Below are 57671 nucleotides of genomic sequence, written 5' to 3'. Positions count from 1 at the left end.
AAGCTGATTCAACAAACGTTTTAGCTTCCAAGAATTCGAGGCCTCCTCCCTAATTAGGGTGACAAGGCTGTCTAACTCTTGATAGAGAAGTTTGCGATCGCAATTTCGAGATTTTCCTGAGTCCCCAACAGGATCGGAGTCGTCGGATGAGTGGTCTTCCCCCTCGGAGGGGTGGGATTGATCGTTCATAGTGAAGTGCGGCCGCAACTTTGTTCCTACACTTATTTATCAGGGTGAGTTGAGTAGTTTTATGCGAAATTGTGAAAGTTTTTTGGCGGATGGTTGAAAGTCTTGCGGTGCGGTAGGTTTTGCTGTGAAATTAAATGTGAATTTTTGTTGAAACTTATGAACTCTCACCAAATAAACCCGGTTTTTGGGGTTAGCGCGTCAGAATTGAGAAACCGGGTTTCTGCGTAAAATCCGGTGGGGAGGCGAAAAATATCAGAGAAACCCGGTTTCTGGGCCTGGGCGCGAGAGGATTTACGCACTTTAACCAAAGAAACCGGGTTTTTAGGGAATTTTTCGACTACGGCGAAGTTTCCGCAAAAAAACCCGGTTTCTGGGCCCATGCGTGAGTCCTCAATCGATCGCCCCTAAAACCCCGCAAACACCCATCCTTCCGTACTTTTACCCAGTGTTTGCCAAAGTTTACAAAAAAAACTTGAGATTTTTGCATAAAACCACCGAGCTCACCCTGATAAGTAAACAGGAACAACAAAAAGGCAACGAGGTCAAACCTCAAACCCCCAAAACACCCGTTGTTCCGTACTTTCACCCAGTTTTCGCAAAACTTTCAAAAAAAACTTGAGAGTTTTGCATAAAACCACTGAGTTCACCCTGATAAATAAACAGAAGGGAAATTACGAACTGCGTAGGCGTAAGCCGGGGCGTAGCCATCGCACTTGTTGAGATTTATTCAAAAGTGCGATCGCCCGTAACTTCCCGATCGCAATCCGAACCAAATTCCCAAGCGATATGGGAAATGGGTTCATCCAATGTTGGCTTAGTCTATTTCCACGTTTGCATTTATTGTGATACGTATGTACGGCGTGTCGGCGGAGTTTATTTGTCAATTTTTAGCACACTTTGGATCTATTAGAAGACAACAATCATGGCTATTTCTCACATTGAATTAGATCCTATATTCCTAATAAAGCGAAAATTCAATTCCTCGAACAAAATGTCAACGCCAGTAAATATTTTATGGCGAGTGACTATTCTAATGACTCTGCAATTAGCTATTTTGTTTTTAGGTGAGCAAGCACAAGCTGGAGGTGGAGATCCAGTTGATTTAGACTCAGAGACTAGACCAAAAACAATCAATGCTACTGCCAACATTAAATGGGATAAATGGAGTCAGCCTTATTGGTTGAATACCCAAGTTTGTCGGGAAAAAAGTGGCGATCTTGCCTGTTTTAGCTCTGATACTGCTAGAAAAATGGGCTGGAATATTCCCGCCCGCAATTGATTAAATCACTCATCATTAAAGGAGTCAGATCATGAATTTCCAAAAAGTTCAAAAAATTACTGCGATCGCCATTGCTAGTGTTTCTATAGCTTTTACGGCACAAGCAGCTCAAGCAGCGGAAACTTTTCAGGTAAATGGCGGATATGCACTGAATACAAATAAGTCTTTTCGCTTGATTGACGGTAATCCTCGGATGTCTCTTTATCAACATAACATCAACGACCCTGACCAACAATTTGATCGTTTGTCGGGTAGCAGTAGCAATAGTATACTGTTGCGTCACGGTTCAACAGGCAAGTGCTTAAATGCTCATTATCTTTCCAATAATGCGGAAATTAATGTGTGGAATTGCAACGCTTCCGACCCCGATCAAAACTGGAATTTAGTGAATATTCCTAGTGGAGAGTTTTTAATCCGCCGCAATGGAACTAATCTATGTGTTGACTCTCCAACTCGTACTAATACTGGCAGGGTTCATCTAATTACGTGCGATTCTAATAATGCGAACCAGCGCTGGAAAAGTAGTGGTAGTAGTGTAAGTGGTAACATTGATTTACCTTTTGGTCGAGGTCAAAGTTGGTATGTTTGTCAAGGGTATCAAGGTAATCCTACACACACCAATTCCTATGCGTTAGATTTAACAGTCAGCAATCAAGATTTTGGTGCTACAGCTTGCTACCCTAGTGATGGAAGAAGTTTCAGTAAATCGGCTAACTATGATGTTCTTGCTCCAGCATCTGGCACTATTTCTTATGTAAATAGTGATTTAGTTTGTCTTTCAATTGACAATAGTCATAGTCTCTTAATTGGTCATTTCAATCGCACAGTTGCTAATGGTCAAAGAGTAAATGCAGGTCAAGTTTTAGGAAAAACTTCCATTGCTAATTCTAATAATGGTGGTTTTTCGCATATTCATTTAGAGGCTAGAAACACTGCTGGATGCCGGGTTGGAACATCAGTTCCTTTAACTTCTCAATATGGATTCCAATTACGAGGGGTAGGAGATTTACCTAATCTTCCTGGTGGTAACGATTATTTTAAACGTGGTTTAACCAGACCATAGTTTATTGGGAAAAAAGTGCGATCGCCCTTTATTTAAAATTAATTCGTAATCCCTCAATCCTAGGGACACTCCAAGAGCCCATTGGTGTCAACTTAATCAGTTGACACCCAAAATTGATTGAGAGCGATCGCGCCACCAATTTCTTAAGTTGACACCAATGAGCAGTGCTGTGTCCTTACAAGAGTGAAAAATCTTACGATCGCGAATAAAATCTCCTCTTTCATAAAATAAATATTCCAATGCTTGGTTCAGGATTTTGCTGACATCGTAGTCTTCGCTATCGCGAGCATTGCTGAGCAAGTTTTCTAAACGGTTCCAGCGGAATTCGCGGCGAAACAGGAAAAGACTTACTCTACGGTGGCGCTGGCGATGATTTTATCTACGGTGGCGCAGACAAACATATCATCTACGGCGAAGGCGAAAACGATACTCTCTACGGCTTCGGTGGCGATGACATCCTCGAAGGCAACTCAGGAACAGACCGACTTTTTGGCGAACTCGGCAACGATACTCTGAATGGCGGTACTGAAAATGACACCCTCGAAGGTGGCGACGGTAACGACATTCTGGATGGTGGTGATAATAATGACAGTCTGTTCGGACAAGTCGGTAATGATACGGTTATCGGCAATCGCGGCGATGACATAGTTGACGGCGGTTTGGGCAACGATTTGCTTCAGGGGAACGAAGGGCGCGATCGCATTTACGGTCAATCCGGCCTCGACACCCTGTTCGGCGGCGATGATAGCGACACCTTGTGGGGAGGCGATGACGCTGACATCTTGCAGGGAGAATCGGGCACTGATACCCTGTTCGGCGGTAACGGCGACGACACCCTGGACGGCGGCGAAGATAACGACAGCCTGTTAGGAGAAGCCGGCCGCGATATTCTAGCTGGCAACAGCGGCGACGATTTCGTTGACGGCGGTACTGAAAACGATACTCTCTCCGGCAACGACGGCAGTGACAAATTATACGGCCGCCAAGGCAATGATTTGTTAGAAGGCAATGCCGATAATGACCAACTGTGGGGTGGCGATAACGACGATACGCTGCTAGGACAAACCGGAGATGACCAACTGTGGGGTGAATCGGGCAATGACAGCCTCGATGGTGGCGATGGGTCCGATCGACTTTTCGGTCAAATCGGCAAAGATACCCTCTCCGGTAACAATGGAGACGACTACTTAGAAGGTGGTGCAGACGACGATAGCATGACTGGAGGTGAAGGGCGCGATCGCATTTACGGAAATGACGGCAACGACTTCGCCGACGGCAACAGCGGCGACGACTACATCGACGGTGGCGCTAACAATGATACTTTGGCTGGTGGTGAAGGGGACGATCGCATTTTCGGTCAAGCCGGCAACGACAGCCTAGAAGGTAACGACGACAACGACTTCCTCGATGCAGGTACCGGAAATGACACCCTGTGGGGCAACGACGGCGACGACGAACTCTACGGCCGCGAAGACCGAGATTTGATCGACGGCGGCCGTGGCAACGACCAAATCTACGGCGGAGACGCAGCCGACACCCTCCTCGGACAAGTTGGAGACGACAACATCGACGGCGGTTCCGGCGCAGACTCAATTCTCGGCGGTGACGGCAGCGATAACATCTGGGCCCAAGCAGGCAATGACTCGGTTTACGGCGGCGCTGGCAACGACAACATTTGGGGCAACGAAGACGATGACCTGATTTTTGGAGAAGCAGGCCAAGACAAAATCGACGGCGGTTCCGGCTACGACACCATCGATGGCGGCGCTGGCAACGACGAACTGTTCGGCGGTACGGGCAACGACCAATTATTAGGAGGTGCCGGCAACGACAAAATTGACGGCAGCATCGACGACGACAAACTGTTCGGAGGTGCCGGCAACGACTTGATATTTGGCAGTCAAGGGCAAGACACGATATTAGGCGAAGTCGGAGAAGACACTCTCTACGGTGGCGACGAAACCGACATGATGGACGGCGGCGCCAGTAACGACATGGTTTTCGGCGACTCCGGCGACGACACGCTGACAGGCGACTCCGGCGACGACACCCTCACAGGTGGTGGTGGCAACGACATGATGGGCGGAGGCAACGGCGACGACTTGATGTTCGGTGAATGCGACAACGACACCATGCTGGGAGGTGCCGGAAAAGATACCCTCGACGGCGGTTGCGGCAACGACTTGCTAACCGGGGAAGCCGGCAGCGACAACCTCTTGGGTAACGAAGGCGACGACAGTCTCGATGGTGGCAGCAGCAATGACACCCTCGATGGCGGTAATGGCAACGACTTCTTAAACGGCAACAGCGGTAACGACAGCCTCAACGGTAACGATGGCGATGACAGTCTCTACGGCGGCGAAGGAAACAACGTGCTCAAGGGCGCAAATGGTCAAGATACGTTGATTGGAGGCAGTAGTTCCGACATATTTGTGCTAGCACCAAGTTCGGGACTAGATCATATATTCTACTTCCAGGGCGATCGCGATTACCTCGGACTCACACAAGACCTCACCTTTGAGCAATTGCAAATCGTTCAAGGCGGCGAGAATTACACTAACGATGCCTTGATCAGCATCGCAGGCACCGGCGAACATTTAGCTTGGTTGAAAGATACTCAAGCCAAAACAGTTGACAGTTCTCGCTTTGTCTCCATCACTCCCGGCGGCGCGCTTCCCGCAGCTTTCAATACTCCCTCACCTGTGGATATTTTGACAGGCGAAACACTGGATAGCGACAATGTTATGAGTGCGGTCAATACGAGTTCTAGCACTGGCTTATTAAGCACGACTGCTGCACCAATTAGTCAGCCAAAAAGCACGACTACTGCACCAATTACTCTGCCAACCGGTACAACTACCGCACCAATTACTCTGTCAACTGCCACGACTACTGCACCAGCAAGTCTGCAACCATTGACAACAGGTACTAATTCAGCTACTGCAACAGCAACGTCTGCGAAAACTACCACGAATGACATCTTGTTAAATGGCGGTTCAATCCCAACCATGAAGACCTTTAGCGAAACCGACGATGACATCCTCGTCTACGACACAAAGAGCTTGTTGACTTCTCTCACCAGCGCTCAAACTCAGCCAATTCTGCCTTTGACTGGCACGATTGCTAGTAGTTCGATTATTCCAACTGCGAATACTGCTGGTAAGGACAACAGCCTATTAATTACTCCGGCTGCAAGTCCAATCAATCTACTAGGGAATAGCAGTTTGACTGGCACTTCTACCGTGAAGTAATTGTAGGTTTAGTTGAGGGCGATCGAATAGAGAAAAACCCGGTTTCTTGAAGAAACCGGGTTTTTTGCATGCAGTCCGCTCCAAGCGATTTGTTAGGTAGCTGGCAACGTATCATCAGAGCTTTCTTCATTGCCTTGAATTGCTACCCAAGGAAGTTTTGAATACCGATCTTTGATCATTTCTAACTCATCTAGTGCGTGCAGGAAAAATCTTTTGATAGCTACCACATGGTCTTCTTCAGAAAGAAAGTCCTGTAAACTTTTGTCTCGAACTATTCCTGCCCAGTCTTTTGAGCTATCTAAGTTATAACCCTTCCAACCGTACTGTTCGCAAATATCTTTCATCGCTTCAATAATTTCTGCTCGACGCGGTGAATTAGGATTTACTTCAAGTACGAGACGTACTATTGGGTAATCAGTTAAATGTGATGTCTTTAGAATAAAGCCTAGACCACACCACCATCTTCCACTTGACATTTCGGCAGTCATTAAATATCGCCCATGCCTTTGCATCTGGGTAAGAGCTGTAGACCTTTGCCCAATTGCTCCCAGAACTTTCTTAAAGCGCTGACTGACTTCTTCCCACATTGTCTCTTCCATAAGTTTTAGTGATTTTGTGAAATTTGCTAACGCAATCACGTCAATAGAAGAGAACTGATTGTTATGTGCCATGCGATACTCACCCATAAATGTCATAATTTCTTGAACAAGCATCGTATCTGCCTGAGATTTCAAAAATCGATAGAACTGATGCCATCTCAATTGCCTGAACTGAACGGTAGATTGAGAAATATTCTTGAAAATATATTTTTGATCTTTTGGATCGAAATCACGAGTAATGTACAAAAGAAATTTGTGCTGGAACCCGGAAATTCCATGCAAAATCTCGGCATACCTTGAAAGCTGCTCGTAGCCTTCCTGAGAGCCAATCTTACTTTCGACAAAGATGATGCTACGACTTTTAGTATCTACTAGCTCAATTAAGATATCTGGGCGGCTAGCTAAACGATGACCATCAAGAGGCTCAAACTCCCTCTGTGTTGAAACATAGGCATCCAAATAAATGTTTGTATCTAATAAGTTTAAATTATTGAGCCAAGAATAGAGAATTTCCTTGTCTGTACTGAAGAGGTAAGCGACCAACTCAGTGAAGAAATCTTCTAGCGGAATACTACCTGTATTGAGACTTAGGAGCCGACTGAAAAGCGCCACTAACATTCACCTATTATGTTTTACTCTCAACAAGTGAGTTTACCGTACTGCTCTAGCCAGATGATCAAGCTACCTAACTTATAATTGTGTCGCAGATGCGGTACAAGACTATTCCTAGTTGGTTTATCTCGCATATCTGCGGTTTAAACTCCGAACATTCTCAACAGCTTGTTGTCTGCTTTGATTTTAACTCCAAGAATCAACCACCCCGATCGCCCTGTCGGCAAAAAAAAGTGACACGATCTTGTAAACTTACGCAATTTTAATAGCTTCGATCGCGCGTACTTGCAACCTTGAGAACAACTACAATTCATCGATCGTCACCAACCCACCTTCTGTAAACTGAATAACAAGTTCTTGCTCATCCAGCAAGGAAGTTCCAAGTAAAGGTCGCCTTCCTGTCGCAATGACAAGGACTTCTCGCTCTTCACCATCCCAAAGGACGATCGCTTCGTGAATTGGTAGCAAGACTTCACTGTTATCTGCCAAATTTGCAGGAGTGTCGTGTCTAAAGGTTAAGCCCATCAATAAAACAGCTTCTAGAGGAAGACATAATTCCCCAGTGAAGCCTGTATCTATCACAAACTCAATAGGGAGGCTTGAGCCATTCGGTAGCAAGAAAGTCAGCGTTACAGTTGCGTGTCTATTTGTCACAATCCCAGAAATCACTTGTATACACGCTCCATGACACCACCAAATGAGACAGCAACGTTATATCCAATACGAATACCAAATAGTCTAGCGTTTGGGTGCTTCTTGCTAAGGTTACGGGAGGCTTGCAATCCAGTTTTATCGACTTCATAATCACCTGTCTCAATGTCGATGATTACCATCTTGCCGATGTTCTTTTCCACTTCTACCTTTTCGCGGATGGTGCTTTCATACAATTGCTTGGCACGTTTCGCAACTTCTTCACGGCTTAAAAGGATTGCTTGCATAGGTTGACTCCCCATCGAGGCTTTTCTGTGAATCCTTCCATGATAGCGCACGCACAAGCAGGGCGATTGTTGCGCGGTTAATTCAATAAATTTGTTTATTTTCTGAAAAAAATAGTTCGGACAGTTTTTTAACGGCCCTGTAAGCCGATGGCGAGGAAGCCCTGCCATTTTTAACGCATTTTAAGCAACGAGTGCGATCGACTTAAACCTTAAAAAAATAGTCCACTACATAGCCAGTAATGGTTTCGGACACTATATCAAAGCTAAAACTGTCCGAACTCTTGTATATAAGATAAGAGCGCTTAAGCGCAACTACGTACCTTTTTTATCTGATTGTTGCGCCTGGACTTTCATAGATAGAACAGATCTTAAGCGCAACTACGTACCTTTTTTTATCTGATTGTTGCGCCTGGACTTTCATAGATAGAACAGCGCTTAAGCGCAACTACGTACCTTTTTTTATCTGATTGTTGCGCCTGGACTTTCTTTTTTTTACGATCGCACTATGAGCTGATATCGTTTCCGGTTGCATCGGTATTGTTTAAACCGTCAACAGTTAACAGTCTACAGTCTACAGTCAACATCACCTGACGGTGCAGCCGGAATTGATATCATTTCATCTGCGTTCATCCGTATTCATCCGCTAACATCTGCGGTTCCCAACTCCCGATCTAACTACTTCGCCGCCGGCAAAGACAATTGAGGCGAAGTATGAGGATAGCTGCCATTTTCAGGAATAGCTGCCGGTTTTTCGGAAAGTAAAAACTCGCGAATTAATCTAGCAACTGCTCTTTGAGCTAAACCGCCGACGACTTGCTGGCCCATATTCTGCACTTCTGGTTTCACTAATAATTGCGGCAGTAGTTGCAATACTTTCATGCCGTCAAAACCCGGAGTTGATTGCAAAATATCCCAAATCCGCTTGATGTGTTCGAGGTTTTTTTGTTCGGTTTGTGAAACTACAGGTTGATTTGCTTTGACTCCAAACCATTCGCCGACGACTGCTTTGGCGTTAGCAACAGCATTGCTCGAAAGTGTGTCGAGACTTTTCACCAATTCAGCAACAATCCGATCGCGAATATAATCTCCTCTTTGAGAAAATAAATACTCTAACGCTTGGTTGAGGATTTTGCTCACATCGTAATCGTCGCTTTCGCGGGCATTGTTCAGCAAGTTTTCTAAGCGATTCCAGCGGAATTCGCCTTGTTTGAACAATAAATCTTGCAGGGATGCTCTCAATTCCGGTGCAGGGTCGCTCAACAGCCGTTTTGCTACGTAAGGATAAGCTTTACTCAGCACTTTGAATTCTGGATCGACATTAATGGCAATCCCTTCTAGCGTAACGAGCGATCGAATAATCAAAGCATAGTAAGCGGGAACTCGGAAAGGATACTCGTACATCACCGCCGAAAGTTCGTCAGTAATGCTTTTGAAATTGAGTTCGGCAACGCTAGCACCCAAAGCATTGTTAAACACCCCAGCCAAAGCCGGAATAATTGGCGTCAAATCCGTGTCTGGCGTTAAAAACTCCAACTTCACGTAATCTCTGGCCAAACCTTCAAAGTCGCGGTTTACCAAATGCACCACAGCTTCCAACAAGCCGTACCGCTGATAAGGTTTGACTTCGCTCATCATCCCGAAATCGAGATAAGCCAACTGACCGTCAGGAGTTGCCAAAAGATTGCCGGGATGCGGGTCAGCGTGAAAGAAACCGTGTTCGAGAAGCTGTCTGAGAGAACACTGCACCCCCACTTCAATTAAGTAAGGAGCGTCAATTCCTTGAGCCTTGACGGCTTCTAAATTAGTGAGTTTGATGCCGGTAATCCACTCCATGGTCAAGACGCGGCGGCGGGTATATTCCCAGTAGATTTTGGGAACGTAAATATCCTTCAGATTCCCGTAGAGTTCGGCGAAGCGTTCGGCATTGTGTCCTTCGTGGGTGTAGTCCATTTCTTCGTAAATGCGCTCGCCCAACTCGTCCATAATTCCGGCGAGGTCGCTGCGAATTATTTTGAAGTTGTTTTGCGCCCAAACTGCGACGCGCCGCAGGATGTAAATATCTAAGCCGATGTTTTCGGCTAAACCAGGTCGCTGCACTTTGATGGCGACGGTTTCGCCGGTTTTGAGTTTGCCTTTATAGACTTGTCCGAGGGATGCTGCTGCGATCGGATCTGCGGTGATTTCGGCGTAAATATCCTTGGGGTGTGCGCCCAATTCTTCTTGTATAAATTGATATGCTACTTCGTTGGGAAACGCTGGTAATTGGTCTTGCAGCGTGGTTAGTTCTTCTAAATATACCGGCGGTACTAAGTCGGGGCGAGTTGAAAGTGCTTGTCCGATTTTGATGAAAGCTGGGCCGAGTTGGGCGAGAATGTCTCTGAGTCGGGCGGCGCGACGTTTTTGGTTCTTGGCGACGCGGCCTGTTTTGCCGTCAAACCACAAACTGAAGGCGAAGCTAAAAAATGTCCAAACAACGCTCAACAGCCTTTTCCAGACTTGCAGGGGGCGATTTTTGTATTGGGCTGCGATCGCAACTGGATCGTAGCGCACAGCTTCTCCGGCCAACTCATAGGCGATATCTTTGGCTGATTTGAGCGGTTCGGGAGTCGCTGCGGGACTTTCTATTTCTACTTGTACTGCTTGCAGGGGAACTGTTTCTACCTCTTTGAGATTGCCGATTGCAGTGTGAGTCCCTGAATTTGAGTAAGTTGGCGGGGAGGCTGGCGATACCGTCTTGACATCCATAAACTCAGACCTAGTGTGAAGCATTGTAAAGACATTGTAACAATTTGTGGCCTTCTCGCCACTATTGTGAGATAGAGAAAACCGAATTGGTTAGTCAGTTGACAGTTGACAGTTGACAGTTGACAGTTGGCAGTTGACAGTTGTCAGTTGGCAAAGGACTAAAGAAACCGGGTTTTTTAGTGGAGTATCCAAGGTTGTAACGCTTGTTTTGGCGAAAAACCCCATTTCTGGCCACCCCCTCTCCGATTCCCCTCCTATCGCGATTTTCACTCCCTGCCGGTTCTGAGAAGTCGATCGCGAATGCTTGAAAGTTGCGATTTGGTGCTGACGGGCGATCGGGGTCGGGGCATTTCGGTATCGGGCCAGTTGGCTAAGTCGTTACAGGGACACAACTCCGGCGGCATTCCAGCATCGCGCAACGGTACGGGCATGGCGCAGCGCGCACAGGGACTGATTTCCCATGCTGGTGTCAGCAGTTCGGCGATTGTTTCGTTGGTGCCTTGCAGGTAGGAGTCTCCGCTGTCGGAGGAGATGATTTTTTGCCAGCATTCTTCAAATTCCCTGCTGTAGCGATCGCCCGCAATTACCGATTTTGGTAGCAGCGCTTCGGAACCGTTGCGAATAAATACTTTTTTGCCTAACTGAAACCAGTAAGCAATATATTTTCTGACTTCACTTTCTGATGCCATAGCTTTTACTCAATCCTGCAATTCATTGGTAATTTTAGACTTTAAACTTTAAATTTGATCTCTATCTCAAGAGACATTTGATATTTGACATTCTTTCAAAAGCCGACTATTTTAGGTGTCAAATTGTTGTGCTGGTTGCCCGATGGAGTATTTTTTTGGAGTGATTGATGTGATTTTTGAGTTTTCGAGCTTAATTATAATTATAGCTGATTTTTAGTTAAAATTGTCTGCGGGCAAACCGAGCTTTTTGCTCTAAAAGTCGATCGCGCTTCCGTCTGTTAATTCTTGGCGGGCGGTAGTGGCGTACCCAAAGCGGACAGGTTCAAGGCGTAACCTCCGGTGGCGAGATAAACAGTATCGGCGATCGCCCCGATTTGACGGACGAGTGTGCCGAGGCGATCGCGAAACAGCCGCCCCGCCGGATAAGCAGGCACAACACCCCATCCTGTTTCCTCTCCTACAAAAATTGCATCGGCCGCAGTTGACTTCAAACTCGCTAGCAAATCTTGCTGTGCAGCAGTCCACAGTGTGGCTTCTTGTTCTAAAAGATTCGCCGTCCAAGTTCCGAGGGAATCAATTAACAAGCAATCCGATGGTTTACCAGTGCGGACAAATGTCGGTAAGTCGATCGGCACTTCTAGAGTTTTCCAATGAACCGGGCGGCGATTTCGGTGTTGTTCGAGGCGGCGCAGCCACTCCAAATCTGTTTCATCAACCATGCCAGTAGCCACATAGATTACTTGTTTTCCCGAAGCAGCAGCCAGAGTTTCGGCCCATTCACTTTTACCACTTCGAGCCGGCCCAGTTACTAAGATTATTTTAGTCATTGGTTATTGGTTATTTGTTATTGGTTATTTGTTATTTGCGGTTCCCTGAGCGTAGTCGAAGGGTCGAAGGGTTATTGGTTATTTGCGGTTCCCTGAGCGTAGTCGAAGGGTCGAAGGGTTATTGGTTACTGGTTATTGGTTACTGGTTACTGGTTATTGGTTATTGGTTACTGGTTACTGGTTATTGGTTGCTGGTTATTGGTTGCTGGTTATTAGTTATTTGTTTGATTACCAATGATTTTTAGGCGATAATAGCATTGATAGGACAATATCAGAATAACTACATCAAATTTCCCAACATAGCCGTTTTCCAGCAAGTGAGTTACGCCCTTACCAATTTGCAGAGAGAAGAAAAGAAGCAAAAAATAGAGACTATCCCCAATGCCCAATGCCCTGCGCGGGCCTTCTTCCCAATGCCCCATGCCCAATGCCCCATGCCCAAACCTCAGATATCAGCCATAATTTGCACTCACAATCGCGCCAGCTATTTAGCTGGGGCGATCGACAGCTTGCTGGTACAAGATTTTCCCGATAACTTTGAAGTAGTAGTAGTGGATAACGGTTCTAACGATTATGCCAGCCCCAAAAGTACCACGACAAGCACTCGCGAGGTGGTAGAAGCAAGACTCTCCGACTGCCGCCTCAAGTATGTCTGGGAACCCAAAATCGGTCTGTCAGTAGCGCGGAACACCGGCGCCAAGGAAGCTCGCAGCGAAATATTAGCTTATCTCGACGACGACGCTATTGCTGAGCCGAATTGGCTCAGGGTGCTGCACGCCGCCTATCAAAGCAATCAAAAACTAGCCGTAGCCGGCGGCAAAGTTAACTTGCTGTGGCCTTGTGGAGTCTGTGCACCCAAATGGCTATCGCCCGGATTGGCCCAAAACTTGGGAGTTTACGATTTAGGGGATACTTGCCAGTACGTAACTGCTGCCGGTTTGACTCCCAGGGGTGTAAACTACTCGATCCGGCGTGCTTTTCTCGAACAAATTGGTGGCTTCGATGTCAAACTCGGTAGAGTCGGCACAAAGTTGCTGTCAAATGAAGAATTGCGCGCGACAGAATTAGCATTAGAGTTAGGCTGGCAAGTGGTTTATCTGCCCGAGGCCCTGGTTCTGCACAATGTGGCTGTAGAAAGGCTCAAGCAAGCTTGGTTTCTCGATCGCGGTTGGTGGCAAGGCATCAGCGAGTGTTATCGGGAACAATTGTCCGATCGAGCAGGTATTGCTCAGCTTGGACGGGGCGGTGAAAGAATACTGAGGGGTGTATACAAGTCTTTTAAATACATTAGAGATCCAGGGCTGCGCTTTGAAAATTTCGTTTTTGCTTGGGGTCAAATCGGTTATTTAAGTGCAGCCCTTCAGGGCCTGATCTTTCCACCGAAATCGACCAGCAGGCATTAGGCTATAGGCAATATCCCTCGCTGTTAAAGTCGTCGGCGCTACCATGCCGATCGCACTTCATCCACAATAACTCGACCGCATTCAGGTTCAAGCACTCGATTATGACATCTAGTTCATCAAAGATTCCGGTTTCAGTTCTCATTCCGGCAAAAGACGAAGAACTTAATCTACCTGCGTGTCTGGCCAGCATTGCCAGGGCAGATGAAGTTTTCATGGTTGATTCCCAAAGCAGCGATCGCACGGTAGAAATTGCCATCAGTAGCGGTGCCAAAGTAGTACAATTCTACTTCGACAACCGCTGGCCGAAAAAGAAAAATTGGTCTTTGGACAACCTGCCCTTTCGCAACGAATGGGTTTTAATTGTCGATTGCGACGAGCGCATACCCCCGGAACTTTGGGACGAAATCGCGCGGGCGATCGCCGATCCGAATTTTGACGGCTACTACCTCAACCGCAAAGTCTTCTTTTTAGGTCAATGGCTGCGTTACGGCGGCCGATATCCCGACTGGAATTTGCGTTTGTTCAAGCATCAAAAAGGCCGTTACGAAAATCTCGGCACTGAATCCGTCCCCAACACAGGTGACAACGAAGTTCACGAACACGTCATTTTAGCAGGTCAAGTCGGCTACTTAAAACATGATATGATCCACGAGGATTATCGCGATTTATTTCATTGGATAGAACGGCACAACAGATATTCAAATTGGGAAGCCCGCGTTTATTACAATATTATTGAAGGCCGCGACGACAGCGGCACTATTGGCGCTCACCTATTTGGAGATGCCGTGCAGCGGAAGCGATTTCTCAAAAAAGTTTGGGTGAGGCTGCCTTTGAAACCAATGCTCAGATTTATTTTATTTTACTTTATTCAGCTAGGCTTTTTGGATGGAAAAGCTGGCTATATTTATGCAAGGTTATTGAGTCAGTATGAGTATCAAATTAATGCAAAACTGTACGAATTGCGCTCTTGTGGCGGTCAGTTGAATGTGGCAGAATCTGAGCCTAGTTTGTCGCCCGTGGTTAGAAGTCAGGAGACTGAAGTTAAATCGCCGTAAGCAACGGAGGACACGGCAATGCCGTTTCCCTACCGCGATTAATTGTAGGGAAACGGCACTGCCGTATCCTGACTTTGAATTTTATTGTTGTTCGGGAGGATGCGATCGCACTTCTTCCGCTTCCCGCAACATACGATCGACTGGTGGATTTTGGGGATTGGCTAATTGCGGGCGATCGAACTTACCCTTGAATAATTTAAACTTACCATTAATTTTCCATTTACCATTTTTCCATCCTACCAATCCGCCCACAATTATTACAGCTAAAAGACTGAACAACAAGCTTGTTACGCCTGGATGCAGCCGATCGCCCTTTTGAGGTATCTTGATAACGAGGGGTTTGTCAATATCATTGGTAATCGCAGAGGAGACAATTCCTCCCGCCCCCAAGCCAGCACCTAATATTTGAATGGTTTTTTCTAAAGAGCGATCGCGTTCTGCTTGTTCAATCTCCACCCGTCCTCGGATAGCATTTAAAGCTTTTTCTAGTAAATCCGATCCATTGGCAAAATAGTCCAAGTCTGCTTGAATTTGCTCTGCAAAAATATGAGCTTTTTCATCTGCAAAAATTTCAAGAAAACTTAAATCTTCTTGTGGGTATTTTTTTTGGAGCAGCTTTAGCTCTCTTTCATAATTTTGAAGATTGATTTTAAGAGGGAGGCGGTAGTTATCCAAGTCTCTGATTAACTCAACGTAACTAAGATTAAGGCGAGGAATGCGCTTAAGTGCCTTTTTCAATTCTTCTAAATTACTCGAATCTAAGGTTTTACGATCTGGCAAACTTTCAACAATAGCTATTTCGGCTTTTACTTCTTTATAGCTATTGGATAGGACTTTATAAACAGAGCGACTTAATTTATATGCCTGAGTAATTTTATGGCGATAGCAAAAAATATCAACTAAATTAGGGTATTCTTCTTGTAATTTTTTGTCGGTTTCAGGAGTGACAAATATCCAAACTAAAACGTGACAATAATTTTCTAACTCATCGGCAATACCATACTCAAAAATGGGACTACCAAATAATTCACCCGATCGGTAAAATGGAGGAGTGTCTAACTTGTCTGGAATAAAAGCTCGCAAGCATTTATCTGCCAAAGATTTCAGCTTTTTTTGGTCTTCTCTTGAGTTCCAAAATTGCCAAGTTTTCTCTGGAGTGTACCAAAGAGTTAACAATAAAGTTTGACCAAGAGAAGCGTTAATTTGGCTTGGCATCCAGCAGTCGCTAGGATGCAATCGTTTAAAAAAGTCTATATCTACGTCAGAAGTTTTGATTCCCTGTTCGTTTTTTTCGGGACGGCGGACATTTAATGCTAAGGCAAATGTGTCGTGAATTCGGACGGGATACGCAATGCCTGCGATCGGGGAATCTGTCCATTTTTCAAAATCAATGGAGGCATTATCTTCGGTTTGTTGAACCGAAAGTTCAACTCGATATCCGGCTTTGTCTTGGATATCAATTGTTTGATTAATCCCAAATTGTTGTAAGATATTTTCGCCTTTCTCAAATAGTTCTTTGAGATTATCTTTCTGATGTTCGGATTCTTTTCGCAAATGATATGCAAACAAATGAACATTCGGCGCATAGATTTTGGGAGGAGACATAAAAGTTATTTGCCGTTTTCGATCTCTTTGAGTTTTTGTTTCACCGCTTCGCTTAATTCTTGAAAGACGTTACCGACCCCCCCGGTTTTGCCAGTATCAGGCTTAACTTTAGTAATTTCTTTGTTACTTGCGGCAAACTCCCTAAGCTGTTCTCTGATATCTTTGTCGTTGCGTAACCATTCATTCAGAGTTTCCTCTATCTTTTGCGAAGGTTCGCTGCTTACGGATTCTAAGGCTCGATCCAATTCCCTTAAAATGTCTATTTCAATGGGTTCTTTTTCTACAAAGCTTGGGAAAGCTAATAAGAGAGGATTTGCAGTCATAATTTTTACTTTCCTATAGCACAAAATGCAGCCCAGTAAAACGGGCTTTCAAATGGTTTTTCATCAGAATCGTAACTTTCAAGGAAACCTTTGATATCTTGGGTTGACTCTAAATCTTTTAATTCACCTATCCATTCTAGCAATTTAGATTGAGTAGCATCTCGCAGCCAAATTTGGGCAGTATTCAGGGCTACAGCCATATCAGCAGTTGCCAGATTTTCGTAGCATTTAATCATTAGATAGGCGGTGGCGAAGTCATCGACTGACCACAAACTGGAGAGTACACCCTGACTACCAGCATACAAAAAGCCTGTAGCCAAGCCAATACAGTCGTCACTCTGCTTGGTTGTGTCTGTCAACCCCGTTTCGCAAGCGGAGAGGGTGACGAGGCGACATTTAGGTAAGTTCAGTGTAGCAAAGATGTCTTGCAGAGTTAGGCATTTGGCGGGGTTGGCTTGTCCCCCGGAACGCAATCGGAGGGATTTTGTCCCGGTGGGGGTGGGTGAGTCTGTTAATTCTATGGCTCCTGCTAAGATTAGGGATGAAATTAGGGGTGTCTGGAAATTAAAGGAACCGTGACAGGAAAAGTGGACGTAGTGCGCTTGGGCGAGGGTTTCTAGGTTGTCGATGAGGGCGGTTTTGGTGGCTTGTTGTTTGATTAAAATGTCGGCGGGTTTAAAGGCCTGTTTGATGACTTCTACTTCTATATCAGTGTAGGCAAGGTCTTCGGTAGGGTTTTGGATGGCAAAAAGGGCGCGGGTATCGGCGGGTGGGCGTTCTCGCTGTTGTACCCGTTGTAGGAGTTGACAACTGGGGGCGTATCGCACGCCTTTTTTGAAGCAATCAAGCAGACAAGGTTTGGCGGGGGGTTGGAGATGGGGAGTTTTTTGATTAAATCGCAACCAAGTTTGTTGGCTAACTGATAACGCATGAAGGGGGAATAGATGCAAATAGCGGTGGGGAACTAAAATCAGGGAGTCACAATTGTCTAAGGCGGGATGATTGAGAATTTCATTGAGGCGCAATATTTTGGAAAGATTACTCAGCGACTCGGAAAGATTTTTTCGCCAGGTTTTGGTGTTGTTAAATAAGGCTTCGAGATACTGCTGATTCCACGCTTCCAGCTTTTCTAATTCTGCTTTGTCAAACTGCACAACTTCCAAACTTGACTGAGTGACGATGAAAATTTGGAAACTGTCCGTGCCGATATACCACTCTAAAATAGCGGTGTGGGAGTCAATCAAATCGCGGATTTCGGCAACGGTAATAGGTTTGACTTCTTGAGTGAGGGTGAAGGCGGGATCTAGTTCCTGACACTGGGCGAAAACTACGTCGAGTTGACGCTGATATTCTTGCAGGAGTTCGCGCTGTTGGGCGATATACTCGCGGGTGTAGCTGGATGTTTCGCTGCTACGAAATCCCTGGAAACTGTCGCGATTAAAAGTGCTGTTATTATCTACTTGCGCTAATTGCCGTATTGTTGAGATGGTGCTTCTTAGCCTGCGTAAATCCTGTTTGAGTTGATCGTTATCGCATTTGGGTTCTAGTTCGGAATTTGCTAGTAGTTCGACTAAGTTGCGGGATTTGCTGCGTTCGACGGTTTCGAGGGCTTTTTCAATTTGTCCGTCATTGATGCAGGCTTGCACCATTTTGATATAGACATCTATGGCGTTTAATTGGATTTCTTGACGGGCTGTTTCGTTGGTTGCCCATTCTCTACGTTTTTCTACTGCTTCTATGGCTTTTTCATAACCTTGTATAGCTACTGTCCAGTTTTGAGTAATAAAAGCAGTGTCACCTAACAATAGAGCAGAGCCAAAACATTCTCTGGGTAACAATGCAGGAGTGAAAATTTCTAGAGACAATTGCAAACATTCAGTAGCAGATTTAATTTCACCCTTTTCTTTGTAAATAAATCCTAAAAGACGTTGAGCAAATGCCCATTCATAAGGATTTTTCTCACGAAGGAAAACTTGTAAAGCCTCTTGGCTATAAGTGAGTGCTGTTTCTAAGTAATCTAGTCTTTCACCATTACTTATGAAGAGATAAATGGCTGCTAGGTTATGTTGGCTCTTTGCCCAATCTAGGGGAAACTCTTCACGGGTAAAAACTTGTAAGGCAGATTGGCAATATTTAATTGCTATTTCCTCATTATACGCCTTATTTTTAGATCTTTTTATGGAGATATCTACTAAGTTATTTTGAATCATTGCCCATTGTCGAGGAAATGCCTCACGACTATAAACTTCTAAGGCATCTTGAAAATTGGCAAACGCCAACTCTTGATTATATGCTTTTTTTCCTCTAATCCTTTGAGCGTAAGCCATGGCCAGATTATTTTTAGTTCTTGCCCAATCTTCAGGAAACTCTTCAGGGGTGAAAACTTCTAACGCATTGTGATAAAATGCTAATCCTTGTTTGATATTTTCTGTTTCATCGCCGAAAATTCTATCCCTATAAGCATTGCCCAAATTATGCTGAGTTCTTGCCCAGTTTAAAGGAAATACCTCACGGCTATAAATTTTTCGCGTCATCTCAAGACCTGTAATAGAAATTTCTATGTTCTGGGCTCGGTTGCCTAAAGGGAACTCTTTGATTAAGCTACTAAAATTGCTAACAATATGAGTAATTATTAAAGCTTCTGGATAATCCTCTGTGTCTATAATTGCTGTTGTCCAGTCTCGCCATAAGATCCTAAATTCCTCATTTAGTTTGTCTTGATTGGCTGCTAATATTGGGTAAAATTCTTGAGGAGTATTATTTCCTTCTAAAATTGCTTGTAAAATTTCTAACCAAAAATCTAGATAGGTTTGTGAAGTTTTATTTGCTGCATCCTTGTTCATAGCTATTTCCATTGCGTATAACCTTCAAAGTATCAGCCCTGATTTCTGCAAACTTCCACTCAGTCTCTTTTTTCGAGGTCAAACTACACAAACAAAGTCTGCCTACGGGGACTAAGAGATCACAAAATCTTGCAACTTGTCAATATTTTCCTGAGTTTATATACTGTAGACATTCCATTTTACCGTTAGGCTTTCGATCGCATTTCTGTTTCACTAGCGCCAGCTCGCACCATAATTGTCCGAACAAGAGAACCAAATATTCTCCACCCGACAAGACTTAGGCTAGCGTGCCGTGTTGCTAACAGCAAATCATCAAGACGTATCTGTATAACCCCATCAAATACTACAGCATTGGCCACTACATTGCGAGAGTCCCCTGGTAATGGTGGAAGATACATTCGCTTAGTGGATTTGAACTTTAGCATTTCACCGAGGAGTTGCTTTGCTTCAGGATTGTCAGAAAAAATTGGTTGCAATCGCAGCAGTGAAGCATAATCGCGGCGGCCCTGAACAAGGTCACAGGTTGAGCTTGCGACAGCAAACTTCATGTTAGTAATACGTTCTCCCAAGAAGTAGCCAGCGTCACTACTAATAATATCTCCCTGCAAAAGGGCGAAGGCATCCTCATCGTCGCGAATCAGACCTCTTGCTAACATATCGCGATACTCAATTGGCTGACGCACCAGCGCTCCCTCTGCTCCGAAAACTTTCTGACGGTCTTTTGTCTTACCAAGTCGATCGGCAAAGTCCTGAATAATTGTGAAAACTCGATCATCGTGAGAAAGTTCGCGAAGCTGATTTTCAAGAGTTTCTAGATTGTTAGGCTCATTATTTGCTACAGCCATCACGATTAATCTATCCTATTGTCGATCGCATTCTCAGATTCCAAAGGACGCTCAATTTCATCAGGATCGAGCATCACTTCATCATCTTCATCCAAGTCGAAATTCTCTGGAACTAATCGCTCGAAGCTATTGCGGGTAGGAAGCTCAGGCAAATCTCCCAGCATAGCAACTGCTTCAGCAAGTAAATTCAGATTCTCTGGATCGGGGTGTTTTTGTGCCGCCCGCACAGCCAAAACAACGATACGCAATCCTCCTCTCATGCGATCGACATCACGGGCTAGTCCATACATTGCTTGAAAGTCATTTTCCTCAATAATGCGGTACTGTCCTGTTTTTGTCTGGAGGGTAGCAATGACACCATTGGCGATCGAACTGAGTGCTTCTGCGCCTTTCAAACGAAACTTCTCAAATGATGTCCAATTTGCACCGCTTCGCAACCTAAATTTTTTATTTGTAATTTGCATAGTTTCACCTCTTTACTATATCCTAACGTAAATCCAACGAAAAAACAACGGCTATTGATTTTGATGGGTGGCTGGCCAGAAACCGGGTTTTTGCGACAGACTTCGTTACAGCCCACAAATTCGGGGAAAACCCGGTTTCTTTGGATCTTAACCGCAGATGTCGGCAGATTTACGCTGATGAACGCAGAGGTCGAGACATCATTTAATTAGTTCTTCAAGGGATGGAAAGAGCAATTTTTCGGCGCTCACTTTTTCGCAATCGCAAGGTTCTTGAATTGCGGATATTGCTGATACATTTCCTAGCAGCAACTGGATGCTTTCAATTAGCAATGGTAGAGTTAATAAAATGATTGATGCCGATACCAGCAAGCTAATTAAGCCGTCAGCCCAATTCCAATGCAGCCACGCTACGGCGATCGCAGCTAAAATTACTCCAACCGACGAAAATATGTCGGCGACTGCGTGCAGAAAGGCGCTTTTGAGGTTCAAGTCGCCGTGACAGCAGGAATGCAAGCAGCAAGCGTTGATTGAGTTGATGCTTAAACCGACAATTGCGGTAATTAACATCGGGAGTCCTTCTACTTCGGGGGTTGGGGACTGCAAACGGGCGATCGACTCTGCTGCAATCCAAAGCGCGATCGCTACTAAACTGATACTATTAACTAAGGCTGCTATGATTTCTCCCCGTGCAGGAATTGCCGATCGCGCGATCGCACAATCCACCGATTTACTGCTTTTTAGTGACGAATACCAAGTCGCAGTTAATGTGATCGCTAAAGCTGCTACATCAGACAAAACATGACCAGCATCTGCCAATAGGGATAAACTGTGAGAGTTGATGGCGGCGATTAACTCTGCTACAAAAAAGCTACTAAGCAGTACCAAAGCTGTTTGTAAAAGTCGCACTTTGGCAATTCTGGGATTGGGATTGTCGCATTGTGCGAGATTCTTGGTGTTTTCAGAGTTAAAATTGTCCCCAACTGGAAATATCATGCAGCAATCCTTACAGCTAAACTCGATTTTCAATCAAACATTAGATGACTCATTATACGCCAAGTCCCGACCCGGAACCGCCGCATCCGATCGCAAATTCCCCAAATCCTGAAATCAACGATCGTCCAATTGGCGACAACCAACCAAATATTTTAACAGGCGAATCTTTAATTGATTTGCGGCTGTACAACCAATCAAATTTCGATCGCGGAAGACGTGGTTGGCTAATTTTGCTTTGGTGGTTGGTGCAGGCGATCGCATTTCCCCTCACTCCACATCCTTGTAATAGCATCAGAAGCGCGTTGTTGCGGTTATTTGGTGCGAAAATAGGTTTTGGGGTAATTATCCGCCCTACGGCTCGTTTTACCTATCCCTGGAAAATTGAAATCGGTGATTATAGTTGGATCGGAGATGATGTTGTATTGTACAGTTTGGATCGAATTGCGATCGGCAAACACTGCGTCATTTCTCAAAAAAGTTACCTCTGCACCGGCACTCACGACCCCCAAGACCCAGCCTTTGGGTTAATAACAGCATCTGTTATCATTAATAACGGCGTTTGGATTGCCGCCGACTGTTTCATTGGCCCTGGTGTTGCGATCGGTGCAAATGCCTTAATCGGAGCTCGCAGCAGCGTGTTTGAAAATATGCCAGCCGGCTTTGTTTGCACGGGAACACCCTGTCGCCCGCGCGATCGGCGAGAAATTAATAAAAGTTTGTAGTCAGGACTTCATTCCTTTTTTGTCTAACTTGGGACTAAGGACTTGAGTCCTTACTACAAGCTGGTTTAATGCTGGTTATACAAATATTTTTCTGAAATAAGAATGAATACAGTACCCCAAGAACTACTGACTAATCTTTTCCAGCTCTTTACAGCAACCTTATTTAAGATAGGGGAAAATTCTGTATCGCTGCGATCGCTTCTGGAACTGATAATATCATTCATGATTGTGCTGATCGTATCGCGAACTTTTACTGATTTTCTGAAAGAGCGCTTGCTCGTAAAACTAGGAATTGATGAGGGGAATCAGGAAGCCATAGCAGTTATTTTGCGCTATTTAATCATAGCACTGGGAGTGATAATTGCGATCCAAGGAATAGGATTTAACCTTGCTTCTTTTGCAGTAATTGCGGGCGGATTGGGAGTAGGAATTGGTTTCGGAATACAAGATTTAACCACCAATTTTGTCAGCGGACTAACGCTGCTTTTAGATCGACCTGTCAAAGTGGGAGACTTCGTGGAATTAGAAGGATTGATGGGAGTAGTCAAAAAAATCTCGATTCGATCGACTATTATCAAAACCAACGACGACTCCAGCGTCATAGTTCCCAACAGTAATATGATTAGCAACAAAATTGTTAATAGGAGTTACGAAAATTCGACACTTTGCCTGCGACTTTCGATAAAAGTAGACGGAAATAGTGACCCGCTGTTAGTAACAGAAACTCTTTTAAACATTGCTTATACAGAAGCAGGAGTATTGTACGAACCCAATCCGAAAGTATTATTTGCCGAGTTTGGCAATGATTGCTTTAAATTTGAACTTTTAGTGTGGACCGATCGACCAACGGATCGAGAAGTTATTAAAAGTTCTTTGAATTTTGCGATCGAGTATCATTTTCGCCAGGAGGAAATCAATTTTCCATTCAATGTCAAAACATCTAATAAACTCGCAAAAAGAATGCTTTTTGTTGGAGAGGAAAGCAAACAGTTATCTTCCCTCAGTAGTTTGTTGCGACAGGTAAAATACTTTGAAACTTTGAACGATATAGAATTGCGACAACTCATGGAAGTTGGCTATCGGCAACGGCTGCAATCGCAAGAATTTTTGTTCCGAGAAAACGACCCAGGAGATGCTTTTTATATGATTCTTTCTGGTTCAGTAGAAGTGTTTATCGCAGCAACTGATAAGGAACTGACTCATCTGGGTAGGGGCAAGTTTTTTGGCACACTTTCTTTGATACTGGGAATTCCTAGAACTACTTCGGTGAAAGCTTTGGAAGAAACTATTGTGTTTGCTATCAATAAAGAAGGATTACAAAAGATTTTAGAACGGCCATATTTATCCGAACGGATTATTCAAGAAATAGTCAAACATGAAGAACTAAAGGAGAAACAGCAGCAACTGCGAGAAATGGAATTGGTAGATGTACAAGAAGAAGATGAGGTAAATCCTGTAGATTGGGTGAGAAAAAGACTCAAGAATTTATTTATTGTTTCAAGTTGAAATTCGCTTAATAAATATCTTGGAAATATGCTAAAATCAACTCATAAAAAATTGTCTTAATTATATGACGCGATTTATTCACGATCGCTTTGCTAAAGAATTTCTGGAAGAATTGCTGTCGCCGATCGGTACGGTGAATGTCGGTCGCGATGTGACAAGCGAAGTCCGAGAAATCGATGTTTACTTCACTCCTGGTACCCCAATTCCCGAATACTCCGAAAATCTAGGATTGTTGGGGAAAATGGCTGGTACAACTGCTATTTTTGAACCGTTTCGCAATCCAGTAAATGTGGTCGAGGCGATTAGCTGTATCATTAAGCTGTGGAATTTGCGAGGTGAATTGCAGCGGGGGGCTAAAAGAAAAAATACTCCCTCTGATGATGCTGAGTTGCCCAGACTGTGGATTTTAACACCTACAGCATCGAAAGCATTGGTAGAGGGTTTTGGTGCGATACCGAACTCGCAAAATTGGGTTGAAGGAATTTATTTTTTGCCGGGGCATTGGGAATCGGCAATTGTGGTGATTCACCAGTTGCCAGAAACTCCCGAAACTCTGTGGTTGAGGATTTTGGGCAAAGGGAAAGTGCAGGAAAGGGCGATCGCCCAAATGAGCGTTTTAGCAACGGACGATCCGTTGCGGATTACTGCGCTAGAATTATTGTATCGGTTACAGTCAAATTTAGTAGCTGATATCCCACAGAAATTAGAGCCAGAAGAGCGGGAGTTAATTATGGCAATTGCACCACTTTTTCGAGAACAAATACAAGCTGCACAGCAACAAGCTAGGGAAGAAGGATTAGAACAAGGGCTAGAACGAGGGCTAGAACGAGGACTGGAACAAGGGCTAGAACGAGGGCTAGAACGAGGCAGACAAGAACAACAGCGGTTAATCTTGGAAAATTTTCTGCGAGTTCGATTTGGAGAATTAAGCCCGAAAATGACTGTTTTTCTATCTCCAATATCCAAGTTGTTTGCTGCGGATTTTACGGTTTTGTTGCTGGCAATATCGATGCTGACAGTCGATGAATCGGGGCGGCAAGAAGCGGTCAAGTTGTTAGCTGAAAGTGTATTGAAAATGTTTGTTACTAACTTGGACGATCTGCTGCCAACAGCCGTGACTAATTTATTGGCTTTGCCGATCGCAGAATTGACATTGTTTGTAGAACAACTGCCACAGTTATCGGATGCTGAATTGAGGGAAAGGTTGGTTGACAGTTGACAGTTGACAGTTGACAGCAAAGTTTGAAAGCTCAAATGATGGGGGAAAGGGAGAGGGAAAGCGACGGGAGCATCTCTTTTTTGAAAAAAGCATTTTTATTATAGTGCGAGCGTCCCCGCTCGCGATCGGTGCAAGGCTAGCGAGCGTCCCCGCTCGCACTATGAAATGCTAAACTGAGATACTCCCAAAGCGACTACTCAAAACCTCAAAAATTAACCCCATCACCCATCTTCCCATCAACATTCGATCGCACTAGGAATTTAACTCCGCAGGCAAAATCAAGTGCAGCAGAGCGTCGATCGCTCGATCGCGCTCCATGGGCATAATATCTTTACCGTGCATCATCTCCTGCGTTAACTGGAAATATACCAGAGAGCCAATAAAAATCCGCGCCGTCGCCTCCGGATCGGACAATTTTAACTCTGGATGCAATGTTAAATATTCAGTCAGCCGATCGATACCCGGTTTAGCTAAGTTTCTCACAAAAGTCTGCGCTAGCTGGGGAAAACGCCCCGACTCCGCAATCACTAGCCTGACGAAATTGAGAAATTCGGGTTCGTGCGTCGCCTGATCCAATATAGTTGTGGCAATGAATCGCAGCGCTACGGCGGGTTCTTCATCCAGAATTGTAAAATGGACTTTTTTTCGCGCCAGCCACTGCACCAAGGCTGCAAACAATCCCTCCTTATCTTGAAAGTAGCTGTAAACCGTGGCTTTGGAAACTCCCCCCGTCTTGGCTACCTTGTCCATACTCGTACCCGCGTAGCCGTGGGTTAAAAATTCTTGCATCGCACCTTGCAGGATTTGCTCGCTTTTGTCACCTAATGTTCCGTCGGGTTCGATTGGTTTTGTCCTGGCCATCTCTGGTTTCTGTAATTTTTGCTTCGGGTATTGACATCATTATACTGAACGGTTTAGTATTCAAGTATGAACTAAACCGTTTAGTTTTTACCTACCCAAATCATGAGGTGTGTCATGGTACACCGATTAACAGCAGAAAGCTTATCTTCCAATTCACCCTTAGTTAAACAACTCCTAGTTGTAGCAGCGTTCTTCACTCTGGCGGCTGGGGGAACTACTGGTTACACGATCTGGCGATCGCGCCTTCCCGATCCCAACGCAGCAACCGCAGCAGCAGCCGTCGCAGCATCCCAATTAACCACAGTGACAGCTTTGGGGCGATTGGAACCGAGGGGAGAAGTGATTAAAGTTTCGGGATCTGGGGCGGCGGATGGAAGCAGGATCGATCGACTCCTGGTAAAAGAAGGAGACAGAGTGAAAACAGGTGAGACGATCGCAATTCTCGACAATCGCGATCGCCAGCAAGCAGCCTTTGACCAAGCTCAACAACAAGTACGCGTTTCCCAGGCAAATCTCGCAAAAGTGAAAGCAGGAGCCAAAAATGGCGAAATTCAAGCCCAGAAAGCCACTATTGGCCGCTTAGAAGCCGATCGCAGTAACGAGATCGCAGCGCAACAGGCGATCGTTGCTCGCTTAGAAGTCGATCGCAGCACCGAAATTACAGCCCAACAAGCCACCATTGCGCGCCTAAAAGCCGAACAGCAAGGGGAAATTCAAACCCAACAAGCAGCAATTGCTCGCATAGAAGCCGAACTCCGCAACGCTACAAACGAACAGCGACGCTACTCGCAACTGTACCAACAAGGAGCAATTTCTGCCTCAACTAGCGACAGCAAAACCCTCGCCACCGAAACAGCCCAACAGCAACTCAACGAAGGAAAAGCCAAACTGAATCAAATTCAGCAATCTCGCCAACAACAAATTAACGAAGCGCAAGCCAAACTGAATCAAATTCAGCAATCTCGCCAACAACAAATTAATGAAGCGCAAGCGAAACTCAGCCAAATTCAGGAATCTCGACAGCAGCAAATCGGCGAAGCGGAAGCAAATCTCGATCGCATCGCCGAAGTGCGCCCCGTTGACATAGAAGCAGCCGCCGCCGAAGTCGGTTCCGCCCAAGCCGCCGCCAAACAAGCCAAAGCCAATTTAGCTCTAGCTTACATCCACGCTCCCAGAGATGCTCAAGTCCTGAAAATTCACACGTATCCTGGGGAAAAAGTGGGAAACGATGGCATTGTCGAACTTGGACAAACTCGCGAAATGCTGGCGGTGGCTGAAATCTACCAAAGCGATGTGGACAAAGTACGGATTGGACAGCCAGCCAAAATTACTAGCGATTCTTTCCAGGGCGAATTGCAGGGAAAAGTAGAATATATCGGTTTGCAGGTGCAGCGGCAAAACATTGTTAACACCGATCCTTCTGCGAATATTGATGCTCGAATTGTGGAAGTGAAAGTGCGTTTGGATGCCGCTTCCAGTCAGAAAGTAGCGGGATTGACCAATTTGCAAGTCAAAGTTGCGATCGGCGGGAATTAAGAATTAAGATTTTTTTAACCGCAGAGAGCGCAGAGGACACAGAGAAAACAGAGGAAGAGAAGAGAGATATGATTGGACTAATTAAACCTTTACAACAGTTAAGAAACAGAACTCCTCTCGGATGGTTGCAACTGAGTCACGACAAAGGACGAATGGCGGTTGCAGTAGCAGGAATTGCTTTTGCTGACGTTTTGATGTTCATGCAGTTGGGATTTCAAAATGCGCTTTACAGTAGCAATACGCGCCTGCACCAAACTTTGCAAACAGACTTAGTTTTGATGAATCCCCAAGGCCGGAATTTGCTGAATTTATCTTCTTTCCCAAGACGCAGATTATATCAGGCGATGAATGTACCTGGTGTGAAATCAGCCGATCCACTTTACGTGAAAATTGCCAACTGGAAAAATCCCGAAACTAGGCAGGAAACGTCGATTATGGTGTTGGGATTTAATCCCGATCGCCCTGCATTTGACCTGCCAGAAGTCAACAAAAATTTGAACTTGATTAAATTGCCGGATACTGTGTTATTTGACCGAGCTTCAAGGGGAGATTATCAAGGGTCTATCGCCCAAATTAATCAGGGACAATCTGTTAAAACTGAGATCGATCGGCGCACAATTGCGATCGGCGGTTTATTTACAGTTGGAGCATCTTTTGCCGCTGACGGAGCTTTAATCACCAGCGATCAAAATTATCTACGCCTGTTTCCCCGACAGGATTCTGCAAGCGTAAATGCCGGATTAATTCAACTGCAACCCGGTGCTGACTCGCTGCAAGTCCAACAAGTTTTAAAAGCATATTTGCCGTCGGATGTCAAGGTTTTGACCAAACAAGAATTTATCGAGTTCGAGAAAAATTATTGGGCTAAAAATACTGCGATCGGCTTTGTCTTTAACTTGGGTGTAGCGATGGGTTTCGTAGTAGGAGTAATTATCGTTTATCAAGTTCTGTCAACCGATGTCAGCGACCATATGGCAGAATACGCTACTTTCAAAGCAATGGGCTACCGCAATATTTACTTGCTCGGCATTGTTTTTGAAGAAGCTATTATTCTTTCTGTCCTCGGTTTTTTACCTGGAGTAGGAGTCTCTGTAGCACTATATCATGTGACTCGTCAAGCTACAAATTTACCCTTATACATGACCATAGGTCGAGCATTAGCAGTATTAATTTTGAACATGGTTATGTGCAGTATTTCAGGAGCTATTGCCACTCGTAAACTGCAAGCAGCCGACCCCGCCGACATTTTTTAATCCCAATTATTCATCTCTCTCCGATCTTTCTCTGTGTTCTCTGCGCCCTCTGTGGTTAAAAAAATCCGAATCCTTAACTTATGAAATCCACTCTTGTTAACCCCACAACCACCAACCTACAGATTTCCGAGCCTGTAATTTCCATGCACAAACTCGACCACTACTTTGGTCAAGGTCAACTGCAAAAACAGGTACTTTTTGATATCAACCTAGAAATATATGCAGGTGAAATTGTCCTGATGACCGGGCCTTCCGGTTCGGGAAAAACCACGCTTTTGACATTGATTGGCGGATTGCGATCGGGTCAATCTGGCAGTCTGAAAATTCTCGGTCAAGAGATGTGCAATGCCAGCCAAGATAAATTAGTAAAGACGCGGCGTAACATTGGCTATATTTTCCAAGCCCACAACTTGCACCGCAGTTTGACGGCGCTGCAAAATGTCCAAATGGGTTTGGAAGTTCACGGCAATTTGTCCCGTGTCGAAATGCGCGATCGCTCTGGGCAAATGCTAGAATTAGTAGGACTAGAAGATAGGCTGAACTATTATCCCGATGACTTGTCGGGCGGACAAAAACAAAGAATTGCGATCGCCCGTGCCTTAGTTAGTCGCCCGCAAATTGTCTTAGCTGATGAACCGACAGCCGCCCTGGACAGCAAATCCGGGCGCGAAGTGGTCAATTTGATGCAGAAACTTGCTAAAGAGCAAGGTTGTACTATTTTGTTAGTGACCCACGATAACCGAATTTTGGATATTGCCGATCGCATCGTTAACATGGAAGATGGAAAATTAGCTTAAACAGTTGACAGTTGACAGTTGACAGTTGACAGTTGACAGATAAATTATATTGATAATAGGTAATGGAAATTGCTCATTCTTCCCTCTAGTTTCCCCAAAAATAGACATCACCCATAACTCCCCAAATTTGAATTTTGGAACTCAAAATTTTATCCAAAATCGCAAATTCCAACTCGTCCTCGGACTGTCAACTAATTGCTAACAACCAATCCTGGGCGATAAATCCCTAAATTGTGCCGATACATTTTTTCGAGTTTGGGCAGCGACGAGTCCACGGAACCGCCAAAACGCCGAAAAGAAGGCCAGATGTAAGCGAGTTTTCTGACTGCTGGCTCCAATCGACCCGCTTTTATATCTTCTAATGCACCTCGTTCTCGAATTAACTCTATAGCCATTAGGTCTTGATTTTCTGGACTGAAATCCTTGACACCGAATTTTTTGGCGAATCTGTCCCAAGTTGTGCTGAGAAACTGATACCGCCCCGCAGCGTCGGAACAGAGTTTTTTGCCGTAGCGGCGGCCACATCTCATTTCCCTGGGATGGTCGCTGAAACTGGCAAATTTGGTTCCTGTGTACTGGGTGTGGTAGCCATCGGCAGCAGCGGTGCCTTCGGCGCTGGCGATGGTGTCGAGAAATGCTTTTACCCGATCGCGCTCAATATTATCCTCGTTATCGTCGTTCCGATCTCCTTTGTCTGGTGGCTCGTCAGTTGCAACTTTCGGCAACGCTTCTGATGCCGAAGCCGGCGAGCTTTCTGCCGAGGCAGTCAGGCGTTTTGGAGGTGGCGACATTTCTGCCGAGACTGTTTGCCCCCAAAGTTTTGGGGTCATTCTACCCAAAAAAAAGCACAAACAAATGCACAAACCCCACCCCAGCCTCAAACGGAGTTGTTTGTACTGCTGGCTGTGCTCTCGCACCGGCCACGCGTAGAGGGGGATAGCTGCGGGCAAGATTCCGGTTTGCTGGCCGAAGGCGAACAGCGATTTTAGAGCTAGCAAGGTTTGCTTGTAGAAACGGGGTGGAACTTTGCGAGCCCTCATCGCTGCGGCGAAAGTCTGGATATCTGTCAGAGTCACTTCTGCCAAAGGTTTTTCTACAAACAGTTGAAAACCGTTGGCGGCCTGCCAGCTAAAGCGCTTGCTGGGGGTAGATTTGCGGTTTACCCACAGACGAATTAGCTCTTGGTCGGACATACGAAGCAGATGTCTTCCCAGATGTTCTGATGCGTACAAGAGTACCTCCTCATATCACTTATAGTTGAAGGTTCCCAGTTTATAGATGAGATGGATAGGGATCGAGGGAAACAGGCTTCAACCATACTAAGTGATACTACTAAGCGCTCACGGGGTCAAGTTTCATCGCCACTTTTTCGAGCAGTTGAGTGTAAAGTTGACCGAGTTGGGAGGCCACACCGTCCCAACTGAAATTGGCTTGGACGCGCATTCTGCCTGCTTGTCCGAGTTGCTGGCGCCATACTGAGTCAACTAACAGCCGATCGATCGCACTTGCAAAGGCTGCTTCATTTTTCGGCGGCGCCAGCAAACCGGTTTCTCGCGGCACTACGGTATATTTCAGCCCTCCCACGTCGGAGGCGACTACGGGCGTGCGGCAGGCCATCGCTTCAATGGCGACTAAACCGAAGGGTTCGTAGTGGCTGGGAACGACGCAGACATCGGCGGCTGCGTAGTAGGCGGGGAGAATGTCTCGGCTCAAGCCGCCGGGAAAGCTGGTAATGTCGCTTAAGCCTAATTCTTCAACGATGCTGCCGATACGATCGCGCTCTTTTCCGTCGCATTCCCCCTCGCGCCAGCCACCGCCAACGATCAGTTTTAAATCCCCTTTGCCTCGCAGCGCCGACAGACTGACGGCGCGGACTAAGGTTTCGATGCCCTTGCGCGGGTCAAAACGGCCGACGTACAACACCACTTTGGTTTCTGGCGCTATTCCCAACTGGCGGCGGGCCTCCGATCGCGCGATCGACCCAAACTGCTGAGTGTCGGTACCGCAGGGAATGATGTCTATATTGCCTTTTGAGGACACCAGAGACCTCATGTGCTCTTTTTCTTGGGGACTGGTAGCCACCACGCGATCGGCTGTTTCCAGAAGAGTTTTTTCCACGTGCAGCCTGGTTTTGGCAATCATCGGAATTGTCGAAACCGACTTATATTTTACTGCTGCCAAAGAATGGTAAGTATGAACTTGTCGCAGGGGTTGCGATTTTTTCAACTCCATTCCCACCCAAGAAGACAGCCAGTAATTCGTGTGAACTAAGGGATATTGAAAGCCTGACTCTAACTGAAACCTCTGAAATTCGCGAACAAAAATTGGCAAATATCCGTAAAGTGCATCGCGGGGAATAAATTCTTGCGGCCCTGCTACGAGGCGAATTGTCCGGCAATTGGGGCTGTGCTGGACAATACTTGCTTGTTCGCGATCGGATGAGCGGGTGAACATATCAACTTGCCATCCTTGTTTCGCCAAAGATTCTCCTACTTGACGCACGTAAACGTTTTGCCCGCCCGCTTCTTCTTTGCCAATTTCCACAGCCGGATCGCCGTGTACCGAGATCAGGGCGATGCGTTTTTTTGTTAATGAAATCATGATTGTTTACCAAAATTTAAAAAAACTTACCAGAAAGAATTGGTTGAAAGCCGGAACACGAGTGAGGGAGAAATTAAAATCAGACTATTCATTACTCCAATCCTTTTCCTTTTAGGTAGACGTTGCTCTCTTGGGGTCAACTGTCAACTGTCAACTGTCAACTGTCAACTGTTGAAAGCCGATTAATGTGCGATTTTGGCTACTGCGCGGGGAATGAAATGTAGCTGCTAATTGTTATTAAAGTCAAAATAGGCGATCGATAAATCATCCCTCAGGGATAATTTCACTGGAAAAATTGACAAACGACTTCCTTCTGCTGACAGAGACCAGCAGCAGCTAAAACTCTAGATAATCTAAATGGAAATGAACGAGGGTGAAGAGAATTTCCCGGATTTGAGCAGTTGTCAAACTCGAACCAGCTTTCAGCTTGCTGTTCGAGCCGATCCAGTCAGTCGGAGGTAAAATTTTCACCTGTCGCGATAAATAATTTGAACTGTGGAGAAAGCAGAAGTAAATCTTCCCAAAGACAGAATTTGACATGGCGCTCGAAGAGAAAGATAAATTATTGCCTTCAAAATTTTTCTTTCCTTCCGCCTTCCGCTTTCTGGCTGCTTCGCTCTTGCTTTTATCAAAGCCGGGGATAGACTTTAACCTCAAATTTCCCAATTGTCAAATGTTAAGAATTTTTTCGATGTTTGCGTGTGGAGGATTCCCCCTTTTCGCTGTGCAGGGTATTATTTCGCGAACCTCGCATTCGAGAGCCGTATCGGTTAGCCCAAACTTGGGTAAACTCGGCACCTAAGAACAGAATTTGAGCGGAATAATTAATCCAAAGCAGGATAATTACGAACGATCCAGCAGCACCGTAGGTAGAGGCAATACCGCTACCTCCCAGGTAAACTCCTATTAGGGATTTGCCGATCGTAAACAGCATTGAGGTGATGGCGGCGCCGATCCAAACATCATTCCAGGCAAGATCGACATCGGGCAAAAGTTTGTAAATTAAGGCAAAAAGCAGCGTAACTACGCCAAACGAGATAGCAAAGTCCACAATCTGCCAAATGCCAACAGGTAACTGCAACCAGCCGTTCAACCAATAGCTGACGGCAGCTAAAATGGCGCTAAGGACTAAAGATACTAGCAGTAAAAAACCGATGCCTAAAATCATCGCAAAAGACAATACGCGGTCTTGCAAAAATCCCCAAATGCCGCGTCCCGGAGGCGGTGAAACATTCCAAATAGTATTGAGAGCTTCTTTGAGGTTAGTAAATACATTGGAAGCGCCCCACAAAAGTGTAGCGAGACCAACTATAGTAGCAATCATTCCCGACTTGGGTTCGGAAGCTTTAAGGATTAGTTCTTGGACAGTTTGAGCGCCATCTTTGCCGATTAAACTTTGGAGTTGGGCGACGATTTGACCTTGGGCTGCGTCTGCACCAAAGACTAAACCGACGATCGCAATTACGATAATTAGCAGCGGGGCGAGGGAAAAAACTGTGTAATAGGCTAGGGCGGCGGCTAGGGTTGGTGCTTTATCTTCTTGCCATTCAGTAAAAGTTTGTTTTAGCAGCGATATGACTGTTTTTAAGTTCACTACCTTTGGTTTCCTTATACTTATGCTTCACAAAGGCATTGTAATATGTTATGAGTTTTTTCTCGTCGGCCAGAAGATAGATTTATGGATGGCAAATTGCTTTTTTTATCTATTTGTAGGGTGTGCAATGCACACCTTATGAAGACCCGTAGTGCGGATATCCGATATGTGGAGCCGTCAATCTATCTGAATTGCAAGCTAAGATGAAATGATTAACCTAAACATCTATCAGATTAGATATCTATCTTGAATAACCTTACTTGTCTGGAAATAGAAGTCGCCGAAACACTGCTGAGATTAGCAATGTTGCTGGGCTTAACACTTTTAATCGCGTTTTTTGTGGCGTCAGAACTAGCATTAGTATCAGCCGATCGCCATCAAATCCGCCAACTCGCCCAGTTGCGCGATCGCCCAAACGCGAAAACCGCCGAACTCGTCCATCAAGCGCAGAACAACATACCGCATTACCTGTCGGTGACTCAAACAGGCACAACAGCCGGAAGTCTGCTGTTGGGATGGTTGGGCGAGGGTGCGACTGTACACTGGATCGAGCCCTGGATCGACAAATTGCCGATCGGTCATTTTCCCGCGATGCTGACGGCGCATTCGATCGCAGTTCCCGTAGCTTTCATCTTCGTTACATACATCGAGATAGTATTAGGAGAACTCATCCCCAAAGTATTAGCAACCCACGCCCCAGAACGCACAGCTTTGTTACTGATGCCCGCCCTCGAAATCTGCTCGAAAATACTCTGGCCGCTGCTAGCAATTCTCAACGGTACGGTGCGGCTGCTGACAGGTTGGATTACCAGTAAACAGTCAGAATCGCTGCTACCAGCTTCCGAAGCAACTCTGATTGAAAAAGACGCTCATTCAGCCCTAATTTCCGGCGTCTGGGAAGTAACAGCAGTTAACGAAAAACTCGGGTTAAACCTGCCAACCAACCAAGCGTACCAAACAATCGCCGGATTCGCGATCCACAATTTCGGTAAAATTCCAAATAAAGGCGATCGATTTTTGTGGGGCGAATTAGAAATAGAAGCAGCAGATGTAGTAGAAGGCAGTTTAGAAACAGTGCTGCTGCGTCAGGTAACTCGCCCTTTGTTTGAGCCGCAACATCCAGAACTCGTCTTGAATTAATCCTAAATCAGGCTTAAATACTTCCTCGATCTATGTGTGTTAGGTTGTAATTAGTCGCTCAGTGCGACAACCTACCAGAAATCTGCAAATTGCATAAAGCACAGTTTATGAGGTGGATATGCTAAAAACACTTTGGGCTACTGTTCGACAAGGGAAAATTGAACTGCTGGAGTTATCAGAGTTACCCGAAGGGGCAAAAGTATTAGTAACAGTTTTACCTGATGAAGAAGCTGAGTTTTGGCTTCAAGCCAGTCAAACATCACTAGATACAGTTTGGGATAATACTGAGGATGATGTCTATGCCCAGCTACTCTAAAAATGACATAATTTTGGTTAGATATCCCTTTTCAGACTTGTCTAGTTCTAAGGTAAGACCAGCAATTGTTTTGAGTGCGCCACACGTATCTCAAGACATTATGATTGTGCCATTGACAAGCAAAACTGCATCCTTAATTGAGGGTGAGTTCGTACTCGCTGAATGGTCAATAGCAGGGTTAAATGTGGCTACAGCAGTCAAGCGAGGTTTGTATACAGTACATGAAAGCTTAGTTGTAAGAACGATTGGCAAATTAGCAGATTCTGATGCTGAGCGACTGGAGAAATCTCTCCGAGGTTGGTTAGGGTTTTAGTGCAGCAGCGACAGTTTGTCAACGAGTTTCGCAGGTGCTTAAGATTTAAATTGTACTCCATGCACCTGCAATCTGCTGTAGAGCCGTTTACTTCACAGCAAGCTCGATCGCACCCCCAACAAACTGCTCGTAATCCTCAAACAACCATTCAGGCAAACAACTATCCGCATCCTGAACTTGCAACTGTCCAGCGCGACAAAACAGCCTCGCCGCCAACAAATAATTCACAGCCTGAGGCATTCCAAACCCTTTACTCAACTCACCCACCAACGAATTCAAAACAGCACGTTCAGTATCAGTAAGCGGCTCGTTAATAAATCCGCTCCCGAGCATTGCCTTGTAACCTTTACCGAAATCGCTCCGGTACAAAAGTTCAAGTTGTTCGCCGGAAACCTTCAGCCACACATCAGCAATTTGCTTGCGAATTTCCCGCAAATCTGCTATTACCATTTCCGCCGTCGGGTCAATTTCATAAAGATTCACAGCAGCAGTTAATTGATTGAGAAACTGCGGGAGATAATCTTGGTTGACAATCGTTTGTTGATTGTCCGCGAATGGGATTTCAAAGATTTTTTCGTAATCGTCAATCAACCAGTGTGGCAAGCGGGTGTGAGCGTCAGCAACCCGCATTTTTCCTGGTACAAAGTACAGCATTCCACCCAGCAAAGCATTGATAGCTTGAGGATGCACTAACCCTTTGCTAATTTCGGTCACTTGCTGCAAAAAGTTGTGTTCGGCTTCAGTCATTGATTTGGCTTGCAAGCCGCAGCTAAGTATTGCTTGATATGCTTTGCGAACTTCCCCTCGGTAAACATTTTCTAGTTTTTCTGTGGGAACAATTAGCCAAAAATCAGCCAGTTGTTTGCGGATTTGGCGGAGTTCCAAAACTACCGATTCGTCTGACGGATCGATCCGGTAAAGATTGACGCATCCTAATAGTTGATTTGCAAATTGCGGGGATTGAATGTATTGAGCGAGTAAGTCAGAACTTGACTCCTTCTCGACGGTATCTTCTGTTTCAAAAACTTGTTCGTAATCGCCGATTAACCAGTGCGGCAAGCGGTTGCGAGCGTCGGGAATCCGCATGGTTCCCGGCGGGAAATATAGCATTGCTGCGAGCAAGGCGTTGACAGCTTTAGGATGGACTAATCCTTTGCTAATCTGGGTTAGTTGCTGCAAAAATATTTGTTCGCCTTCCATCATCGCTTGATGTTGAAAGTAGCTATGCAGCAGCATTTGATAGCTTTTACCGTCAGCACTTTTATAGGTGGCTTCTAGGTTTTCGGTGGGAACATTTAGCCAGAAATCAGCGATTTGTTTGCGGATTTGGCGGAGTTCGGATATTGCTGAGATGTTTGATGAGTTTCTTTGGTAAAGCTGGACGTTATGCAAGAGTTTATCGCCCAAGTCTGGCTGTTTGGGAATGCTATCCTGTAAGCTGCGGGAGGCTTCTAGGTGGCTAGTTTGCCAGTTGCTAAAGAGTTCTTGGAATAGTTTCGCGATCGCCCCCGAGTATGCCACACTGTCAAAACAGGCGGGATTGCCCTGCATTTTTTCCTGAATTTCCTGGCGTTTTTGCTGCCGCAGTTGCGGGTTTGTGGCGAGATTGACGGCTAGCTGAATGTAGGATGCCTCGTCACGGGCGATTAAATCGGGCATCAAGAGCGATCGTACCACTGCTGCTCCCATGCGCGATCGTAAAGTATCACCATCCCTGACAACAGTCGGTAATCCCACCTCCAGCGGATCCACAAGAGAAGTAGTCCCCGCATAGGGATAAGAATCCAAATAAACATCACCCAACTTCAAAACTTCCTTGACATCCGCACGATTCGGCAAAGCCTTCACCACCCGCAAACGCTTACTATCAATCCCATACTTCGCAAAAATCCCTTGCATATTATTCACAAAAGCCGCACCAGGATAATAATTAGTCCAGCTAGGGCCAAAAGGCATTAAAAACAGCAGAGAATTAGGAACAGCAGCCAAAATCTTCGCCCAAGTTTCCCTTAACTCCGGCACCAACTTATACAAATTAGCGCTGGAAATAAACACAACCGATTCCTCAGAAATCCCCAGGCTATTTCTAGTCAGTTGAACATTAGGAGTATAGGGTTCGAGGGTATAGCTAAAACAGCAACCCAAGCCGTCAACAGTGGCTAATTCCTCGCGATAATGCGCGCATCCCTCAATGCCAGGTTCCATCAACTTGCCAGCAATATAATAGTCAACGTGGCGCATTCCCGTAGTCACAGGAGAATTAAAACAAGTAGTTTGTACCCGCGCCAATCGATGCTGCGCCAGCAAACTAATCGGATGAGTGACAGCAGTAATATTCGTAGCAACCAACAGAATATCTAAGTCATCAGCGCGGATAGCCTGAACTTGACTCGGCAAATCACTCGGCAATTGCACCAGCCTATCCGCGCGACTCTGGCAATACTGTTCTAATTTATTACCATCCAAATTGATAGCATACAAAATAATTTCAAACTGTTCTCGATTCAGATATTCAAAAGCAGGCAAAGTCGCGAAAGTTTCCGTCATCGCCCCGAAATGCTTAGTCAGAACTCCGACGCGAATTTTCTGTCTGTTTGCAGGCCTCGCCGGAAAAATGCAATCAATGGCAGCCCCGCGATTTTTCATCGCAAATTCAATAATTTCTGCCCGTTTGGTGTAGACTTGCTTGAGGTTTTCGCTATTGAAATACAAAGGGATAAAGTTAGCAGTTTGAGTGAAAAACCAGGCGATGTCCTGCCAAATTTGTGAATTTTGGTTTTGGAATATATTGCGGTGCACGTAACTAACCCATCCCTGAACGTAGCGGCAATAATTGTCAGCCTCTCCTAGTTCTTGAAAGAGCGTCGGTGCGGCAAACATAAACTTCAGATAGTCGTTAACAAACCAATTGGGTATAGCTGCATTTTCATACTTTAGCAATAACTGATCGGCACGACGGTAGAGAGAGGCTGCTAGTAAGTAGCCAACATCTTTCAGAGTTTTAATTCCCTGGGATAGATGTGTTTCTAGTTGACCGATTAAACTTTGTTCAGTATCTGTGATTGCTTCATATTTGATCGTGCTGTTAACCAGCATTTGATATGCCTTACCTGCCTCACCGGAGTAGCATTTTTCTAGTTGCTCTGCGGGCAGATTCACAAAATAATCGGCAAGTTGTCGGCGCAGTTGGCGGATATGAGCGAGAGCAACTTGATTAGTTTGGTCTTTTTGATACTCTCCCAAGTATTGAGGAAGGGAAGCTAAAAACTGTTCGGGTGTATTAAGCTGAGCTAATTCATCAGCAATTAAGTTACCGTGTTGCTGCAAAACTTTTTCTGACCAACGCACTTCTTCGGGTTTGTAAAGTTGAGAGTGCAGGCGAACAATTGTAGCCCTCATCAAGTCTAACTTTTCGCGTTCTCCCGCCATTTTTTGGGTTCTGCTAGAGCCGTCGCCATGTTGCCTGTAGTACAGATAAGGCTGAGGAAAACGATCGCCTAACCAGCCTTTTTCATAGGCAGAAATCCAAAATTCCCAATCTTCGCATCCCAGCTTCATCACTTTTTTCAAGCCGCCAACTTGCTCGTAAATTTCTCTTCTAAATAAGGAAGTAGCGGGGGCTTGATTGTCTCTCAAAAATTTATTGGGGTCAAAATCCCCGTGGTTGACTAAATCGCAGTTTGCTCCGAAGTGCTGCACATCTGTATAGACAAAACCCACCTCCGGTTTCGCTGATAAAACTTCAACGCACTCCTCTAGAAATTTGGGATGAATTTTATCATCAGCATCTAGGAATAAAATGAATTTTCCTGAGGAATTTTGAACACCAATATTTCTGGAATCAGCGGGCCCCGTGTTGGGTTTGTCGATGAGGCGCAGCGCTTTTTGAGGATACAATTGAATTAAATAATTTGCGAAGTTGCTGGTATCATCGGTGCTACCGTCGTTGACAATGATGCACTCCCAATTTTGATAGGTTTGATTGACAACACTTTCTACAGCTTCTCTGAGTAGATTTGCGTGGTTGTAGCAGGGGATGATGATGCTGACGAGTGCTGGTTCGGGCGTGCGGTAGGGCATGGCGTTTAGCTGTGACGGAGAGATTGCAACGGGGAGGGTAGTGGCGGGTTTGATACCTCGGCGGATGATGCCGTATTCATTCCATATCTTAAGCGTTTCTTGTTGCGATCGCCCTGAACCATGTTCTAAACCTTGCTCGTTGTGGTAGTAAAGCCCAATTATTTCCGGGATGCGGAACATATTTTCGGTTTTTCCCACCCGCAACCAAAATTCGTAATCGCCAGCCGCCGTCAATTCTGCTCGGAAATAGCCGTGTTTTTCGTGTAGCGATTTTCTCCACATTGGCGCAGAACCCATGATGCAGCGTCGTTCCAGTTCCCCATAGGAAAAGTCCGGCCAATTCCACCGCGTTTGAGCTTGCGTCGCAACCCAGGTATCATTAACAACATTCGTAATTAATTGATCGCCGTAAACCAGAGCAGTTTTTGGTTGCGAGTCCAAATAATTAGCCATGATTTCCAATGCGTCGGGGCGGTGTCTGTCGTCGGCGTTCGCATTAGTAATGTATCTGCCGCGCGACATCTCGATTCCTCTATTCCAAGCTGCATAAATGGTTTCTCGCTGTGGTATCCGGCAATAAATTATGTTGGGATATCTCGATTGAAACTCCCGTGCAATTTCTCCTTCGTTCTGTTCGGAGTTGCTGTTAATTACAATGATTTCCAGTTCGCCTTGTTTGTACAGCGTTTGATCTACCAAGTCTTGCAAGCAGCCGCGAATAAATTTTTCGGAATTGTAGGTAGAAACGATCGCAGATACTTTGAAAGCTGACGGGACAGGCTGCGATGTGTCATAATTCGATAATTCGCTCTGTAAGGCTGGATCGGCTTGCGGTTGAAGGGAATGCTCAGCTACTTGAACCAAAACAGAGCTAACAGTTGCAGCCATTTTCGACCAGGAAAACTTCTTAGCTTGCTCTAACCCCGCCGCAATTAATGAGTTGCGGACAGCAGGCTTCTGTATTTCCCGCAAAGCATTGACAAGCCCGCTGACATCATCGCCATCTACATAAACCGCTGCTTTTCCTGCTACTTCTGGAATCGAACCGTTTGGACAAGTGATGACTGGACAACCGCAAGCCATGGCTTCGACGACTGGCAATCCAAAGCCTTCATATTTCGACGGATAAACTAATACCGCAGCACCCGAATAAGCAACTCTCAATTCGCTATCGCTTAGTTGCAGCGTGCGGACAGTGATTCCAGAACAATACAATTGCAGATCGGGTTCTAATACAGGTTTGCCGCCTGTGCAGACTAGATCAAAGTCAAACTTATTGGCAAGTTGAGAAAAGGCTTTGAAGAATAATATCCCATTCTTGTAACCATGCCAGCCTACCCTCTCGCCTACCAAAAGAAAATAGGGTTTAGCAATGCCGTACTTTGACTTAAAACCTGCGATTTCTTCTCTATCGGCTGGCGAGAAATTGGCGTCTATTCCGCAGTGCGCTACAGCTACAGAAGCTGAGGATATCTGCGGAAAAACCTTAACTAAATCGCGGGCTGTATTTGCTGAAATAGCTATGTAGGCTGAGGCGTGGCGGATACCGGAATGCTTTTCTCTCCACTCGGAATGAGCAAGATTTTGTCCCATCAACTCGGGAATCATGTCATAGGTCATGAATACCGATCGCGTTGACAAAGGCGTTGTATAATAAGTAGAAATAAACAAGTCTGCATTTTCTTCATCGCAGATTTGCTGTAGCATTTGGCGGTCTGCATCGGTTTGGCTGTAGTCGTAGCGGGCTACATTCCGGTACTGGATGCCGGGAATTTTGGGGGCGGTTCCCGCTCTGTCAAGAACTAGAATTTGTTTAGCAAAACCATTTTCTGCCCAGTTTTCTAGCAGCGATGTCCAGACGCGACCAATGCCGGTGCTGTTAAGCTGATAAAATACGCCGTCAATCACAATCTTTTTTAAATTTTTAGGAGATAGGGCTGCTGGAGTTATCATTGATTTGCGGTTCTCTCTGTCGGCAATTTTTCTCAAAGCTGCCTCGTAATCATGTTGGAGTAATGAGGCTTTTTTTAATTCCGGCTCTTGGCAATATGATAAGCTTTGAAAAAGTTGATGCGGGATTTCCTTTTCTGTCAAGAGGTGCAAAGAATCGCCGTTAGAGTAAAAATTTAAATTGAATTTTTCGGCAATTATAGACAGTGCCTTGGTGGTATAAATAGAAATGTGCTGACCTTCATCTAGGGCATAGTACCACCATTCGCTGGGCTGGGGATTGTTGGCTGGCAGCAATCTGGTACTGAATAAAATATTGCGAGAATATTTGAAGATTTTTTCGATCTCCGACAGCGGGTCAACAAAATGCTCAAATACTTCAAATGCTGTGACTAATTCGTAGGGTAATCTGCTATTTTCGTCAGCCTCAAATCCTTGTGCAAATATATTTTTGCAATATTTATCATGCCATGAAAAATCAAATCCTAAATCTCTCATCATCCGAACAAATACACCGTAGCCGGCCCCGTAGTCTAAAAAATTAGCGCGGTGATTAAACAAATTAAAAATAATATTATTGGCTGCGGTGGAGAACATCGTGCTTCTGGATAACATTCCCACGTCGCTGCTAGCTATGGCTTCTGAATAAGCCTCCTCAAGCCAGTACGGTTCCTCGGTTTGAACAAATCCACAATTTGAGCATTGAAAATACTCAACGTTATATTTTTTTAGTACCGTAGCCGCAGCCAAGCTGTTTGTTGGAGAATCACAAATATTGCACTTCATTTTGATTATCTAAACTTACAAGGTTGTTTAATTGACTGTCTGTATTGGAAGGCCGAATATCTCTCCCGCTTTACTCAATTTTTAATGTTGCCAAGTGATGGCAATGGGGTAGGCTAGACTGTTTTAATGCTGAGTCTTGAAATCTTCAGACGGTTTCTCAAGGGTCGATCGTTATATATGAAGAGTGAATAAACAGGAACATCCTACACCAATGCAGCCCTGACTCAGATATCTTTAGTCCTGGACGTATTCCTACCAAAGAAACCGGGTTTTTTGCCTAATCTCGCGACTCCAACGAAGGATTTTCGTAAAAAAACCCGGTTTCTGGCCACCCGTGCGTCCAGGACTGATCTTATCAGGAGTCCGCCCCCTCAAGATTACTTCGACTAAAGGCTTGACAAGTTTTAATTTATGCTATATGTGACTCCTTAGTAAAGCACTCCCATCTCCTGACGGCTTTCAGGGCAGTTCGGTTTCCACTACTTCAGACGAGCGATCGCCCTTGCCGGGATTCCTGACAACACAAAAACAAGTTACAAATACGTTAAGATTGATGAACATAAATAAAAATTCCCAAATCACAGGGACTAAATAATTAGGAGGATCGACCTCGGTGAATAAACGCTGGAGAAACGCTGGACTGTACGCACTGCTGGCTATTGTAGTCATTGCCCTAGCCACTGCATTTTTTGACAAACAGCCCCCTAGTCGGGAAGTTTGGAAGTACAGCCAATTCATTCAGGAAGTCGAAGGCAACAGAGTAGACAAAATAAATATCAGTTCCGATCGCAGTAAAGCTCTCGTAACGGCTCAGGACGGCAGCAAGGTAATTGTCAACCTGCCTAACGACCCCGAACTGATTAACATCCTGACCAAAAATAAGGTAGATATTTCAGTTCTGCCCCAAAACGACGAAGGCTTCTGGGTAAAAGCCCTCAGCAGCCTGTTCTTCCCGATCCTGCTCTTGGTGGGACTGTTTTTCCTGGTGCGGCGCGCCCAAAACGGGCCCGGCAATCAAGCCATGAACTTCGGCAAATCGAAAGCTAGAGTCCAAATGGAGCCTCAAACTCAGGTGACTTTCGGCGACGTAGCCGGCATCGAACAAGCCAAGCTAGAACTCGCTGAAGTCGTGGACTTCCTGAAAAATGCCGATCGCTTCACCGCAGTCGGAGCTAAAATCCCCAAAGGCGTGCTGTTAGTCGGCCCTCCCGGAACAGGCAAAACCTTGCTCGCCAAAGCAGTCGCCGGAGAAGCAGGTGTTCCTTTCTTCAGCATTTCCGGTTCGGAATTTGTCGAAATGTTCGTCGGTGTCGGTGCTTCCCGCGTCCGCGACTTGTTTGAACAAGCTAAAACAAACGCTCCTTGTATCGTATTTATTGATGAAATTGACGCCGTAGGCCGCCAGCGCGGAGCTGGTTTGGGCGGTGGTAACGATGAACGGGAACAAACCCTGAACCAGTTACTGACCGAAATGGACGGTTTTGAAGGCAATACTGGCATCATTTTGATTGCTGCTACTAACCGCCCCGACGTGCTGGATGCTGCGCTGCTACGTCCAGGTCGCTTCGATCGCCAAGTTGTGGTCGATCGCCCCGATTTCTCCGGCCGCCTCGAAATTCTTAACGTTCACGCCCGCGGCAAAACCTTGTCAAAAGATGTGGATTTGGAAAAAATCGCCCGCCGGACACCCGGTTTCACAGGTGCGGATTTGGCTAACTTGCTCAACGAATCAGCAATTTTGGCAGCCCGTCGCAATTTGACCGAAGTCTCGATGGATGAAGTCAACGATGCGATCGATCGCGTCCTCGCCGGCCCCGAAAAGAAAGACCGCGTGATGAGCGAAAAACGCAAAACCTTAGTAGCTTACCACGAAGCCGGTCACGCTTTAGTCGGTGCGCTGATGCCCGACTACGATCCCGTACAGAAAATCAGCATTATCCCCCGCGGCCGCGCTGGTGGTTTGACTTGGTTCACACCTAGCGAAGATCGCATGGATTCTGGCTTGTATTCTCGCTCTTACTTGCAAAATCAAATGGCGGTAGCCTTGGGCGGCCGCATTGCTGAAGAGATTGTCTTCGGTGAAGAAGAAGTCACAACTGGCGCTTCCAATGACTTGCAACAAGTGGCAAGAGTAGCACGCCAAATGGTAACTCGCTTCGGAATGAGCGATCGGCTAGGCCCTGTAGCTCTCGGTCGCCAACAAGGGAATATGTTCATGGGTCGCGATATCATGGCCGAACGGGACTTTTCTGAAGAAACCGCAGCTACGATCGATGATGAAGTCCGCTTGTTGGTAGAGCAAGCTTACCTGCGCGCTAAAGACGTGCTCGTCGGCAACCGCCACGTGCTGAACGCCTTGGCAGATATGCTAGTTGACAAGGAAACTGTCGATGCTGATGAATTGCAAAATTTGTTAGCTAATAGCGATGTCAAGATGGCGACAATTGCCTAATTGATTTTAGATTTTGGATTTTAGATTTTAGATTTAATCTAAAGCTTAAAATCGATAATTGGGGTGCTTCTGGTATTGTCTGGAATCGCCCCGATTTTTTTGTGGTGCGATCGGCTGTTTAATTTCATTGTGCAATGCTATTCACCAAACAGTGGACAAGACTCAACAGCTAGTTCATACACTGGACAAATAGCCAGCCTAAGTATCTTGAATACTACGTTTTGAGGGTGATGACACCTACGGGTGCTTTCCAGCTTGTAGCTCTGTCGTTAGAGATTAAACAGATGTATTTGGTTAAGTCAGTGTCTCTAACCCAACAAGCCATCAAAACATTGGCGAGGAAAACATAACCTGAGCAATCAGAGGACTTTCATGTCTAACTTTGTATTCGTTTTAGATACCAACAAACAACCACTTGAGCTAGTAGCACCAGGACAAGCAAGACGATTGTTAAAACTAGCCCAAGCTGCTGTGTATCTCCGTTACCCGTTCACAATTATTCTGAAATATGCGGTTTCTCACCCAAAAACGCAACCGACTCAATTAAAAATTGATCCAGGTTCTAAAACTACTGGGCTGGCGATCGTTAGCGGTAATAAAGTTCTCTGGGGGGCTCATTTGAGCCATCGCGGGCAACAAATTAAAAATGACTTAGAGTCACGTCGCAACCTTCGTCGCAATCGTCGCAACCGCAAAACTCGTTACCGCAAACCACGTTTTCTGAACCGCACAAGAGCACCTGGATGGTTGCCACCAAGCTTAGAATCTAGGGTGAAAAACATCGTGACTTGGGTCAACCGCATCCGTCGATACGTCGCAATTACAGGCATATCCCAAGAGTTAGTTAAATTTGACTTACTTGCAATGCAGAATCCCGAAATATCCGGCAAAGAGTATCAGCAAGGGGAACTTGCGGGCTATGAAGTCAAAGAATACTTGTTAGCGAAGTGGGGGAGAAAGTGCGCCTATTGCGGTGTTGAAAACGTACCTTTTGAGGTAGAACATATCCACCCCAAATCAAAAGGGGGAAGCGATCGCGTTTCCAATCTTACCCTAGCCTGCCGTGGGTGCAACCAAGCCAAAGGCAATCAAGATATTCGGGATTTCTTGTTCAAAAAGCCTGACATCCTGTCCCGTATTTTGAAACAGGCCTCACAACCTTTGAAAGATGCAACTGCTGTGAATTCAACCGGCTGGGCATTGTTCCAACAACTTAAACAAACAGGATTGCCCATAGAAGTTTCAACTGGAGGTAGAACAAAGTACAATCGGACTCGTTTAGGACTAGCTAAAACTCATTGGCTGGATGCAGCTTGTGTAGGAAATGTAGAAGTGCTGCAAGTTTTAACGGATCAACCGTTGTTAATTGCAGCTAAAGGATGGGGCAGCCGTCAAATGTGTACAACCAATAAATACGGATTTCCTGTCAAGCACAGAACGCGGTGCAAAACGTTTTTTGGGTTTGGGACTGGCGACATGGTAAGTGCGATTCTCCCCTCTGGGAGGTTTGCAGGCACTCACGTCGGCAGGCTGACGGTCAGAGAAAGCGGAGTTTTTGAAATGAGAACGCCACTCGGCAAGGTTAGTCCAGTACGTCATAAATACTGTAAATCAATCCACCGCAACGATGGATATATGTATGCTTTTTCCACAAATGTCCAATGAATCAGCGATTAGAGGGGTAGCGATCGGGCGATCGCACTGCATCATTTCGATATAACCGGACTTGATATCACCCTTGGTAAACTTCTCGCCGGTGACGCACTTTACTGATATCGATCGTGCGGCTGTCGTCATCTATGGTGTATATTACCCTGTAATCGCCCACCCGAATTCGCCAGCCGTTTTTCTTCCCCTTTAACTTGAGACAGCCTGGGGGACGGGGCACACTGGCTAAAGCATTTATCTGGGGATAAATGCGACTGCTGATTTCAACGGGCAGAGCGTCCAGGTCTTTTTGAGCCGAACGTGCAGTAATGACCAAGTAATCAGACATTCAACATACCCTTTTCCTCAAGCTGGCGCTTAACTTCTTCCCAGGGAACTCTTGGTTCATCTTGTCTAGATTCAATAGTCAAAGAGTCATAAACATCCTCCCAGAGTTCGCCGTGCTTCTCGAAGTCAAGCAGCACCGCAATTTTTTCGCCTTGGCCGTCAACTAAAAACTGAAAGTCTGTCGGTTCGCCACATTCAGCCAACACGTCAACCCAAAATTCGCTGTGTTCTTTGAGGTCAACAATTGCAGCGGTTTTGTTGCCTTCATTGTCTGTTAAAAATTGAACGCCGCGCATATTGTAGTTTGGCATATATCGAATTTTGTAATGTGTACTAAAATTATATCCTAGTCAGAATGAGTTAGCATGAATCATCAATCTTGGTTGACACTACTAAAAAAACACCGAGCGATCGCCGTGATCCGTTCATCCGAACAGGAAGTCGCTTGGCAGATGGCAAAATCTGTAGCAGCAGGAGGAATCCAATTTATTGAAATTACCTGGAATACCCACAAAGCCGCTGAATTAATTTCGCAACTCCGCTCAGAATTGCCAGATTTTAGTATTGGTACTGGCACTTTATTACACTTAGAACAGTTGCAGCAAGCCATAGATTGCGGGGCTCAATTCCTGTTTACTCCGCACACCGATGTAGGCATGATTCAAGCAGCAGTTGATGCGAGAGTGCCGATCGTCCCTGGTGCTTTTTCTCCCACAGAAATTATGACGGCGTGGCAAGCAGGTGCTACCTGCGTGAAAGTTTTTCCGATCGCAGGCTTGGGAGGCGCTGCTTACCTGAAAAGCCTGCAAGGCCCTCTGGGCGACATTCCTTTGATTCCCACGGGCGGGGTGACGCTGGAAAATGCCAAGGTATTTATTGACGCTGGGGCGATCGCCGTTGGTTTAGCCGGAGACTTATTTCCCAAACACTTAGTGCAAAATCGAGATTGGCGGGCGATCGTCGAAATTGCCAAAACTCTCACCCAAAACTTAACAACTTGTTAAGCCCTCTTTCCCAATTTAAAATCTATAATCTACAATTTAAAATAGTACCAGGTGTGAAAGTTTCCCAATTCTTCAATTTTTCAATCTAAAACTATCAAATCGTCTTGGGTGTGAGGAATAAACATGATTATCAACTCAACTTACTTGCGTCGCGCAGGAACTTTATGTGTTGCCTGCGCCCTAACAGTTGCTGCATTTTGTGGCGGACAAATTCCTGCATTTGCAGGCGAACAGCGCAACATAATTGCCAATAGAATCATGCAGTTGCAGCAATCCAGTCAGCGCTGGATTGAAATTGATTTGTCAAGACAAAAACTCATAGCTTGGGAAGGAAATACACCCGTTTATGCGGTGACTATTTCCAGCGGCAAATCATCGACTCCCACCCGCACGGGAACCTTTGCCATCCAAACCAAATATCGCGTTACTAGAATGACTGGGGAAGACTACGACGTGCCCGACGTTCCCTATACAATGTATTACGATGGCGGTAATGCAATTCACGGCGCTTACTGGCACAATTTGTTTGGAAATCCCGTCACTCACGGCTGCACAAATGTAGCTGTAAATCACGCTAAATGGCTGTTCAATTGGGCCTCGGTGGGGACGCCTGTAGTGGTGCACAAATCTGAAATTTAACTAATAGGTTCGTAGATCAAACGGCGGTTGAAACCGCGTCTATACAGACAAAACAAGCCGGACGCCGGTTGAAGAGTGAGCGGTTAAAATTACATTTATGGAGACAAAATTCACTTCAAGGGCGTGGGAATTTTTGATTTCATTCAGTCCGCGGAGGCGGACTTCCTTTGTCTAGACGCGGTTTCAACCGTACGTCCTATATTTAACTTAACTGCACCACTGGTTTATCCTCTAACAAAGTTTCATTGGTTAGCAAATCTTCCACAGTAATCCGCAAAAAGCGCTGTTCGTCAACGCGGAAAAAGATTTTTATGCGATCGCTCCCCGGATACCCAGGCGGCGTCAATTGCGCGATACTGCGAGCTCCGTCTTTGTCATTTAGCGGCTGTACGGATCTTTCGCCCGCGAGTTGGCGAGTAATTAGCCTGTCGCCGTCAAAATAGATCTCCGTCCCACCAGTTTCCGCTCCCAATTCGCCGATAATTAATTCTATGCTGGGCTGATTTTCCAAAGAAGCTCCCAAGACTAATTCTACCGGTTCGGTCATCGGATAAGACTGACCGGATTTGATTAAACTGTGCCAACTGTGGCAATTTTCGCGGCGGTTCCAGTAGCGAATGCCGTAACTGTGATAGAGAAAATCTTTGATTTCTATGCCTTGACTTAATTGTAGAGCACCTTGGGCGATCGCCTCAAAGGGTTTGTCGCACCGAATTTTTGCCGGATCGAAATATTGCTGCACCCAACGCTGCACCGCTGGAATTTGGACAGTACCGCCAACGAGCAAAACTGCATTGATATCGCCAATTTCTAAGCCTTGGCGCCGCGCTTGCTGCAATACTTGATTCATGCACTCGTCGAGGTTCTCAAAAAACTGATGTTCGGCAAGGATAGATTCAAAGCCCGATCGGTCTAATTCTAATTCGTAACTCTCAAAAGTTTCGTCATCAAAATAAACCTCAGCCGCATTATTTAGCAAAGATAACTGAATCTTTAACCTTTCTGCCAACCTCGTCGTAATCGGAGATTTTGCCAACTTTTTCGTTTTAACAAAATAGTCAACCAACCAATTATCAATATCAGAACCGCCTAAATTTTGTCCGGCTTTAGCCAAAACCCTGGCAACTTTTGTCTTTTGTGCAGAAGATTCAGCTAACAACTTTTCGCCCCATTTCAGCAAAAACCCCAAAGGCTTTTTGTTGGCATTAACATCGAGGCGTACCAATGAAATATCGAGAGTGCCGCCGCCGAAATCAATCACTAATAGAATTTCGCGATCGGCCAAACCGTAACCCAAAGCAGCCGCCGTAGGCTCATCCAACATCCGCACCTGTTCCACTTGCAGAGATTCAGAAACTTTACCCAACCAATGGCGGTAAGCTTCAAAACTATCTACCGGCACAGTAAAAACCAAAGAATCTACCGACAAAGGCAATTCGCGAATTGAGTTCACAATTTGGCTCAAATACCACTCACCGACTCGTTCAAAATCAACAATTTGCCCGTCAAGTTCCGGCACAAAACCCTGCACAAAAGTGCCAATTCCCCGCTTAAAATTGCGAAAAAACCGAGAATCTCGACTCAGATCGAGGCCTTTGTCGCGGACTTGCTGACCGAGGATGACTTTATTTTGAGCAGCGTCCTCAACGTAGAGCAAACTGGGAATTAGGGGTGGATTTTGAACCGAGATTGCCGACAATCCCGGCAATTTCAAGGTTTCGGGCTGCTGGAGAGCTTGATTCCAGCGAGCGACGACGGTGTTGCTAGTTCCAAAGTCAATTGCGATCGTCATTGGGCCAAAATACACAGCTACTAAAGATTATCTTATAATATTATGGTATTTAGAGCTGACAATGCAAACATAATATTATGACTCAATCCACTTCCTTTGCAACACAGAACAAAGAGCCTGTATCGGGAATTAGTGAAATTGCAGTATGCGGGTACAAGTCTATTTATGAAGAGTGCCAAATTGAAGTGCGATCGCTGACAATTTTAGCCGGTGCCAACAGTTCTGGTAAGTCTAGCATTATGCAGCCGCTATTGCTGATGAAGCAAACGCTAGAAGCCCCTTACGATCCGGGTGGTTTGAAACTTGACGGGCCGAATGTTAAGTTTACATCCGCAGAACAGATATTGTCTAAACTGTCACCTGAAAAATACAACGATGAGTTTTATGTCAGGGTTAATCTAGAGAGAGATAATTTTTTGAAAAACGTTTTCAGCAAGCAGCCAAAACCTGGCATTAGAATTGTCAAGGCAATTTACTGTTTTCCTGACAATGATAAAATTATTACTATTTATCCGGGAATGCGACATCAAGAAGTGATTGAGGTTCTTCCAGAAAACTTTGCGGAAAATTACTATATTTTATTAGACAATATTGACGAAGAACCGCCACTATGGAGCGTAAGTAATGTTCGAGGTTTTTTAGACTTACGACTTGGTGAAAGTCATTTTGATTCATCCCATTTGGCAATCAACTTTCAAAAATATATTCGCCAGATAATTCATGTTCCCGGATCGAGAGGCAATCCAGAACGCACCTATAATATCGCAGCATTTGGCAGTGAATTTACTGGAATTTTTGAAAATTATGTTGCTAGTATAGTTAATTCCTGGCAAGAAACCAAGGACGATCGACTGATAAAATTGGGTCAAGCCTTAGAGTTCCTGGGACTCAACTGGAAAGTTGAAGCCAGACAGATTAATGACGTACAAATTGAACTGCTGGTAGGTCGTTTATCCCGCAGCGGGAGTGCAATCGATACGGTTAGTATTGCTGATGTTGGCTTTGGGGTATCGCAAACTTTGCCTATTTTAGTTGCCTTGCTTGTAGCAGAACCAGGACAATTAGTTTACCTAGAACAGCCGGAAATTCACTTGCATCCTCGCGCTCAAGCTGCTTTAGCAGAGATATTAGTTGATGCTGCAAATCGAGGTGTGCGAGTAGTTCTAGAAACTCACAGTGAATTGCTGCTTTTAGCAGTTCAATCGTTAGTTGCCGAGGGTAAAATATTACCTGATTTAGTCAAACTTCACTGGTTTAAACGGCGCGACGATGGTGTTACAGAAGTCAGCAGTGCCGATCTAGATGAAACAGGAGCTTTTGGAGAGTGGCCGGAAGATTTTGGCGATGTCTCTTTGCATCTAGAAAACCGCTATTTGGATGCAGCCGAAGCTGTTTTGTGGAAGCATTAACATGGCAGATAAAATTTCTAAACGCCTGGTAATTGATGCTTCAGTTGCGCGTGCTGCTGGTGGAGAAGATGCTACCTATCCAATATCCGTTTACTGTCGCGATTTTCTCGAAGCTGTGTTGGATATTTCTCACAGAGTTGTGATGACTCCAGATATTAGAGATGAGTGGAACAAGCATCAATCAAAATCCGCTCGTATATGGCTGCGCCGGATGGTGGCAAAGAAGAAACTATGCCCCTGCGATATCGCGGTAGATGATAATTTGTGGTCTCAAGTTGAATCGATTGCCGAAAGCGATAAAGAGCGGGAAATAATGGTTAAAGATTTGCGGTTGGTGGAAGCTGCGATCGCTACCGATCGCACAGTAATTTCACTTGATAACAAAGTCAGACAATGTTTTGCTAAAGTAGCAGTAGAGGTTGATGAGCTTAAAGATATTATATGGGTAAATCCAGCCCAAATAGCAGAAAAACCTCTTGATTGGCTGCAAAATGGTGCTGAACCCGAAATAGAAAGATCGCTCGGATTTCAAAAAGCCGACAACTGAGTTAATTTAGAGTAATTCCTGATTAGGATCGGAAGTGCGATCGCCATTATACCAATTTTCCGATGCCACAAAGACGCACCACTTTGATAAGTGGCACAAAAATCATACTATTTTATATTTTATATTTTATATTGGGCATGACTGACGGCATCAGAATTTCAGGTTTGGCTAAAGTTAAATTTTTGTAAAACTGGTATCACCTCTGGGAACCGGCCAAGCTTTTACCTTTGATGTCAATCCAAATTTTCAAAGGTGGCGTAAAAAATGCTGGAAATTGGCGATCGCAAAACAGCACTCTTAGCTCTCACACTGCTCGTCCCCGCTGCGAGTATTGGTATAATAGCAGGCTTGTATATTGCCCCCGGAAGCTGGGGACAAACAGTATCAGCCTTGTGTCAACTTTGGTTGCTCCTTTTCCCGATCGCCTGGTGTGTTTTAGTCGATCGGCAAAAACTGCATTTATCCCTCCCCAAGCGGCGAGAATTGCGGGCTGGAGCCATTTGGGGAATAGCCATGTTTGCGGTAATTGTGGGTATCTACAGCCTTTTCGGCCAGCACTGGATCGATCCTGTAGCGGCCAAAGAAAAAGCTCGCCAATTGGGAACCAACAGCCAAAATATTTACTTAATTGTTGAAGCATATTTCGTGCTAGTTAACTCGCTGATTGAAGAATTTACTTGGCGGTGGTTTGTCTGCAACAAATGCCAGATTCTGATACCAGGAAAACCAGCCATATTTCTCAGTTCACTATTTTTCACCCTCCACCACATTTTTGTAATCGCAGCCTACAGCGACTGGCGCGCTGTGATTTTAGGCTCATTCGCCGTCTTCACCGCCGGGATAATTTGGTCGCACTGTTATCTAACTTACCGTTCGCTGTGGCCTAGTTATATCAGCCACGCGATCGCAGATTTAGCCCTCGCAATGATTGCTTGGCAAATCCTCTTTAACTAGCCACTTTTTTAGCAACTATAGCCAAATACGGTTCACTTAACGTTTTTGTCATTGCGAGCGATCGAGCGCGGCAATCGCAGAGACTATGACATTTCTCGGTTAAGTCAGGTGGGCGCTGAGCAATTATCTTCTTAAGTGAACCGTATTAAACTATAGCCCAATACGCTTGGGCTAACACTTTTTGTCCGCAGCGATCGCGCCCCAGAGCAATCTCAGTGTCTATTTTTCAAATCGTTATGACTGCGGGACTCTCTTAACTCAACCGTATTGGACGCTGCTGGGATTTTGACTGATGCTGTACAACAATTGAAAGTTCATGTATTCCCACCGAGAAATGCTTTGTGTGAAGACATCTATTTAAAGTTAGAGATTTTGTTGCGCTGGCGATCGCATAATTTTTACTGCGTGAAAACTGGCAAACCATATCGTTGCCACCCTGGGCACCACAACGCTCAAAAGTACACCGATTGTCCTTCGGAATCGTCAACTCAGGAAATATGATTTTTTCATAGCAGGATTTTTTTTGTAAGCGAACTCGCTTGATACATACCGCTAAGCTGCGGCTACCAATTAAGAGTCAAGGTTGCCACGATCTATATCACTGCACCATGACAATTGTTGTGATATTTACACGATCGTTAGGTAATTGGGGGAACTTGAATTTTACGGTAATTACTTAGACATCTGTTGGGCACGCTACATACTCGGTGGAGAAGTGGCAGTCACTTTTGGGGATACTTTCAGGCGATCGCCTGCCATTAAAAAATTTAAAACTCAGGCAGTTAATTAAATTGATACCAATCAAATTATATATTCTGTAGCGATCGACAAACCTACCTTTTTCAGCAGTCCAGACGCATCAAACGGTTTTTTAAGACATTTACGGCAACAAGATCGAGCAATAGTTAAAAAAAACCAGTTTTTCCTGATTAACCTATCCATGACTGTGATTTCTGCGATTCCCTTTCAGAATCAGCTCGCGTCCGTGCAGGTGTTTGAGCAAATTACATCTCTGAATTCAGAATAAATAATATATTTTTTAAGCGATACAGAGCGTATAGTAACTTAAAACACACAGTCAAGCATCAGTATTTCTAGCGATGATAGCTATCGCGAATTAATATTTTATAACTAATAATTTAATTTAATAGAATTTTATAACAAATTTTTCCGGACGGCGATTGTCAATCTCCGGAATATTGTTACGCTGGCTACCTTTCCCCAACACTAAAGTTTGGAGAGTTACGGTAAACCGTAACTCTGTGTCGGTAAGATCAGCAAATGATGTTATGTTAGGCAGGAAGTGTTGTAGAGCTTCGTGTGTGGGGCGAAAAAAGCTGATGTTAGATCGCGTATCTGTCTTGAGAAGTAACTTTCGCAGACCCGAAAAAATATCCCGCAGGGAACTGTTGGTGAATCGAATCCATCATTACTATAGATTGAATGACAGCGAAATTGTGGATCTATACTGGGGTGTTGCGAACAGTCGCTAGGTTTGATTCTATGCCCACACCGGGAAAGCGGTAATTAAGATTCACCCGCCCCTCTTTCCTGTCGGCTCTCACAAAGCGCGCTCATCGCAGCGTCGAAACCGAGTCGGATTATTCAGCGGGAGTTAAACATGAAAATCACCTTTGTTCTTCCTACTCTGTGTCTGACTGGTGGAATTCGAGTAATATCTATTTTCGCAGAACTCTTGAAACAACGAGGACACTCCGTGTTCGTCATCTCTGTACCCCATGAGCAAGCGAGTCTGCGCCAGCAAGTCAAGTCGCTGCTGCGGGGAAGGGGCTGGATTTCCACACCTGAAAATGAGCCATCATTTTTCGATAATCTCAGTGTAGAAAGCAAAATTATCGATCGCTCGCGCCCAATAGAAGACAAAGATGTGCCTGACGCTGACGTAGTAGTTGCCACCTGGTGGGAAACCGCCGAGTGGGTAGCAAAACTCTCCCCGAGCAAAGGAGCTAAAGCTTATTTTATCCAGCACCATGAAGTTTTTGACTATCTACCTGAAGGTAGAGTCGAAGCAACCTGGAAGCTACCCATGCACAAAATTACGATCTCTGACTGGTTAGTTGACCTAGCTCGGACTAAATATGGCGATCGCCAAGTTTCCTCAGCTCCTCCGAGCGTTGACACCAAGCAATTTTATGCCTGCCCTCGCCACAAACAATCGGTTCCTACCATTGGCATGATGTACTCTGCAATTTACTGGAAAGGAACCGACATCGCACTCAAAGCTTTTTCCCTAGCCGCTGAAAAAATTCCCAACCTGCGTCTGGTTGCCTTCGGTACAGAGGCCCCATCCCCGGAATTGCCGCTACCAGCCAATGCCGAGTATGTAATTAGACCCGACCAAGACAAACTCAAAGATTATTACAGCAAATGCGATGCGTGGCTGCTGGCGAGTCGCTCTGAAGGCTTCGGCTTGCCAATTATCGAAGCGATGGCGTGCCGCACTCCCGTCATCAGTACCACAGCAGGCGCTGCTCCTGAAATTTTGAGCGGCGGTACTGGCATACTTGTAAGCCCAGAAGATCCCGAAGAAATGGCAAAAGCCATAGAATCTATGTGTCATTTGTCGAATGCCCAGTGGCAAGCCATGTCGGAAGCCGCCTATGCTAAGGTGACCAATTACTCTTGGAAAGATGCCACGGAGCATTTTGAAGCAGGATTGAAAGTTGCTGTAGAGAAATCTCAACAGCGTGAAGTTAACATAGTTTCCTGTTCTCCCTACTATGTGCGGGGCCCATTACCATGCGCGGTTCCCACCGGCGCCGGAAAAAGTTAAGCTTTGATGTTAACAGCAGCAATTTGAAATTCTGCGCTAGTGATGCCAGCGATCGCGGGATTCTGCGTAGGAACTCAATTATCGTTTGGTAGGGTGCTTCTAGTAAAACTCACATCGGCGGTGTCCTGTTTTATACCCAGCAGTTTCGACACTAATTCTGACCGCATCTACCTCAAATACTGGTTTCCTGTTACTGCCGGCCAAAATCTCAACCCGAGTTCAACGGATGTTTGAAAGCTCAGGCTGTTAAAGGTTAGACTTGTCTAATCCTCACACATCTCCTGATTTGTCATTGGCAAAAGTCCCTGACGACAAAGTACGGCCGGCTCGACATCAAGTAACGATCGCCTCGATCATTGACCTAAACCCTGCGCCAAACCCAAAAAGAGACTCGTCAGTGCAAATAGATTAGGATGGAGAAGCTCGATCGACCAGTTTTGATCTTTCACATCTACCTATACTATGAGAATTACTTTTGTCCTTCCTACCCTTGCTCTTACAGGTGGCATGAGGGTTTTGTCTATCTACACACAAATTCTCCAACAGCGAGGACACACAATATGTATCGTCTCTACACCTCACGAACGACCAACTTTAATGCAACAATTGCGCTCTGTGGTCAGAGGTAAGGGTTGGGAACCCGCTCAGGCGAGAGGGCCGTCTCACTTTGACCGTATAGATGTCGAAAGTCGAGTTACCGAAACCTACCGTCCAATTACCGACAGGGACGTACCTGATGCCGATATTATCATGGCTACTTGGTGGGAAACTGCCGAGTGGGTGTCTAAACTCTCCCCCAGCAAAGGAGCGAAAGTATATTTTCTCCAACACTACGAGGCTTTTGACTACACACCAAAAGCTCGAGTAGATGCAACTTGGCGGCTGCCGATGCACAAAATTGCCGTCGCTAAGTGGCTGGAAGACAAGGCTAGGGATGAATTTGGTAATTTGTCTGTATCTCTCGTGCCTCCCACTGTTGACACCACACAGTTTTACGACCCCCGATCGCGATCGGGGCAGCCGCGGGGCAAGCAGTCAGTTCCCACAGTCGGGATGTACTATTCTATAGCTCCTTGGAAAGGCTGTGCTCTTGCCATTGAAGCTTTCAATCTAGCGGCCAAAAGAATCCCTAATCTTCGTTTAGTTGCCTTTGGTTCCGGCGAAACTGCTCCTCCGGATTTGTTGCAGCATAATATTGAGTATTACAAGATACCTAGTCAAGACGAACTCAAAGAACTTTACAGCAAATGCGATGCTTGGCTGTTTGCCAGCCAAACCGAAGGCTTCGGCTTGCCAATTTTAGAAGCGATGGCTTGTGGCACTCCAGTGATCGGCACTCCTGCTGGCGCGGCTCCGGAACTCCTCGCTGGCGGGGGTGGAATACTTGTGAAACCAGAAGACCCAGAGGATATGGCAAAAGCGATCGAGCAGATTTGTCAGTTGTCAGATGCCGAATGGCGGGCCATGTCTGAGACTGCTTTGGACACGGTGATACATTATACCTGGGAGGATGCAACCGATATCTTCGAGGCTGCACTGTACACCGCAGTCGAACGTCAGCCACAATTAACGGACAAGCTGTACAAATAGAGCATTCTCCTGTTGATTGATTTACTGAATTTTGCTGCAATTATCTGAATAATGTGTTAAACTAGCAGAATATTCAGCATTATTCACTTTTGGATAAC

Annotated in this window: 47 protein-coding genes and 1 pseudogene (1 of these 48 running past the window's edge); 24 read left to right on the top strand and 24 right to left on the bottom strand. The window is 45.4% G+C overall.

The annotated features are described in order from the left end of the window. A protein-coding gene (locus JGK11_RS06265; protein WP_293186636.1) for a hypothetical protein crosses the window boundary here: on the bottom strand, positions 1 to 189 show its 5' portion. 555 nt of this gene lie to the left of the window's left edge; 189 of the gene's 744 nt are visible here — the first part of the coding sequence; its start codon is at positions 187 to 189; its stop codon lies off the left edge, out of view. A gap of 1033 nt (positions 190 to 1222) precedes the next feature. Here JGK11_RS06265 and JGK11_RS06260 point away from each other — a divergent pair. Beyond that, entirely contained in the window at positions 1223 to 1468 is a 246-nt protein-coding gene (locus tag JGK11_RS06260) for a hypothetical protein (protein WP_293189988.1), read from the top strand. A gap of 31 nt (positions 1469 to 1499) precedes the next feature. Next, positions 1500 to 2531, top strand: a complete 1032-nt coding sequence (locus JGK11_RS06255; protein WP_293189986.1) for a ricin-type beta-trefoil lectin domain protein — start codon at positions 1500 to 1502, stop codon at positions 2529 to 2531. A gap of 96 nt (positions 2532 to 2627) precedes the next feature. Here JGK11_RS06255 and JGK11_RS06250 read toward each other — a convergent pair whose 3' ends face one another. Next, the gene (locus JGK11_RS06250; RefSeq protein WP_293189984.1) at positions 2628 to 2831 is read right to left on the bottom strand and encodes a hypothetical protein; all 204 of its coding nucleotides are present in this window, start codon (positions 2829 to 2831) and stop codon (positions 2628 to 2630) included. Between the two features lie 23 nt (positions 2832 to 2854). Here JGK11_RS06250 and JGK11_RS32820 point away from each other — a divergent pair. Together JGK11_RS32820 and JGK11_RS06240 are read left to right on the top strand one after the other, a co-directional pair. Further along, a pseudogene (locus JGK11_RS32820) lies at positions 2855 to 3157 on the top strand (calcium-binding protein); the annotation flags it as partial. A gap of 45 nt (positions 3158 to 3202) precedes the next feature. Beyond that, positions 3203 to 5782 (top strand): hypothetical protein, encoded by a 2580-nt coding sequence (locus tag JGK11_RS06240; RefSeq protein ID WP_293210989.1) that lies wholly within the window; start codon positions 3203 to 3205, stop codon positions 5780 to 5782. Between the two features lie 92 nt (positions 5783 to 5874). Here JGK11_RS06240 and JGK11_RS06235 read toward each other — a convergent pair whose 3' ends face one another. The 6 genes from JGK11_RS06235 to cobU all read right to left on the bottom strand — a co-directional run bounded on the left by JGK11_RS06235 (position 5875) and on the right by cobU (position 12192). Then, positions 5875 to 6999 carry a hypothetical protein gene (locus tag JGK11_RS06235; protein WP_293207375.1) on the bottom strand — a complete coding sequence of 375 codons (1125 nt, stop codon included), beginning with the start codon at positions 6997 to 6999 and terminating at the stop codon, positions 5875 to 5877. A 297-nt stretch (positions 7000 to 7296) separates the two neighbouring features. Beyond that, positions 7297 to 7647 carry a clan AA aspartic protease gene (locus tag JGK11_RS06230; protein ID WP_293207377.1) on the bottom strand — a complete coding sequence of 117 codons (351 nt, stop codon included), beginning with the start codon at positions 7645 to 7647 and terminating at the stop codon, positions 7297 to 7299. 11 nt (positions 7648 to 7658) lie between these two features. Beyond that, a complete protein-coding gene (locus JGK11_RS06225; RefSeq protein WP_293178736.1) occupies positions 7659 to 7931 on the bottom strand; it encodes a hypothetical protein in 273 nt (90 codons plus the stop codon). Positions 7932 to 8606: 675 nt separating this feature from the next. Beyond that, positions 8607 to 10676 (bottom strand): AarF/ABC1/UbiB kinase family protein, encoded by a 2070-nt coding sequence (locus tag JGK11_RS06220; RefSeq protein ID WP_293178830.1) that lies wholly within the window; start codon positions 10674 to 10676, stop codon positions 8607 to 8609. Positions 10677 to 10942: 266 nt separating this feature from the next. Continuing rightward, positions 10943 to 11365 (bottom strand): hypothetical protein, encoded by a 423-nt coding sequence (locus JGK11_RS06215; RefSeq protein ID WP_293178738.1) that lies wholly within the window; start codon positions 11363 to 11365, stop codon positions 10943 to 10945. Between the two features lie 278 nt (positions 11366 to 11643). Beyond that, positions 11644 to 12192 (bottom strand): bifunctional adenosylcobinamide kinase/adenosylcobinamide-phosphate guanylyltransferase, encoded by a 549-nt coding sequence (gene cobU, locus JGK11_RS06210; protein WP_293178740.1) that lies wholly within the window; start codon positions 12190 to 12192, stop codon positions 11644 to 11646. Between the two features lie 434 nt (positions 12193 to 12626). Here cobU and JGK11_RS06205 point away from each other — a divergent pair, with 434 nt between their 5' ends. Beyond that, positions 12627 to 13595: a glycosyltransferase family 2 protein gene (locus tag JGK11_RS06205; protein WP_293178833.1), complete on the top strand. Its 969-nt coding sequence runs from the start codon at positions 12627 to 12629 to the stop codon at positions 13593 to 13595. 1 nt (position 13596) lies between these two features. On the opposite strand, the gene JGK11_RS06200 is transcribed toward JGK11_RS06205, so the two are convergent. Continuing rightward, complete coding sequence (locus JGK11_RS06200) at positions 13597 to 13809, bottom strand: hypothetical protein (protein WP_293178845.1); 213 nt, start codon at positions 13807 to 13809, stop codon at positions 13597 to 13599. Between JGK11_RS06200 and JGK11_RS06195 the strand changes: the two genes are divergently transcribed. Further along, a complete protein-coding gene (locus JGK11_RS06195) occupies positions 13718 to 14650 on the top strand; it encodes a glycosyltransferase family 2 protein (RefSeq protein ID WP_293210992.1) in 933 nt (310 codons plus the stop codon). The genes JGK11_RS06200 and JGK11_RS06195 overlap by 92 nt on opposite strands. Positions 14651 to 14731: 81 nt before the next feature. Here the strand turns inward: JGK11_RS06195 and JGK11_RS06190 are convergent, their stop codons facing one another. From JGK11_RS06190 to JGK11_RS06165, 6 genes are all read right to left on the bottom strand, one after another. Beyond that, positions 14732 to 16255: a hypothetical protein gene (locus JGK11_RS06190; RefSeq protein WP_293210987.1), complete on the bottom strand. Its 1524-nt coding sequence runs from the start codon at positions 16253 to 16255 to the stop codon at positions 14732 to 14734. 5 nt (positions 16256 to 16260) lie between these two features. Then, complete coding sequence (locus tag JGK11_RS06185; RefSeq protein WP_293210985.1) at positions 16261 to 16578, bottom strand: hypothetical protein; 318 nt, start codon at positions 16576 to 16578, stop codon at positions 16261 to 16263. 5 nt (positions 16579 to 16583) lie between these two features. Next, entirely contained in the window at positions 16584 to 19421 is a 2838-nt protein-coding gene (locus JGK11_RS06180; protein WP_293210983.1) for a CHAT domain-containing protein, read from the bottom strand. A 185-nt stretch (positions 19422 to 19606) separates the two neighbouring features. Beyond that, positions 19607 to 20266: a hypothetical protein gene (locus JGK11_RS06175; protein ID WP_293210981.1), complete on the bottom strand. Its 660-nt coding sequence runs from the start codon at positions 20264 to 20266 to the stop codon at positions 19607 to 19609. A gap of 5 nt (positions 20267 to 20271) precedes the next feature. Beyond that, positions 20272 to 20730, bottom strand: coding sequence for a hypothetical protein (locus tag JGK11_RS06170; RefSeq protein WP_293210979.1), 459 nt, complete (start codon positions 20728 to 20730; stop codon positions 20272 to 20274). A 198-nt stretch (positions 20731 to 20928) separates the two neighbouring features. Next, on the bottom strand, positions 20929 to 21723 hold the full coding sequence (locus JGK11_RS06165) for a cation diffusion facilitator family transporter (RefSeq protein ID WP_293210977.1): 795 nt from the start codon (positions 21721 to 21723) through the stop codon (positions 20929 to 20931). Between the two features lie 44 nt (positions 21724 to 21767). Between JGK11_RS06165 and hpsU the strand changes: the two genes are divergently transcribed. The 3 genes from hpsU (at position 21768) to JGK11_RS06150 (ending at position 25170) form a co-directional block, all read left to right on the top strand. Then, positions 21768 to 22445, top strand: a complete 678-nt coding sequence (gene hpsU / locus JGK11_RS06160; protein ID WP_293178755.1) for a hormogonium polysaccharide biosynthesis acetyltransferase HpsU — start codon at positions 21768 to 21770, stop codon at positions 22443 to 22445. Between the two features lie 102 nt (positions 22446 to 22547). Next, positions 22548 to 23951, top strand: coding sequence for a mechanosensitive ion channel domain-containing protein (locus JGK11_RS06155; protein ID WP_293196168.1), 1404 nt, complete (start codon positions 22548 to 22550; stop codon positions 23949 to 23951). Between the two features lie 64 nt (positions 23952 to 24015). Beyond that, a complete protein-coding gene (locus JGK11_RS06150; RefSeq protein ID WP_293210975.1) occupies positions 24016 to 25170 on the top strand; it encodes a flagellar assembly protein H in 1155 nt (384 codons plus the stop codon). A gap of 252 nt (positions 25171 to 25422) precedes the next feature. Here JGK11_RS06150 and JGK11_RS06145 read toward each other — a convergent pair whose 3' ends face one another. Beyond that, on the bottom strand, positions 25423 to 26031 hold the full coding sequence (locus JGK11_RS06145; protein WP_293178764.1) for a TetR/AcrR family transcriptional regulator: 609 nt from the start codon (positions 26029 to 26031) through the stop codon (positions 25423 to 25425). Between the two features lie 114 nt (positions 26032 to 26145). Here JGK11_RS06145 and JGK11_RS06140 point away from each other — a divergent pair, with 114 nt between their 5' ends. The 3 genes from JGK11_RS06140 to JGK11_RS06130 all read left to right on the top strand — a co-directional run bounded on the left by JGK11_RS06140 (position 26146) and on the right by JGK11_RS06130 (position 29617). Further along, positions 26146 to 27567, top strand: coding sequence for a biotin/lipoyl-binding protein (locus JGK11_RS06140; RefSeq protein ID WP_293178767.1), 1422 nt, complete (start codon positions 26146 to 26148; stop codon positions 27565 to 27567). A 68-nt stretch (positions 27568 to 27635) separates the two neighbouring features. Next, entirely contained in the window at positions 27636 to 28820 is a 1185-nt protein-coding gene (gene devC, locus JGK11_RS06135; protein WP_293178770.1) for an ABC transporter permease DevC, read from the top strand. An 80-nt stretch (positions 28821 to 28900) separates the two neighbouring features. After that, on the top strand, positions 28901 to 29617 hold the full coding sequence (locus tag JGK11_RS06130) for a DevA family ABC transporter ATP-binding protein (RefSeq protein ID WP_293178773.1): 717 nt from the start codon (positions 28901 to 28903) through the stop codon (positions 29615 to 29617). Positions 29618 to 29808: 191 nt separating this feature from the next. Here JGK11_RS06130 and JGK11_RS06125 read toward each other — a convergent pair whose 3' ends face one another. The 4 genes from JGK11_RS06125 to JGK11_RS06110 all read right to left on the bottom strand — a co-directional run bounded on the left by JGK11_RS06125 (position 29809) and on the right by JGK11_RS06110 (position 33812). After that, positions 29809 to 30810 carry a glycoside hydrolase family 104 protein gene (locus JGK11_RS06125; RefSeq protein WP_293178776.1) on the bottom strand — a complete coding sequence of 334 codons (1002 nt, stop codon included), beginning with the start codon at positions 30808 to 30810 and terminating at the stop codon, positions 29809 to 29811. 139 nt (positions 30811 to 30949) lie between these two features. Beyond that, entirely contained in the window at positions 30950 to 32218 is a 1269-nt protein-coding gene (locus JGK11_RS06120; RefSeq protein ID WP_293207108.1) for a glycosyltransferase family 1 protein, read from the bottom strand. A gap of 336 nt (positions 32219 to 32554) precedes the next feature. After that, complete coding sequence (locus JGK11_RS06115) at positions 32555 to 32875, bottom strand: hypothetical protein (RefSeq protein WP_293178782.1); 321 nt, start codon at positions 32873 to 32875, stop codon at positions 32555 to 32557. Between the two features lie 19 nt (positions 32876 to 32894). After that, the gene (locus JGK11_RS06110; RefSeq protein WP_293178785.1) at positions 32895 to 33812 is read right to left on the bottom strand and encodes a YihY/virulence factor BrkB family protein; all 918 of its coding nucleotides are present in this window, start codon (positions 33810 to 33812) and stop codon (positions 32895 to 32897) included. Between the two features lie 246 nt (positions 33813 to 34058). On the opposite strand from JGK11_RS06110, the gene JGK11_RS06105 reads away from it, so the two are divergent. From JGK11_RS06105 to JGK11_RS06095, 3 genes are all read left to right on the top strand, one after another. Then, on the top strand, positions 34059 to 34952 hold the full coding sequence (locus JGK11_RS06105) for a CNNM domain-containing protein (protein ID WP_293207111.1): 894 nt from the start codon (positions 34059 to 34061) through the stop codon (positions 34950 to 34952). 118 nt (positions 34953 to 35070) lie between these two features. Next, the gene (locus tag JGK11_RS06100) at positions 35071 to 35268 is read left to right on the top strand and encodes a hypothetical protein (RefSeq protein ID WP_006633633.1); all 198 of its coding nucleotides are present in this window, start codon (positions 35071 to 35073) and stop codon (positions 35266 to 35268) included. Continuing rightward, a complete protein-coding gene (locus JGK11_RS06095; RefSeq protein WP_293189957.1) occupies positions 35252 to 35581 on the top strand; it encodes a type II toxin-antitoxin system PemK/MazF family toxin in 330 nt (109 codons plus the stop codon). Before JGK11_RS06100 ends, JGK11_RS06095 begins: the two co-directional genes overlap by 17 nt. 87 nt (positions 35582 to 35668) lie before the next feature. Here JGK11_RS06095 and JGK11_RS06090 read toward each other — a convergent pair whose 3' ends face one another. Further along, positions 35669 to 42397 (bottom strand): glycosyltransferase, encoded by a 6729-nt coding sequence (locus tag JGK11_RS06090; RefSeq protein ID WP_293196160.1) that lies wholly within the window; start codon positions 42395 to 42397, stop codon positions 35669 to 35671. Positions 42398 to 43010: 613 nt separating this feature from the next. On the opposite strand from JGK11_RS06090, the gene ftsH3 reads away from it, so the two are divergent. Further along, the gene (gene ftsH3 / locus JGK11_RS06085) at positions 43011 to 44849 is read left to right on the top strand and encodes an ATP-dependent zinc metalloprotease FtsH3 (protein WP_293178800.1); all 1839 of its coding nucleotides are present in this window, start codon (positions 43011 to 43013) and stop codon (positions 44847 to 44849) included. 372 nt (positions 44850 to 45221) lie between these two features. Continuing rightward, complete coding sequence (gene iscB, locus JGK11_RS06080) at positions 45222 to 46514, top strand: RNA-guided endonuclease IscB (RefSeq protein ID WP_293178803.1); 1293 nt, start codon at positions 45222 to 45224, stop codon at positions 46512 to 46514. A gap of 67 nt (positions 46515 to 46581) precedes the next feature. On the opposite strand, the gene JGK11_RS06075 is transcribed toward iscB, so the two are convergent. Next, the gene (locus tag JGK11_RS06075; RefSeq protein WP_293178806.1) at positions 46582 to 46845 is read right to left on the bottom strand and encodes a type II toxin-antitoxin system RelE/ParE family toxin; all 264 of its coding nucleotides are present in this window, start codon (positions 46843 to 46845) and stop codon (positions 46582 to 46584) included. Then, on the bottom strand, positions 46838 to 47155 hold the full coding sequence (locus JGK11_RS06070; RefSeq protein ID WP_293178809.1) for a hypothetical protein: 318 nt from the start codon (positions 47153 to 47155) through the stop codon (positions 46838 to 46840). The genes JGK11_RS06075 and JGK11_RS06070 overlap by 8 nt, the downstream gene beginning before the upstream one ends. Positions 47156 to 47209: 54 nt before the next feature. On the opposite strand from JGK11_RS06070, the gene JGK11_RS06065 reads away from it, so the two are divergent. Together JGK11_RS06065 and JGK11_RS06060 are read left to right on the top strand one after the other, a co-directional pair. After that, entirely contained in the window at positions 47210 to 47848 is a 639-nt protein-coding gene (locus JGK11_RS06065; RefSeq protein ID WP_293178812.1) for a bifunctional 4-hydroxy-2-oxoglutarate aldolase/2-dehydro-3-deoxy-phosphogluconate aldolase, read from the top strand. Positions 47849 to 47965: 117 nt separating this feature from the next. Then, positions 47966 to 48487, top strand: coding sequence for a L,D-transpeptidase (locus JGK11_RS06060; RefSeq protein WP_293178839.1), 522 nt, complete (start codon positions 47966 to 47968; stop codon positions 48485 to 48487). Between the two features lie 202 nt (positions 48488 to 48689). On the opposite strand, the gene JGK11_RS06055 is transcribed toward JGK11_RS06060, so the two are convergent. Next, a complete protein-coding gene (locus JGK11_RS06055; RefSeq protein ID WP_293178842.1) occupies positions 48690 to 50279 on the bottom strand; it encodes an Hsp70 family protein in 1590 nt (529 codons plus the stop codon). 77 nt (positions 50280 to 50356) lie between these two features. Between JGK11_RS06055 and JGK11_RS06050 the strand changes: the two genes are divergently transcribed. From JGK11_RS06050 to JGK11_RS06030, 5 genes are all read left to right on the top strand, one after another. Further along, complete coding sequence (locus JGK11_RS06050; protein WP_293210972.1) at positions 50357 to 51688, top strand: AAA family ATPase; 1332 nt, start codon at positions 50357 to 50359, stop codon at positions 51686 to 51688. 1 nt (position 51689) lies between these two features. Next, positions 51690 to 52235, top strand: coding sequence for a hypothetical protein (locus tag JGK11_RS06045; RefSeq protein ID WP_293189949.1), 546 nt, complete (start codon positions 51690 to 51692; stop codon positions 52233 to 52235). Between the two features lie 264 nt (positions 52236 to 52499). Then, the gene (locus tag JGK11_RS06040) at positions 52500 to 53189 is read left to right on the top strand and encodes a CPBP family intramembrane glutamic endopeptidase (RefSeq protein WP_293178821.1); all 690 of its coding nucleotides are present in this window, start codon (positions 52500 to 52502) and stop codon (positions 53187 to 53189) included. Positions 53190 to 54810: 1621 nt separating this feature from the next. Then, entirely contained in the window at positions 54811 to 55983 is a 1173-nt protein-coding gene (locus JGK11_RS06035) for a glycosyltransferase family 4 protein (protein WP_293178824.1), read from the top strand. A gap of 462 nt (positions 55984 to 56445) precedes the next feature. Beyond that, a complete protein-coding gene (locus JGK11_RS06030; RefSeq protein ID WP_293178827.1) occupies positions 56446 to 57573 on the top strand; it encodes a glycosyltransferase family 4 protein in 1128 nt (375 codons plus the stop codon). Positions 57574 to 57671: the final 98 nt, after the last annotated feature.

The organism is Microcoleus sp. PH2017_34_RAT_O_A, from assembly GCF_020737885.1.
Classification (GTDB): Bacteria; Cyanobacteriota; Cyanobacteriia; order Cyanobacteriales; family Microcoleaceae; genus Microcoleus.
Note: the sequence above shows the minus strand (reverse complement) of the source record. Positions and strands in the feature narration are given on the sequence as shown.

Excerpts from the sequence above, each read along its gene's own strand:
- JGK11_RS06260 (WP_293189988.1), top strand. The coding sequence starts at position 1,223 with ATGACTCTGCAATTAGCTATTTTGTTTTTAGGTGAGCAAGCACAAGCT.
- JGK11_RS06255 (WP_293189986.1), top strand. The coding sequence starts at position 1,500 with ATGAATTTCCAAAAAGTTCAAAAAATTACTGCGATCGCCATTGCTAGT.
- JGK11_RS06235 (WP_293207375.1), bottom strand. The coding sequence starts at position 6,999 with ATGTTAGTGGCGCTTTTCAGTCGGCTCCTAAGTCTCAATACAGGTAGT.
- JGK11_RS06225 (WP_293178736.1), bottom strand. The coding sequence starts at position 7,931 with ATGCAAGCAATCCTTTTAAGCCGTGAAGAAGTTGCGAAACGTGCCAAG.
- JGK11_RS06220 (WP_293178830.1), bottom strand. The coding sequence starts at position 10,676 with ATGGATGTCAAGACGGTATCGCCAGCCTCCCCGCCAACTTACTCAAAT.
- JGK11_RS06215 (WP_293178738.1), bottom strand. The coding sequence starts at position 11,365 with ATGGCATCAGAAAGTGAAGTCAGAAAATATATTGCTTACTGGTTTCAG.
- cobU (WP_293178740.1), bottom strand. The coding sequence starts at position 12,192 with ATGACTAAAATAATCTTAGTAACTGGGCCGGCTCGAAGTGGTAAAAGT.
- JGK11_RS06205 (WP_293178833.1), top strand. The coding sequence starts at position 12,627 with ATGCCCAAACCTCAGATATCAGCCATAATTTGCACTCACAATCGCGCC.
- JGK11_RS06200 (WP_293178845.1), bottom strand. The coding sequence starts at position 13,809 with ATGAAAACTTCATCTGCCCTGGCAATGCTGGCCAGACACGCAGGTAGA.
- JGK11_RS06190 (WP_293210987.1), bottom strand. The coding sequence starts at position 16,255 with ATGTCTCCTCCCAAAATCTATGCGCCGAATGTTCATTTGTTTGCATAT.
- JGK11_RS06185 (WP_293210985.1), bottom strand. The coding sequence starts at position 16,578 with ATGACTGCAAATCCTCTCTTATTAGCTTTCCCAAGCTTTGTAGAAAAA.
- JGK11_RS06180 (WP_293210983.1), bottom strand. The coding sequence starts at position 19,421 with ATGAACAAGGATGCAGCAAATAAAACTTCACAAACCTATCTAGATTTT.
- JGK11_RS06175 (WP_293210981.1), bottom strand. The coding sequence starts at position 20,266 with ATGGCTGTAGCAAATAATGAGCCTAACAATCTAGAAACTCTTGAAAAT.
- JGK11_RS06170 (WP_293210979.1), bottom strand. The coding sequence starts at position 20,730 with ATGCAAATTACAAATAAAAAATTTAGGTTGCGAAGCGGTGCAAATTGG.
- JGK11_RS06165 (WP_293210977.1), bottom strand. The coding sequence starts at position 21,723 with ATGATATTTCCAGTTGGGGACAATTTTAACTCTGAAAACACCAAGAAT.
- hpsU (WP_293178755.1), top strand. The coding sequence starts at position 21,768 with ATGACTCATTATACGCCAAGTCCCGACCCGGAACCGCCGCATCCGATC.
- JGK11_RS06155 (WP_293196168.1), top strand. The coding sequence starts at position 22,548 with ATGAATACAGTACCCCAAGAACTACTGACTAATCTTTTCCAGCTCTTT.
- JGK11_RS06150 (WP_293210975.1), top strand. The coding sequence starts at position 24,016 with ATGACGCGATTTATTCACGATCGCTTTGCTAAAGAATTTCTGGAAGAA.
- JGK11_RS06145 (WP_293178764.1), bottom strand. The coding sequence starts at position 26,031 with ATGGCCAGGACAAAACCAATCGAACCCGACGGAACATTAGGTGACAAA.
- JGK11_RS06140 (WP_293178767.1), top strand. The coding sequence starts at position 26,146 with ATGGTACACCGATTAACAGCAGAAAGCTTATCTTCCAATTCACCCTTA.
- devC (WP_293178770.1), top strand. The coding sequence starts at position 27,636 with ATGATTGGACTAATTAAACCTTTACAACAGTTAAGAAACAGAACTCCT.
- JGK11_RS06130 (WP_293178773.1), top strand. The coding sequence starts at position 28,901 with ATGAAATCCACTCTTGTTAACCCCACAACCACCAACCTACAGATTTCC.
- JGK11_RS06125 (WP_293178776.1), bottom strand. The coding sequence starts at position 30,810 with ATGTCCGACCAAGAGCTAATTCGTCTGTGGGTAAACCGCAAATCTACC.
- JGK11_RS06120 (WP_293207108.1), bottom strand. The coding sequence starts at position 32,218 with ATGATTTCATTAACAAAAAAACGCATCGCCCTGATCTCGGTACACGGC.
- JGK11_RS06100 (WP_006633633.1), top strand. The coding sequence starts at position 35,071 with ATGCTAAAAACACTTTGGGCTACTGTTCGACAAGGGAAAATTGAACTG.
- JGK11_RS06095 (WP_293189957.1), top strand. The coding sequence starts at position 35,252 with ATGCCCAGCTACTCTAAAAATGACATAATTTTGGTTAGATATCCCTTT.
- JGK11_RS06090 (WP_293196160.1), bottom strand. The coding sequence starts at position 42,397 with ATGAAGTGCAATATTTGTGATTCTCCAACAAACAGCTTGGCTGCGGCT.
- iscB (WP_293178803.1), top strand. The coding sequence starts at position 45,222 with ATGTCTAACTTTGTATTCGTTTTAGATACCAACAAACAACCACTTGAG.
- JGK11_RS06075 (WP_293178806.1), bottom strand. The coding sequence starts at position 46,845 with ATGTCTGATTACTTGGTCATTACTGCACGTTCGGCTCAAAAAGACCTG.
- JGK11_RS06070 (WP_293178809.1), bottom strand. The coding sequence starts at position 47,155 with ATGCCAAACTACAATATGCGCGGCGTTCAATTTTTAACAGACAATGAA.
- JGK11_RS06065 (WP_293178812.1), top strand. The coding sequence starts at position 47,210 with ATGAATCATCAATCTTGGTTGACACTACTAAAAAAACACCGAGCGATC.
- JGK11_RS06055 (WP_293178842.1), bottom strand. The coding sequence starts at position 50,279 with ATGACGATCGCAATTGACTTTGGAACTAGCAACACCGTCGTCGCTCGC.
- JGK11_RS06050 (WP_293210972.1), top strand. The coding sequence starts at position 50,357 with ATGACTCAATCCACTTCCTTTGCAACACAGAACAAAGAGCCTGTATCG.
- JGK11_RS06045 (WP_293189949.1), top strand. The coding sequence starts at position 51,690 with ATGGCAGATAAAATTTCTAAACGCCTGGTAATTGATGCTTCAGTTGCG.
- JGK11_RS06040 (WP_293178821.1), top strand. The coding sequence starts at position 52,500 with ATGCTGGAAATTGGCGATCGCAAAACAGCACTCTTAGCTCTCACACTG.
- JGK11_RS06035 (WP_293178824.1), top strand. The coding sequence starts at position 54,811 with ATGAAAATCACCTTTGTTCTTCCTACTCTGTGTCTGACTGGTGGAATT.
- JGK11_RS06030 (WP_293178827.1), top strand. The coding sequence starts at position 56,446 with ATGAGAATTACTTTTGTCCTTCCTACCCTTGCTCTTACAGGTGGCATG.